Origin of the sequence: Paenibacillus glufosinatiresistens (assembly GCF_031470375.1) — a bacterium.
GTDB classification, from domain to species: domain Bacteria; phylum Bacillota; class Bacilli; order Paenibacillales; family Paenibacillaceae; genus Paenibacillus_AQ; species Paenibacillus_AQ glufosinatiresistens.
Genome location: NZ_JAVFHT010000008.1, coordinates 1 through 57,671, shown reverse-complemented (window position 1 = coordinate 57,671; position 57,671 = coordinate 1). Strand labels below are relative to the sequence as shown.

General features: G+C 47.7%; 50 protein-coding genes and 3 pseudogenes (1 of these 53 running past the window's edge). 28 read left to right on the top strand and 25 right to left on the bottom strand.

Features of this window, described 5'->3' with window-relative positions; all coding sequences use genetic code 11:
* Positions 1 to 324, bottom strand: the 5' portion of a protein-coding gene (gene ltrA, locus RBI05_RS10890; RefSeq protein WP_310551132.1) for a group II intron reverse transcriptase/maturase. Its footprint begins 975 nt before the window's first position; only the first 324 of its 1,299 coding nucleotides appear in the window; it begins with the start codon at positions 322 to 324; its stop codon lies off the left edge, out of view.
* Between the two features lie 724 nt (positions 325 to 1,048).
* Here ltrA and RBI05_RS10885 point away from each other — a divergent pair.
* The 3 genes and pseudogenes from RBI05_RS10885 to RBI05_RS10875 all read left to right on the top strand — a co-directional run bounded on the left by RBI05_RS10885 (position 1,049) and on the right by RBI05_RS10875 (position 5,152).
* Positions 1,049 to 2,983 (top strand): annotated as a pseudogene (locus tag RBI05_RS10885) (DUF5693 family protein).
* Positions 2,980 to 4,173, top strand: a complete 1,194-nt coding sequence (locus tag RBI05_RS10880; protein WP_310551131.1) for a murein hydrolase activator EnvC family protein — start codon at positions 2,980 to 2,982, stop codon at positions 4,171 to 4,173. The pseudogene RBI05_RS10885 and the gene RBI05_RS10880 overlap by 4 nt, the downstream one beginning before the upstream one ends.
* A 46-nt stretch (positions 4,174 to 4,219) precedes the next feature.
* Positions 4,220 to 5,152 carry a ketopantoate reductase family protein gene (locus RBI05_RS10875; RefSeq protein WP_310551130.1) on the top strand — a complete coding sequence of 311 codons (933 nt, stop codon included), beginning with the start codon at positions 4,220 to 4,222 and terminating at the stop codon, positions 5,150 to 5,152.
* Positions 5,153 to 5,284: 132 nt separating this feature from the next.
* Here RBI05_RS10875 and RBI05_RS10870 read toward each other — a convergent pair whose 3' ends face one another.
* On the bottom strand, positions 5,285 to 5,650 hold the full coding sequence (locus RBI05_RS10870; RefSeq protein ID WP_310551129.1) for an ArsR/SmtB family transcription factor: 366 nt from the start codon (positions 5,648 to 5,650) through the stop codon (positions 5,285 to 5,287).
* Positions 5,651 to 5,897: 247 nt separating this feature from the next.
* Here RBI05_RS10870 and RBI05_RS10865 point away from each other — a divergent pair, with 247 nt between their 5' ends.
* The 5 genes and pseudogenes from RBI05_RS10865 to RBI05_RS10845 all read left to right on the top strand — a co-directional run.
* Positions 5,898 to 8,147, top strand: coding sequence for a heavy metal translocating P-type ATPase (locus RBI05_RS10865; protein WP_310551128.1), 2,250 nt, complete (start codon positions 5,898 to 5,900; stop codon positions 8,145 to 8,147).
* 1,249 nt (positions 8,148 to 9,396) lie between these two features.
* The gene (locus RBI05_RS10860; RefSeq protein WP_310551127.1) at positions 9,397 to 10,410 is read left to right on the top strand and encodes a transposase; all 1,014 of its coding nucleotides are present in this window, start codon (positions 9,397 to 9,399) and stop codon (positions 10,408 to 10,410) included.
* Between the two features lie 2 nt (positions 10,411 to 10,412).
* Positions 10,413 to 10,988: a hypothetical protein gene (locus RBI05_RS10855; RefSeq protein ID WP_310551126.1), complete on the top strand. Its 576-nt coding sequence runs from the start codon at positions 10,413 to 10,415 to the stop codon at positions 10,986 to 10,988.
* Between the two features lie 1,161 nt (positions 10,989 to 12,149).
* A complete protein-coding gene (locus RBI05_RS10850; protein ID WP_310551125.1) occupies positions 12,150 to 14,117 on the top strand; it encodes a heavy metal translocating P-type ATPase in 1,968 nt (655 codons plus the stop codon).
* A gap of 78 nt (positions 14,118 to 14,195) precedes the next feature.
* Positions 14,196 to 14,291 (top strand): annotated as a pseudogene (locus RBI05_RS10845) (thioredoxin-disulfide reductase); the annotation flags it as partial.
* Positions 14,292 to 14,809: 518 nt separating this feature from the next.
* Here RBI05_RS10845 and RBI05_RS10840 read toward each other — a convergent pair.
* Together RBI05_RS10840 and RBI05_RS10835 are read right to left on the bottom strand one after the other, a co-directional pair.
* On the bottom strand, positions 14,810 to 15,337 hold the full coding sequence (locus RBI05_RS10840; protein ID WP_310551124.1) for a hypothetical protein: 528 nt from the start codon (positions 15,335 to 15,337) through the stop codon (positions 14,810 to 14,812).
* Positions 15,338 to 15,372: 35 nt separating this feature from the next.
* Positions 15,373 to 15,879: a ketopantoate reductase family protein gene (locus RBI05_RS10835; protein ID WP_310551123.1), complete on the bottom strand. Its 507-nt coding sequence runs from the start codon at positions 15,877 to 15,879 to the stop codon at positions 15,373 to 15,375.
* A gap of 149 nt (positions 15,880 to 16,028) precedes the next feature.
* Here RBI05_RS10835 and RBI05_RS10830 point away from each other — a divergent pair, with 149 nt between their 5' ends.
* Positions 16,029 to 16,664, top strand: a complete 636-nt coding sequence (locus tag RBI05_RS10830) for a methyltransferase family protein (protein WP_310551122.1) — start codon at positions 16,029 to 16,031, stop codon at positions 16,662 to 16,664.
* A 458-nt stretch (positions 16,665 to 17,122) separates the two neighbouring features.
* Here RBI05_RS10830 and RBI05_RS10825 read toward each other — a convergent pair.
* Positions 17,123 to 17,314 (bottom strand): annotated as a pseudogene (locus tag RBI05_RS10825) (MarR family winged helix-turn-helix transcriptional regulator); the annotation flags it as partial.
* 618 nt (positions 17,315 to 17,932) lie between these two features.
* On the opposite strand from RBI05_RS10825, the gene RBI05_RS10820 reads away from it, so the two are divergent.
* From RBI05_RS10820 to RBI05_RS10770, 11 genes are all read left to right on the top strand, one after another.
* Positions 17,933 to 18,358 (top strand): arsenate reductase ArsC, encoded by a 426-nt coding sequence (locus RBI05_RS10820; RefSeq protein WP_310551121.1) that lies wholly within the window; start codon positions 17,933 to 17,935, stop codon positions 18,356 to 18,358.
* Positions 18,359 to 18,446: 88 nt separating this feature from the next.
* Positions 18,447 to 18,914, top strand: coding sequence for an arsenate reductase (thioredoxin) (arsC, locus tag RBI05_RS10815; RefSeq protein WP_310551120.1), 468 nt, complete (start codon positions 18,447 to 18,449; stop codon positions 18,912 to 18,914).
* A 110-nt stretch (positions 18,915 to 19,024) separates the two neighbouring features.
* Positions 19,025 to 19,348 carry an ArsR/SmtB family transcription factor gene (locus RBI05_RS10810; protein ID WP_310551119.1) on the top strand — a complete coding sequence of 108 codons (324 nt, stop codon included), beginning with the start codon at positions 19,025 to 19,027 and terminating at the stop codon, positions 19,346 to 19,348.
* Between the two features lie 88 nt (positions 19,349 to 19,436).
* Positions 19,437 to 19,781 (top strand): ArsR/SmtB family transcription factor, encoded by a 345-nt coding sequence (locus RBI05_RS10805; protein ID WP_310551118.1) that lies wholly within the window; start codon positions 19,437 to 19,439, stop codon positions 19,779 to 19,781.
* 15 nt (positions 19,782 to 19,796) lie between these two features.
* On the top strand, positions 19,797 to 21,092 hold the full coding sequence (locus RBI05_RS10800; RefSeq protein ID WP_310551117.1) for an arsenic transporter: 1,296 nt from the start codon (positions 19,797 to 19,799) through the stop codon (positions 21,090 to 21,092).
* A gap of 21 nt (positions 21,093 to 21,113) precedes the next feature.
* The gene (gene arsC / locus RBI05_RS10795; RefSeq protein ID WP_310551116.1) at positions 21,114 to 21,533 is read left to right on the top strand and encodes an arsenate reductase (thioredoxin); all 420 of its coding nucleotides are present in this window, start codon (positions 21,114 to 21,116) and stop codon (positions 21,531 to 21,533) included.
* 61 nt (positions 21,534 to 21,594) lie between these two features.
* Positions 21,595 to 21,957, top strand: coding sequence for an arsenite efflux transporter metallochaperone ArsD (arsD, locus tag RBI05_RS10790; RefSeq protein ID WP_310551115.1), 363 nt, complete (start codon positions 21,595 to 21,597; stop codon positions 21,955 to 21,957).
* A 17-nt stretch (positions 21,958 to 21,974) separates the two neighbouring features.
* Entirely contained in the window at positions 21,975 to 23,750 is a 1,776-nt protein-coding gene (gene arsA, locus RBI05_RS10785; RefSeq protein ID WP_310551114.1) for an arsenical pump-driving ATPase, read from the top strand.
* Between the two features lie 14 nt (positions 23,751 to 23,764).
* Positions 23,765 to 24,046 (top strand): HesB/IscA family protein, encoded by a 282-nt coding sequence (locus tag RBI05_RS10780; RefSeq protein WP_310551113.1) that lies wholly within the window; start codon positions 23,765 to 23,767, stop codon positions 24,044 to 24,046.
* Positions 24,047 to 24,066: 20 nt separating this feature from the next.
* A complete protein-coding gene (locus RBI05_RS10775; protein ID WP_310551112.1) occupies positions 24,067 to 24,504 on the top strand; it encodes a protein-tyrosine phosphatase family protein in 438 nt (145 codons plus the stop codon).
* A 181-nt stretch (positions 24,505 to 24,685) separates the two neighbouring features.
* Entirely contained in the window at positions 24,686 to 26,530 is a 1,845-nt protein-coding gene (locus RBI05_RS10770) for an ATP-dependent nuclease (RefSeq protein WP_310551111.1), read from the top strand.
* A gap of 95 nt (positions 26,531 to 26,625) precedes the next feature.
* Here RBI05_RS10770 and RBI05_RS10765 read toward each other — a convergent pair whose 3' ends face one another.
* From RBI05_RS10765 to RBI05_RS10755, 3 genes are all read right to left on the bottom strand, one after another.
* Positions 26,626 to 28,293, bottom strand: a complete 1,668-nt coding sequence (locus RBI05_RS10765) for an FAD-dependent oxidoreductase (RefSeq protein WP_310551110.1) — start codon at positions 28,291 to 28,293, stop codon at positions 26,626 to 26,628.
* 210 nt (positions 28,294 to 28,503) lie between these two features.
* Positions 28,504 to 29,337, bottom strand: a complete 834-nt coding sequence (ku, locus tag RBI05_RS10760; RefSeq protein ID WP_310551109.1) for a non-homologous end joining protein Ku — start codon at positions 29,335 to 29,337, stop codon at positions 28,504 to 28,506.
* Between the two features lie 106 nt (positions 29,338 to 29,443).
* Positions 29,444 to 29,785: a helix-turn-helix domain-containing protein gene (locus RBI05_RS10755; protein ID WP_310551108.1), complete on the bottom strand. Its 342-nt coding sequence runs from the start codon at positions 29,783 to 29,785 to the stop codon at positions 29,444 to 29,446.
* Between the two features lie 114 nt (positions 29,786 to 29,899).
* On the opposite strand from RBI05_RS10755, the gene RBI05_RS10750 reads away from it, so the two are divergent.
* The gene (locus RBI05_RS10750) at positions 29,900 to 30,247 is read left to right on the top strand and encodes a hypothetical protein (protein ID WP_310551107.1); all 348 of its coding nucleotides are present in this window, start codon (positions 29,900 to 29,902) and stop codon (positions 30,245 to 30,247) included.
* A gap of 4 nt (positions 30,248 to 30,251) precedes the next feature.
* On the opposite strand, the gene RBI05_RS10745 is transcribed toward RBI05_RS10750, so the two are convergent.
* The gene (locus RBI05_RS10745) at positions 30,252 to 30,464 is read right to left on the bottom strand and encodes a helix-turn-helix domain-containing protein (RefSeq protein WP_310551106.1); all 213 of its coding nucleotides are present in this window, start codon (positions 30,462 to 30,464) and stop codon (positions 30,252 to 30,254) included.
* 184 nt (positions 30,465 to 30,648) lie between these two features.
* Between RBI05_RS10745 and RBI05_RS10740 the strand changes: the two genes are divergently transcribed.
* From RBI05_RS10740 to RBI05_RS10720, 5 genes are read left to right on the top strand one after another with little or no spacing between them, the layout of a single operon-like run.
* Positions 30,649 to 31,341: a Tn7 transposase TnsA N-terminal domain-containing protein gene (locus RBI05_RS10740; RefSeq protein ID WP_310551105.1), complete on the top strand. Its 693-nt coding sequence runs from the start codon at positions 30,649 to 30,651 to the stop codon at positions 31,339 to 31,341.
* Positions 31,334 to 33,304 (top strand): hypothetical protein, encoded by a 1,971-nt coding sequence (locus RBI05_RS10735; RefSeq protein ID WP_310551104.1) that lies wholly within the window; start codon positions 31,334 to 31,336, stop codon positions 33,302 to 33,304. The genes RBI05_RS10740 and RBI05_RS10735 overlap by 8 nt, the downstream gene beginning before the upstream one ends.
* A 20-nt stretch (positions 33,305 to 33,324) precedes the next feature.
* Positions 33,325 to 34,299: an ATP-binding protein gene (locus tag RBI05_RS10730; RefSeq protein ID WP_310551103.1), complete on the top strand. Its 975-nt coding sequence runs from the start codon at positions 33,325 to 33,327 to the stop codon at positions 34,297 to 34,299.
* A gap of 19 nt (positions 34,300 to 34,318) precedes the next feature.
* A complete protein-coding gene (locus tag RBI05_RS10725; RefSeq protein WP_310551102.1) occupies positions 34,319 to 35,809 on the top strand; it encodes a TniQ family protein in 1,491 nt (496 codons plus the stop codon).
* A gap of 26 nt (positions 35,810 to 35,835) precedes the next feature.
* Complete coding sequence (locus RBI05_RS10720; RefSeq protein ID WP_310551101.1) at positions 35,836 to 36,984, top strand: tyrosine-type recombinase/integrase; 1,149 nt, start codon at positions 35,836 to 35,838, stop codon at positions 36,982 to 36,984.
* A gap of 241 nt (positions 36,985 to 37,225) precedes the next feature.
* Here RBI05_RS10720 and RBI05_RS10715 read toward each other — a convergent pair whose 3' ends face one another.
* From RBI05_RS10715 to selD, 11 genes are all read right to left on the bottom strand, one after another.
* Positions 37,226 to 37,609: a DUF302 domain-containing protein gene (locus RBI05_RS10715; protein ID WP_310551100.1), complete on the bottom strand. Its 384-nt coding sequence runs from the start codon at positions 37,607 to 37,609 to the stop codon at positions 37,226 to 37,228.
* Positions 37,610 to 37,617: 8 nt separating this feature from the next.
* Positions 37,618 to 37,977, bottom strand: coding sequence for a rhodanese-like domain-containing protein (locus RBI05_RS19305; RefSeq protein WP_408638325.1), 360 nt, complete (start codon positions 37,975 to 37,977; stop codon positions 37,618 to 37,620).
* A gap of 42 nt (positions 37,978 to 38,019) precedes the next feature.
* Entirely contained in the window at positions 38,020 to 38,337 is a 318-nt protein-coding gene (locus RBI05_RS10710; protein ID WP_310551099.1) for a rhodanese-like domain-containing protein, read from the bottom strand.
* Between the two features lie 28 nt (positions 38,338 to 38,365).
* On the bottom strand, positions 38,366 to 38,635 hold the full coding sequence (locus RBI05_RS10705) for a metal-sensitive transcriptional regulator (protein WP_150458543.1): 270 nt from the start codon (positions 38,633 to 38,635) through the stop codon (positions 38,366 to 38,368).
* A gap of 188 nt (positions 38,636 to 38,823) precedes the next feature.
* On the bottom strand, positions 38,824 to 40,308 hold the full coding sequence (locus RBI05_RS10700) for an oligosaccharide flippase family protein (RefSeq protein WP_310551098.1): 1,485 nt from the start codon (positions 40,306 to 40,308) through the stop codon (positions 38,824 to 38,826).
* Positions 40,309 to 40,381: 73 nt separating this feature from the next.
* Entirely contained in the window at positions 40,382 to 41,515 is a 1,134-nt protein-coding gene (locus RBI05_RS10695) for an amidase domain-containing protein (protein ID WP_310551097.1), read from the bottom strand.
* 135 nt (positions 41,516 to 41,650) lie between these two features.
* Entirely contained in the window at positions 41,651 to 43,102 is a 1,452-nt protein-coding gene (locus RBI05_RS10690) for an LTA synthase family protein (RefSeq protein WP_310551096.1), read from the bottom strand.
* 109 nt (positions 43,103 to 43,211) lie between these two features.
* On the bottom strand, positions 43,212 to 44,066 hold the full coding sequence (locus RBI05_RS10685; protein WP_150458539.1) for a manganese catalase family protein: 855 nt from the start codon (positions 44,064 to 44,066) through the stop codon (positions 43,212 to 43,214).
* 7 nt (positions 44,067 to 44,073) lie between these two features.
* Positions 44,074 to 44,955, bottom strand: a complete 882-nt coding sequence (locus RBI05_RS10680) for an endonuclease/exonuclease/phosphatase family protein (protein WP_310551095.1) — start codon at positions 44,953 to 44,955, stop codon at positions 44,074 to 44,076.
* Between the two features lie 15 nt (positions 44,956 to 44,970).
* Positions 44,971 to 46,023 (bottom strand): tRNA 2-selenouridine(34) synthase MnmH, encoded by a 1,053-nt coding sequence (gene mnmH / locus RBI05_RS10675; RefSeq protein WP_310551094.1) that lies wholly within the window; start codon positions 46,021 to 46,023, stop codon positions 44,971 to 44,973.
* Positions 46,024 to 46,060: 37 nt separating this feature from the next.
* Complete coding sequence (gene selD, locus RBI05_RS10670; protein ID WP_150458536.1) at positions 46,061 to 47,110, bottom strand: selenide, water dikinase SelD; 1,050 nt, start codon at positions 47,108 to 47,110, stop codon at positions 46,061 to 46,063.
* Positions 47,111 to 47,261: 151 nt separating this feature from the next.
* Between selD and RBI05_RS10665 the strand changes: the two genes are divergently transcribed.
* Positions 47,262 to 48,332 carry a permease gene (locus RBI05_RS10665; protein ID WP_310551093.1) on the top strand — a complete coding sequence of 357 codons (1,071 nt, stop codon included), beginning with the start codon at positions 47,262 to 47,264 and terminating at the stop codon, positions 48,330 to 48,332.
* Between the two features lie 146 nt (positions 48,333 to 48,478).
* On the opposite strand, the gene RBI05_RS10660 is transcribed toward RBI05_RS10665, so the two are convergent.
* From RBI05_RS10660 to RBI05_RS10640, 5 genes are all read right to left on the bottom strand, one after another.
* Entirely contained in the window at positions 48,479 to 50,701 is a 2,223-nt protein-coding gene (locus RBI05_RS10660) for a DEAD/DEAH box helicase (RefSeq protein ID WP_310551092.1), read from the bottom strand.
* Positions 50,698 to 52,035: an ATP-binding protein gene (locus tag RBI05_RS10655; protein WP_310551091.1), complete on the bottom strand. Its 1,338-nt coding sequence runs from the start codon at positions 52,033 to 52,035 to the stop codon at positions 50,698 to 50,700. The genes RBI05_RS10660 and RBI05_RS10655 overlap by 4 nt, the downstream gene beginning before the upstream one ends.
* Positions 52,036 to 52,044: 9 nt before the next feature.
* Positions 52,045 to 53,856, bottom strand: coding sequence for a TerB N-terminal domain-containing protein (locus RBI05_RS10650; RefSeq protein WP_310551090.1), 1,812 nt, complete (start codon positions 53,854 to 53,856; stop codon positions 52,045 to 52,047).
* Between the two features lie 183 nt (positions 53,857 to 54,039).
* Positions 54,040 to 55,242, bottom strand: a complete 1,203-nt coding sequence (locus tag RBI05_RS10645) for an MFS transporter (RefSeq protein ID WP_310551089.1) — start codon at positions 55,240 to 55,242, stop codon at positions 54,040 to 54,042.
* A 43-nt stretch (positions 55,243 to 55,285) separates the two neighbouring features.
* Positions 55,286 to 56,083, bottom strand: a complete 798-nt coding sequence (locus tag RBI05_RS10640; RefSeq protein ID WP_310551088.1) for a DUF1836 domain-containing protein — start codon at positions 56,081 to 56,083, stop codon at positions 55,286 to 55,288.
* Positions 56,084 to 56,248: 165 nt separating this feature from the next.
* Between RBI05_RS10640 and RBI05_RS10635 the strand changes: the two genes are divergently transcribed.
* Positions 56,249 to 57,562 carry a hemolysin family protein gene (locus tag RBI05_RS10635; protein WP_150458529.1) on the top strand — a complete coding sequence of 438 codons (1,314 nt, stop codon included), beginning with the start codon at positions 56,249 to 56,251 and terminating at the stop codon, positions 57,560 to 57,562.
* Positions 57,563 to 57,671 lie beyond the last annotated feature (109 nt).

The window sequence follows — 57,671 nt, the reverse complement described above, 5'->3', positions numbered from 1 at the left end:
TCCTAGCTGCACGATTTTGTCCTCGTAGGAAGGGATTCCGAGCGGCCTTTTGCTCTTTGCATCCTTCGGTATATATGTCCTTCTTACGGGCTGTGGTCGGTAGCTTTTCTTCTTTAGCCGTTCTACCAAGTCCTTGATGTTTACTTCCAGATTTTCCTCATATGCTGCTTTTGTAACTTGATCAATGCCTGTTGCTTTGTTGCCATCCAGTTTCTGGTGGCATTGCATCAGCATTTCCTCATTCAAGAGGTGATACAGCGACGTGAATTTCTCCTTTGGATTTTCTTTTGCAACCTCTGCTATTCTTGCTAGTTTTGTTTGCACTTTTGACCTACCCCTGTGTGTAGAAAATGTGTCCTTAACAAGATCGATGATATGTCACTGCCTTCCCTCTGCCGACATTACTCGGTTTCATCGGTAGTATGCAGTGATCCGACTCCCTGTTCATCATTTGACATTCTTCCTTTTGATCGGTTGTTTGTCATACTCCCTTTCAGGAGAACGAACAGGGTCTCCCAAGTTGCTGTGAAGTCATTGTCTCGCATGCCTGGCTCTACGACCCCGGGAGAGCTCATCCCTACTTGCCTTTAACGCAGGAATGGGTGTAGTCTTCCGTACTTTCGACAACGTCGACCTCTCCAGTTTACTCTTTTCGAGGCTCAATCACTTTCAGGCCTACGGTCTGGCTGTCTACGCTTTACGTCAGAGATTACTCTCAGCCGTCCAAGACTCGCTATTGGTGGCTTGGCTTTAGCCTTTCCAAGCAGGATTTCCACCTGCTAAACTTCACAACCTATGCTTGGTCGCACCGAAAGTTGAGTAAATTTAATGAATATTGCTTAACGAACTCGACATTTGACAGTTATACTTCACATTTAATAAACTACTAGTTGTAGTATATTATTAGGACTACCGTCAGCACCGCGAAATTATAGAGGAGTGGCAAATCGATTTGAATATAAAATGGAATGGCTACATTAAACGATTATTGTGGATTGCAGTGTTTTTGGGCGTGATTGCGGCTATACCATTGGGATATTCCAGATGGATGATGGAAAAGACCTCCAAGCAAATTGAATTTATTTTTGATTTCCGTGATTTGTTGCAAATAGCCTCATACGAGCCTAATCCAGAAACATTTGTACAGCTCCAATTGGAATCGATGAAAGAAACAGGTATCACCACAATGTCTGTATACGAATCAACATTAAATGATTTGATGCTGGCGGGAAGGCTCAATATTTAAAGTGAATCACAAGCTGCTTTACTGCAGCAGAACATCCCATTTTCGAATAGGAACTTTACATATGTACTGTTTACTGGTGAAAATGAGGAAAACACACTGAGGCCGATAATTAAGAACAGATTTAATAAAGATAATATTAATGTAAGCAACTGGACCTTCGGTGGACGTACTGGATTAATATTAGAAACGCCTATTGAAAATGCTTTGATTAAAACTATGGAACCAGATCCATTGGCTTTACAACTAATTCATGATGAAGGATTCAGGATTATACCACGAATATCAGACCGGGACCGTCCTTTTGATCAAGAGGCTACGGAGAGAATGTTAGCTGATTTTCAAAAGCTTGGGGTAAAGCGAATTCTGTTCGATGGAAGTACTGTAAAAGGGTTTGGTGATCAGCCAGAAAAGGGAACACTAAACTCATTTGGGGATTTGTTGAATAAATACAACATTGGATTGGCTGCTATTGAAAATCCGCAATTGGGATTTGAAATACTTGCTAATATAGTGGATTATAACGTAGTGCGCTTATACTCGCTTTCCGAAAATGATTCCGCAACCGTAAAACCGGATGTGATTGCAGACAGAGTTCTGCTTGCTGCAAAAGACCGGAATATTAGAATGTTTTATTTAAACGGTTCGGTAGTTCGTAACCCGGATAACTCTGGAATTACAAATTCACTGGATAATGTATATAAAGCGATTGCGTCTCAGGGTGGTGCCAAGGATAAGTTATCATCTGTGGGTTTTTCAATAGGTGAAGCAAAGCAGTTTGAAAGATCAAGCCCTCCGGGAAATGAATTACTGGAAGCAGTTATATCTTTGGGCGCGATAGCAATCATTGCATTCCTTATAGATGCCTTTTTTCCTGCTTTGCTTTTGCCGGCTTTTTTCCTCCTGCTTATTGGAAGTATTGCGCTTTATTTTTATTCTTCTGCACTCGTTGAGCAAGGACTTGCACTTGGCGCAGGAATCAGCACTTCAACCTTGGCAATGATATGGTCAATGAAGCGTGTGGATAAATACACAAGAAAGTACGAGAAGCTTCCGCAAGGCTTTAGCATAAAAAGACGTTTTGAAATATCTGTTTTTTTGTTTTTTGCGACAACTTTGATTACTTTACTTTCGACTCCCTTTGTAATTGGATTGTTGAGTGAAATTACGTATAATCTGCGTCTTCAGCAGTTTAGAGGAGTAAGTGTGCTCCATTTTGTTCCAATTGCACTCGTTTCGCTTTATACAGTTGCATTTATGAGACGATCGCCGATAATGAATTTACGAAAGATACTGCGATCGCAAATTACGCTTGTGTGGGTTCTGGCAGCATTAGCGATTGGAGCAATTGGCTATTATTATTTGTCCCGCACGGGCAATAGTGGAACGGTTTCTTCACTCGAAATGCTGTTGCGCGGTATGATGGAACAGTTTTTCGGCGTTCGCCCAAGAACCAAGGAGTTTTTAATTGCTCATCCATTATTACTTCTTGGATTCTTTCTGAGTATAAAGTTTCGGGCTGCGCGAGTATTGATCATTATAGGTACGATAGGACAACTTTCAATTATTGATACATTTGCCCATCTACATACGCCTCTCTATATTTCCGGCGTTCGCGTTTTAATAGGGCTGGGTCTAGGGCTAATTGTTGGATTATTTCTCATAGGTATATGGCAATTGGTGGAGAAGCGAATTGTTGAAGGCTACAATAAATGGGTTGGAACGGAGAAATGGAAATGAAGAAATGGATATCTACAATTACCGTGGTCGCTTTAATAGCTCTCATTATTCTACCTGCTCATAGCTATGCAAAAACGTTAAATCAAATCGACAAAGAGTTGGCTCAACTTCAAAAGCAAGCCGAACGTGCTGAAGATAAGCAAGAAGAATCAGAGAAACAAAAACAGGAAGCTCAGCATTATGTAAATAAAAATGAAGAATATTTGCAGCAGGTGTTGGTCGATATGGAGACTGTGGGATTGGAACTGAGTCGCATATCTGCGGATATCGATAAAACGGAAGAGAATTTACGTGACAGTTCGAAAGAATTAGATGAAACCAAGGCGCGAATTGAGGAGCGGCAAGATTGGCTGGAATCGCGGATTCGTCTCATGTACATACAGGGGGGAGTTTCTTATTTGGATGTACTGTTATCGTCAACTAGCCTAGGGAATTTTCTGGAGCGAGTCGATGCGTTACAGGCGATTGCAAATCAAGATCGCATGATGTTGGCTGAAGAGAAGAAGGACAAAGAGTTGATTGAGCAGCAGCAGCAACAACTGGAAGCAGACTATGCTAAAGTAAAGGGACTGTATGCCAATGCTGAATCACGTAAGAATATTTTGGAACAGAAAGAAGAAGAAAAGCAGCAGCTGATTGTAAAATATAATGCTAATCTAGAGGAGTCAGAGGTTATCTCCGAAGAGCAGGAAGCAGTGCTAGTAGGAATTGCAACGAAACGAGCGGCATTAGAGAAAGAAAAAAATAAGCTGAAAGCAAATATGGTTTATACGTTTTCTGTTGATTCTAAAGGGAATAGTGGATCCATGGCGCTCCCGGTTTCCGGTGCTCGTATATCTTCAAACTTTGGCACCAGGGTACATCCGATTACAGGTGTATTGAAGAAGCACAATGGTGTTGACATGGCAGCTCCCGAAGGAACAGATATTAAAGCGGCGGAAGACGGTGTAGTTATCGTTGCGGAATGGTGGGGAGGATATGGAAACACAGTCATTATTGACCATGGGGATAACCTCTGGACCCTGTACCCTCATATCCGTAACAACGGAATAAAAGTAAAAAAAGGACAAATGGTTAAGCGTGGAGAGAAAATCGCTGAGGTCGGCAGCACAGGTAACTCAACAGGACCACACTTGCATTTTGAAGTTCGTATTGACGGTAAGCCGGTAAACCCGATGCCTTATTTGTAATTTTGAATTTAAAGTGTGGTTAAGATTATGTCGAGGTGAATAGAAAATGAAATTTCTGATATATGGAGCAGGGGTAATTGGCAGTATTTTTGCTGGTAAACTGGCAAGCGTGGGGTATAATGTCACTGTTCTTGCTCGAAATCAAAGATATGAAGATATGACTGCAAATGGTATTATCCTGCAGAATGCTTACTCTGATCGTAAAGAAGTATCAAAGGTCAGGGTTATTGATCATCTTGAACCGAGTGATGTCTACGATTATATCCTAGTCATTATGCAAAAGACGCAGGTCAATTCTGTTTTACCTTATCTAGCAAAAAACCAAAGTGAAAATATTGTTTTTGTCGTCAATAACCCACTTGGATATGATGAATGGTTAAAATGCATTGGGCAGAAAAGATTGATGATCGGATTTCCAGCAGCTGGAGGAGAACTCAAAAATGGGGTTGTGAATTATTTTATTGGAAGAGGCATTGCCCGTGCTTTTCAAACTACAACCTTTGGAGAGTTAGACGGCAAAACAACATCTAGATTAACTGCTCTTGTCAAAGCCTTAAATAGAAGTCATATCCCCACTTTAACAAGTTCTAATATGGATGCTTGGCAAAAAACTCATGTTGCATTAGTTACCAGTATTGCAAATGCCCTATATATACATAAATCAAACAATTATGCGCTATCCAAATCCACTAAGGATATTCAGCTTATGATTCAAGGAATTAAAGAAGGTTTTCAAGTCATTGAGGCTTTAGGGTATAAAGTAACCCCTCGTAAGCTACACTATTTTAAATTGCCTGTGGGGTTTTTATCATTTATCTTTAAAATAATCATGAGTACTAAAATTGCAGAAGTTACGATGTCAAAACATACAATTGTTGCTCATAATGAAATGGAACTGTTACAGAAAGAATTTGATGAATTAATAAAAAAATCAAATAGGACAACACCCTATATTGATAAACTGAGAAAGTATATTTAATAGCTAAGCAAACATTATTCACCGTTTGAATTAAGCTTCTTGTTCCCTCAAACCTAGGGGGAGTAGGGAACAAGAAACGTTTCATTAAAAAGATTGCTAGAGCTATCGTGTGTGCCGGCCTTATTTGTGTAATTATTCATGTCTTAAATGTTGCAGAGTCTGTTGGAAAATCTGTTCAACATGTGTGTCATGCAGCGAATAAAAGACGGTCTTACCTTCTTTTCGACGTTTTACAATTCGCATGTTTCTTAAAAGTCTTAGCTGATGGGAGACAGCAGATTGTCCCATATCTATTATTACGCTCAAATCATTCACACATAACTCCCTTTGAAGTAAAGCATCTACAATTTTAATTCTTGTGGGGTCACTGAAAGCTTTAAACCAATCAGCCATCTGAGATACTGTAGTTATATTCATCATTTCTGATTTTACAGAATTAAGATCTTTCTCAAAAGCCAAAGTAGTAACTTTGTCTACCTCATTTGCTGGTCTTTCCATGGTTCACCTTCCTATACCCAAAAACATAGTTTTTAAAATTATAACATGCTTATTAATGAACCTAATATTTTTAAAAAAGCAAGCCGATCCGTTGAGAGCCCTCCAATCTTTTAGTGTTCTGTATTTTAAACTTTAGTATTAGCAACATGCTGAATGATCGTTGACTTGAATTAATAAATAAGCATATAATAAGATTATCACATGAACATATGTTCATACATTACTTTTGTGAAAGGGGATAATTTATTTGGGACAATTAGGTCAATCCAAAGATACGGTAAAACGTGAGTTATTATTAGAAGGATTAGATTGTGCAAACTGTGCATTGAAAATCGAAAATGGCGTAAAAAAAATCCAAGGGGTCTCAGACTGTTCTGTCAATTTCGTAAATAAGACGTTGAGTTTTGAGGCAGATAAAGATCAGAATGAGGAAATTGTATCTGCGGCAACTAAATTAGTTAATAAACTCGAGCCGCATATTGAAGTGAGTATTAAGATGAAAGGCGGCTCTGGGCAAATGCGTGCCAAAGAACAAGCAGGACATAAGCATGCTAGCGATGGGCACGCAGGTCATTCGCATGGCAGTGGCGGACATGAAGGTCATTCGCATGATAGTGACGGGCATGAAGGCCATTCGCATGATGTTGGTAAGGAAAAAATCAGAATAATGTTAATTCGTTTGGCAGTGGGTGCAGTAGTTGCTGGAGTCGGAATGTTAGGTTCATTTTCAGGTTGGTTAGAACTAACTATATTTTTGGTAGCCTATCTCCTCATCGGCGGCGATATTGTGCTTCAAGCTGTTAAGAACATTCTTCGTGGCCAAGTATTTGATGAATACTTCTTAATGTCCGTAGCTACCATTGGCGCATTTGCTATTCAACAATACCCTGAAGGTGTAGCCGTAATGCTCTTTTATCAAGTAGGAGAGCTATTTCAGAGTATTGCCATTAATCGATCCCGTAAATCAATCAGTGCGCTATTGGATATCAGACCCGATTATGCGAACCTAAAAACCGGAAATGATACCAAACGGGTTTCGCCGGAAGAGGTTAACATAGGAGATCATATTGTTGTTAAACCCGGTGAAAAGGTACCATTGGATGGAGTAGTCATTGAAGGAAGCTCAGCGGTAGATACATCAGCACTAACCGGTGAGTCTATGCCTCGGGAAGTGGAAGTAAAGAGTGAGGTTCTGGGCGGTTTCATTAACAAAAACGGAGTTATAACAGTGGAAGTGACTAAGCTGTTTGGGGAATCGACGGTATCCAAAATATTGGAACTTGTCGAAAATGCAAGCAGTAAGAAAGCGCCGACTGAAAAATTTATCTCTAAATTTGCGCGTTACTATACACCGGTTGTTGTTATCGTCGCGTTACTTCTGGCGGTTGTGCCTCCCCTGGTTTTAAGTGGAGCGACCTTTTCTGATTGGATCTACCGGGCGCTTGTCTTCTTGGTCATATCTTGTCCTTGTGCGCTTGTGGTTTCCATTCCACTGGGCTTTTTTGGAGGAATTGGAGCAGCATCCAAGACAGGAATACTGGTCAAGGGCAGCAATTACTTGGAAGCCTTAAACAATGTTAAGTATGTTGTATTTGACAAGACAGGAACACTCACTAAGGGAGCATTTAAAGTTACTAGTATTAACCCTGCCGCAGAATTATCCGAAGATGAACTTCTTGAATATGCTGCTTTCGCAGAACTGCATTCTACTCATCCTATCGCTGAATCCATAAAGGTGGCCTATAGTAAGGAGATCAAGGAAGATCAAATGGACGGATATAATGAAATCTCCGGACATGGGATACAAGTAAATGTTCAAGGGAAAGAGGTCTTAGCAGGTAACATCAAGCTGATGAACAAGTACGGCATTGAAGCGCCCAATGAGTCAGGAACGGTTATTCATGTTGCAATTGAAAAAAAATATGCTGGCTTTATTATCATTTCAGATGAAATAAAGGATGATTCCGCAAAGGCCGTACGTTCATTGAAAGAATTGGGCATTAAGAAAATCGTTATGCTGACAGGGGATGCAAAGGCGGTTGGCGATTCAGTTGGTAAGCAGCTAGGTATAGATGAAGTGCATGCAGAGCTACTTCCACAGCATAAAGTGGAAGAGATTGAGAAGTTGATGCAGAGTAAATCGCCTAAAGAAAAAATAATTTTTGTTGGTGACGGTATTAATGATACTCCAGTGTTAGCTCGGGCAGATGTGGGTATAGCCATGGGTGGATTAGGGTCGGATGCCGCTATAGAAGCAGCTGACATTGTCATTATGACAGATGAACCCTCGAAAATCTCGACAGCTATACGAATTGCTAAGAGAACCAGACGGATTGTTTGGCAGAATATCATCTTTGCTCTGAGTGTAAAGGCTGTATTCTTAATTTTAGGCGCGTTTGGTATCGCCACTATGTGGGAAGCAGTATTTTCAGATGTCGGCGTGACCATGATTGCGGTATTGAATGCCATGCGAGTATTAAACGTGAGTAAGTCTTAGTCAATTTGCAAGGTCAAAGTAAGGACATAGGTAAACAAGGGCAACCTAGAGAGTGTGGATATTGTTCGCAGGGGTAGTAAATGTAGAAGTACACGAGTTAAATAGCTGGATAGAAACATGGAGTGTTCTAAACGCCGACAACGGTTCTTGGAACACTCTTTTCTTTATGCTCAAACTAACTACAAACAGACTGAAAAAGCAACCAAGGATGACAAATATCACATATTTATGACGCATTATTCAGTACATTAAAGCAAAAGGTTTATTATGAGAATCATTATCATTTCGTATGATGAAAGTATTGATTGTACAGTTCAACAGTAGGGGAGGCTTCGGTTGCAAGGTAGATTTTGGCGAACTGGTTTGGCAGTCATTATGCTAATGATGTGATCATTCCAGGTCAAGTTCATGCCGCGGATGACAATTGCCGCAAAGTAGTAGATCAAATATAAGACGCTTTTCAGGAAGCACCGGAGACATACGATAAGGTGACGTCACAGAGACTAAGAATCAGGTCAATAATGCGTATTAGGGACCCTATGAAAGTAAACAGATTGGGAAGGGGCTGAAATATAATATTTCATCGAAGTGAAATGCCATTCTCGAGGTATCCTCTAAGATCGGACGGGCGACTGTAGACAGGACAATGGAACTTTTAGCCGAGATCGATATTGATTTAGAAATAAACTTTGACGATGCCGTGACCCGCTCCTAGTATCGTGGTGATGAGTATAATCACATGCATCATCATCTATTTATGTGCAATATGCGGAAATGTAGAGGAGATAAAGGAAGACTGGTATTGGAAAAACGACTGTAGCAAGACTATGGCTACATAGTGACAGATCATCGTTAATCTGTGAAGGGATTCATCTGACCCGCTTACAATCTGAGTATATATCCACAACGCATAGTTCTTGTAATGTAACTATTCAGGTACTTCCAAAAACATCTATTAATCGCTATAAATCCAGTGGTAAGATTCAAGTAGAATTTTCCAGTAGGGATGAAATGGGCTGAAACGAGAAGAGATATTGGCTGTTTATGAAGCTGGGGGCCGTCCCAAAAGTAGATATTTTACTGACGAGTCAGATTCTCGATCTTCTCAAAAGCTTCAAACATTAAAAAAAGCAGCGATTCTCCCGTTATTGGAGAATCGCTGCTTTTTTTTCTAGGTCTGCCCGTTTCACTAACCTTGTTGAAAGATTCACCGATAGGGTAATAAAAGGTAAGGAAGGAAGAGGTGCTCATGCCTTCAACCAAAAACCGGATTACCCCGGAAAAGAGGATTTATTTCCATAGTGAACTACGGCAATGCCCGCACTGCGGAACGAAACTGAAGCGGCATCATACGGCTTGGCATAAATATGTGAATATGCTTAGCGGAATCTTTGACGTCTGGAATATGGCCTACGCCTGTCCGAACCCGGAGTGCCCGTATCCCGGATCCTATTTTCGATCTGCCGAAGCCGACGCGATTGTGATGAAACACACCTCCTACGGTTTTGACGACCTTGCCCTCGTCGGCGAACTTCGGTTCAAACATCACTACACGCTGTCCGAACTGCACGAGGAATTGAACCGACGGGGAATCGTGACCTCCGAGCGGAATTGTGAACGACTGTACGAACGGTATGTAACGCTGCTTCGTGCGTCGGTCACCGACCACCTTCGAGAAACCTTAGCTGGAGTGGTGCAAGAGCACGGCGGGCTGCTTCTTTCTATGGACGGTGTCCAACCCGAAAAAGGAAACGAAACCCTATACGTAGTACGCGAAGGATTTAGCGGCAGCATCCTCGCTGCACAAAACCTAAAAAGCGGCAGCGCAGAGGAATTGAAACGTTTGCTAGAGCCTGTGGAGCAACTCGGCTTTCCGATTATGGGTCTGCTGAGTGATGGTCAGCATTCGATTCGTCTGGCTATGTCCGGCCTGTGGCCGGAAGTGCCTTACCAATATTGCCAGTACCATTATCTCAAAGATATTGCCAAACCCGTCATGGATCTGGACCGCAAGCTGAAGACGGGGATTAAGAAAAACTTGCGCGGGATTCGCCAATTGGAAAAGCAGATTCAGACGGAGGTTTCTGAAGAAGCTGCCATTGCCAGAGACTATCTGGCTGCGGTGCGCGCCGTCTTGCTCGAAGATGGGAACCCACCCCTAGATCTCCCGGGTGTTCGGGTGTACGAAGAAGCCTTGGCGATTCGGAACTCGCTTCAGCGAAGCGCTAAAAAAGGGGGTTCACTTACAGCCAAAAACTCCTGAAGTTGTTTGAAAAACTGGACGGCTTCCGCTTGCCATACGAAAAAGTGAAGCGCTGGCTAAAGCCTCTTCAAGATGCTGCACATATTTTGAGTGCGCCAGAGCCGCAAACCGCAGACTGCGTTCGTGTGCAAATGCAGTGGTTACGCACCGAATTAAAGCAGAGCTACACTCGAAAAGAAGACACCGAAATGGTCGAGAATTTTGAGCGATATACCACCGGGTTCTGGGACGGCTTGTTTGCGTGTTACGATACGTCATACGTACCAAGGACCAATAATGACCATGAACGATTCTTCCGCCGGACCAAAACACGTCACCGCCGAATGACCGGACTACGCAGTTGGAATCGCTACATCTGGCGCAGTGGAGAATTTGTCATTTGGGTAGATGACGCTTTAAAGCAAGAGAACCTGTTGAAACGGCTGAGCCGTGTAGACTATGAAAGCTACCTCCATGAACGTAAGGGTTGGGAATCTCGACTTCTCGAAGGTACAAAGCGTCTTCGCTTCCGCAGAGACCCTAACCTATATTTAAATCGTCTCGAAAACCGTGTCTGTTTGTTAATCGGGCAGGCCTAGTTTTTTTTTCAGTGTGTATCGTTGGACCAACTCTAAGATCATCCATAATTTTTGTTTTACCATATAGTGGTACAGCCGACATACATGTATCGGCTGTACCACCGGATAAGCACCAATGATCATAGAATGTCGGTTATTATAACGAAAGGCAAAAAGCGGATCAAGGATTTTGAATAAATTTTGTTCGAATGCTGCAGATTGAATAAGTACAGCCGACTGTCGGATCATAGACAATCGGCTGTTTTCTCATAATATCCATCTGGAAGCAAAATGACCATCACAGTTGATGGTCGTTGTCCATATCATTCCACTATTCTTGTTTTGCCGCTAGTAATGCTCTTTGGTAGGTAAATCGAATCACGTGTTCCGATTCATCGGTATAACCCCTTAACATAATATCCCTTGCAACGGGGGCGTAAGTGGATAAATACACTTTTTCCACTTGGGCTTGCCCCACAGTCCAAGGCGGCCTGGAATTACTGGAGAAGTATAGGTTGGCTGAGCTAGGAACTCAAAATACCCCTCAGCACTGAAAAACCTAAAACGGCTACTCTGTCCAGTTTAGGACGGTGCAGCCGTTTTGTTCTTGTAGAAAAGGTGTACATCGTCCGAAGGGCGAATTTATTCAGAAACACTGGCAGAAATACCGTTGTGGGAGCGCTGATGGTCTGTTTATTCTTTATGACCAAAGGGTAGTTCTTCGCAAACCTGCTTCTCTGATGCTTGAGATTTGCCCAGGATGCACACTTGGATACATAACCGCTATTCATCCGTACTCTCCATGGCTTTTGGTACGCACCCTCCCCCTCAGTTATCACCTGTTAGGCATCAAATGATTAGTGTTTGGCGTTAGTGGGATAGGACAAGCCAGAGAAAATTTACAGTTTGTCTTAAGCTTGTAACCGTGAAATCAGCCGTGTCGTTAGCTTTACTTTCCCGGAGAACATGTTATATTAATAGTATAAGTTGCACTGAGGAAATAATTTTGTGCAATGGCAACAACGATTATCATTCTCATTTACCATGCTATCCCGGCTGAGACGGGATAGCATGTGTCATTTTAAGGGCCTTAATAATGGCTCTCATTCTCAGCAGCACATATAACCTCACTGGGAAGGGTGCCAAATATCCCCCACAAACTAATCAGGAGAGTGATTTACAATGCAAGCAAAATCAGAACAAATGCCTAAACAAATGGCGCACCAGGGCAGCGCGCAGCAGCCGCGGGCTCCGAAGCCACGCCGTTTCGATCCGATGGCCATGCTTGGCAATCCTGAAATGCAGGCCGTTCTCGGCAGCGGATTACTTATGCTTATTGCCTGGGTTGTCAGCGGCTGGTCGGAAGTGTTCTCCATCATCCTATATGTCATTTCCTACGCGCTAGGCGGCTGGATCACGGCGAAAGAGGGCGTGGAGACGCTGGTCAAAGAGCATGACCTTGACGTGAACCTACTGATGATTGCCGCCGCACTGGGTGCAGCATCGATCGGCTATTGGAATGAAGGAGCAATGTTGATCTTTATTTTTGCACTGAGTGGAGCGCTGGAAAGCTATACAATGGAACGCAGCAAAAAGGATATTTCATCGCTGATGGCCCTTAAACCGGCCACCGCTGTCCGCATTGAAAAGGGCATTATGAGCGAGGTTGCGATTGACCTTTTGGCAGTGGGAGACCTGCTGCTTGTGCGTCCCGGCGAGCTGATCCCTGCAGATGGCACAATCTACCAGGGGGAATCAGCTGTCAATCAAGCATCCATCACGGGTGAATCTTTGCCTGTCGAGAAAACGGTCGGCAGTGAAGTGTTTGCCGGAACAATTAATGGTGAAGGCCCGCTTTATATAGAGGTAACCAAGTCTGCGGGGAACACGCTTTTTGCCAAGATCATCAAAATGGTCGAAGAGGCGGAAACTGAAGTGCCGGAGTCGCAGCGGTTCATTAAGCGGCTGGAGTCGATTTATGCCCGGGTAGTGGTAGCCGCTACGGTAGCACTGATTGCTCTGCCTCCGTTCTTGCTGGACTGGAGCTGGAGTGCCACATTCTATAAAGCCATGGTATTTCTTGTCGTGGCATCCCCGTGCGCACTGGTCTCTTCCATTATGCCGGCGATGCTGTCGGCAATATCCAAAAGCGCGCGCAAAGGCATCCTGTTCAAGGGCGGCGTCCATTTGGAGAATATGGCGAAGACCTCAGTGGTTGCTTTTGACAAGACAGGAACGTTGACTGAGGGTATTCCGCAAGTGACTGATTTCATCGCCGGAGAAGGGTATGACCGGAATGAGCTGCTGGCGGTTAGTGCTTCGATTGAGAAATTGTCCCGCCATCCGCTGGCGGAAGCAATTGTCCGCCTGGCTGAGGATGAACACCTTGAGCTGCCAGTTATTCAGGAGAGCAAGTCCGTGACCGGCTGGGGGATTGAAGGGCTGATTGACGGACAGCTATGGAGAATTGGCAAATCCAATCTGCTGGATGAACAGAATAACACCGTAGCTGAGGGCGGGGATGAGCAGTGGATTTCGCTGCGTCAACAATTTGAGGGAGAGGGGAAAACTGTATCGCTTATTCTTGCTGGTGAACGTATTGTCGGAATGATTGCACTGCAGGATACGGTGCGTCCGCAGGCGGAAGCAGCGGTGCGCAAGCTGCAGGAGCTGGGCATCAAGGTGGCGATGCTGACCGGCGACCGCGCGGCAACGGCGGAAGTGATTGCCGGGAGAACCGGCGTTGACCTTGTATTTGCAGGTCTTTTGCCCGAGGATAAAGTGACGCATATCAAAGCGCTGCGCGAGCAGTACGGGAATGTGATTATGGTGGGGGATGGCGTGAATGATGCGCCGGCGCTGGCCACGGCAACAGTCGGTATGGGCATGGGTATGAAGGGCAGCGGTGCAGCACTGGAGATTGCCGACGTTGTGCTGATGAATGACAATATTGAAGAGATCGCTTCAACTATTGCATTGGCCCGGCGTTCGCAGCGTATCGTGAAGCAGAATATGGTTTTTGCCGTAACGGTAATAGCGACTATGATTCTCAGCAACTTTATGCAAGGGATTGCTCTTCCTTTTGGTGTCATTGGCCATGAGGGCAGTACGATACTCGTTATCCTCAATGGACTGAGACTTTTACGCTAAAAAAAGCTAAAGCAGCTCATTTCTCAGTCCTTTCGAAAATTTGATTTCTTGAAATTGAATTGTTCACAAAATGAGTGCGATTTCCCTGGCTTTCCCGAAGGTATTATGGGTCCTGACCTGATGGAAAATATGCGCAAGCAGGCTGAACTTTTTGGCGCCAAGTTTGTTACAGGGAGGCTTCCTATCCACCCTAAAAAACATTCCCTTCCAGTGTCCGAAAGTATTCAGTCCGTGTTTAAAGGGAATGTTGCACTTCCCATTTAATTTTTTCCCTAAGGGGTGCGCTGCACCCCTTATTTTCGTTGACTTTAAGATGGGCACCTGAATAGTTACGTGAAAACAATAAAACAGGTAGACGAATTAATAGAAATAGCACGTGATCGGTTCAATTTACACTGACGACCTCCCTGAGAGCATACGAACCCAGATCCTGAAGCTTGATCGTAGAATGTCTTTTCGAAGGATGACATACTTACACACGCGACGATCTTCTGGGTCAATAACGCCATCGAAACCTCGATGCGCGTCTATGCGAACGCTGACCGTTACCCGTGGACGTCTGATTATGATCGCTGGCCGGTCGTAGAAGCGCCCACCGGGAACTTTTTTTGAGCTGGTTAATTATCGTAATAATCTCATACTTCATACTGTGACCTCTCGGTAAATTACTGAAAGCCAGTTTTCATGTCCCCTTACACAATAGGAGAATCATCTTTTAAAAGATTTTTTCGTAACTTATCAATAGAAGGGGTAGCCACATTACTCTTTTTGATTAGCATATCAAATTCTTCCTGAAGGCAGATCATCTCGGGTTTTGCTGCGGCTGTATGCTTTGCCATGGCTGTTTCAGCAAACTTTGTGCCCATGATAATTTTAATAATTGGGGCAATCATAAAAACGGAAATTTTTAAATAGTGAAGTTTTGAAGGTGTGATTTTAATGCCTAATTTAGTTAACACAGCAAAGCCTTCTTTTATCCCCAGAACCATCAATTTAATATCTGCATATGATTTTGCCAAAGCAAAATTATTACTATTATGTTTATAAAGGGCGTTACCGATACTTGTAACCATTGCCACATGCGTTTTCTGCCACATATCCATGTTACTAGTTACAACTGAAGAAATACCGGCACTGTTAAAAATATCTACTATTTTTTGTAGCCTTTTGGTTTTTTGGCCACTGTATTCTGAAAAAGTAGTGGTCTGAAAAGCACGCATGAATCCCTTGCCGATAAAGTAATGTACCCGGCCGTCTACACGCCGGACGGAAATCCTAGCATCAGGCGGTCACTACCCACTGCATGAACCCATTCGTCATAACCAGATGCCGTATTGACTACAAAGACAATATTTTTTGATATATTTTGAGAAAGTATCGGCAATACACTGCCTATCTGTGTTTTTTGCATTACTACGATTATGTAATCGAAAATATTGTCTGGCAACATATGTTCAATCAAATTTACCTTTGCAATTCCTTCTCGGTTGTTGCCTGGATTCACGAGAATCACCCCGTTTTTTTTCAGGTCAACAAGTCTTGTCCCCCTTGCAAGGACAGTGATATCATATCCTGACAACGCAAGTCTCCCAGCAAAAATACTCCCGATTGTGCCTGCACCATAAATAAGAATTTTCAAGTGATCTCTACTCATCGAATAAATAGAAATAGAAATAGTATGTAGTCCGTTCACGTCCATTCTAAACTTTTTTAAGGTAAAAATAAATTCACGGAAAGGAGATATTTCCCAAATGAGCAGCATGGCTTACCGATTTCTTTTTTCAGATTTATATTTTTTTATGGATTGAGCTGAAATCCGTTGGTAAGTTTTTCTTGGTTTTTTCCAACACATAATGTATTATATAATATATGAATGGTTGATCATGTGTTCACTTTATAGGAGGGATCAATATGCAGATAACTGATATTATTTCTATGGTATTACTAATTATTTTTGGCACAGGATACATTCTCAAACTGGTATTGTTGAAGCAAAGAGAGAAAATTAATGCTAATGTATTGGCAAAAGGAAATAAGGATTTTTCAATTTATAGTGCTGAAATGTTTGTTAGAGTATCCAGTTCATTGTGGCTGCTGGCCTGGGTATCAGAGATTATATTTCATCATCAAATATCCTCTGTTATTGGTTTCTTGTTTATTAATATCTATACAGCATATATAGGCATAATGATAACAGCTGTAGGAGTAGGGATATTTATTTGGGCAACCATTGTTATGAAAAGCTCTTGGAGAGTAGGTATAGATAAAACCACAAAGACAACGCTTGTAACTGATGGTATCTACAATTTCAGCAGAAATCCTGCTTTTGTAGGTTTTAACTTGATGTTTATTGGTCTATTCGCTACCTATGCTAACCTCTTTACCTTAATTGTATTGGTTATCAATCTACTTGCCTTTCACTTATTAATATTGCAAGAGGAAAAGCATCTGTTTTCTATGTTTGGTGATGAGTATGAGAGATATACAAGAAAGGTTCCAAGATACTTTTTGATATTTTACTGGACAGTGAAAAGTTCTAATCACTAAGAAGCCAGGGAATCAGCATGGTAATCAGCGAATTCCTACTTGGCTTGAATTATTTTGGTTATGGATAAATGCGGGTTACGAGCAAACAAGCGAAAAATAGATTTGCGTAAATAAGCCATAGCCGTCGCTTCGGAAACAATGGCCTTGGAAGGGGTTCTCAGGTATCGGAAAAACAGGCCGGGAACAAGGAACGAATAACGCACGGCGACCAGTTGCAACAGGCCCATGGCGATGCAGCTGCACATGACGTAGCCTTCAATGGCCTTGACCGTCAACCGGATGTTTTCCTTGTCCTTCTCATCGGTTACGTGCTCCAGTCGATGGGGTTCTCCCTTCTTCAAATAACGCTTCAGCTTCGGCATGGATTTGCTCCAGAATTGGTAGCTGAATCCACCGATCACCTGTTTCATTTCGCGGAAGGTGCATTCGATCTTGAAGCGGTACCCATACAAGCGGATGCTAAAGGTAGTAATATCGGTCCCAAGTGCGTCAGCGACCTGTTGCATGGAGGGATTGTGGCTTCGATCAATTTCATACAGGAGATGGCTTTAGGTCGCAGAGAGATCACATCCACCTATGCTGCAGCAATCCTTATTGAGCAAACCTAAACGCCGGGTCATGATTTGGAATAATTCTCGTGGAGTTTCCATTATTTTCACCTAAAAATACATTCATTCCAAGCGATTTTTTAGCGATCTATTAAGCTTTGGACTAATAACCACGGCTATATCGTTAACACCGGAGCTTATCCTACTTCTGGTCTAACATTGCCGATTTGTGATTTACTTTTAGTAGATTCGATACTTGAAGCGTAGGCAGTCCTCCAATCATAGTGATCATTAAGGTTGATCTTAAGTAGAAATGCAGGCAGTACGTCTAAACTGCATGTATCTTTACAGACAAAACCTTTTAAAATTATGGATATGGAAGTCTACATCGATCAGTTCGATATTGAAAGAATAATACGGTGTTATCCCTAGAAAAAACTGAACTCTATAAACTCATCAAACTTCTGCAGCATGAATCCAGATATGTTTCTCTAGATTATCTGGAGAATATTTGTATTTTGATTTGCAGATTTCAAGCCTCACCATTTGGGAGCATCTTTTTAAGCTGCACAAGAAGCTAACAGCTTTCAAGGAGTAATGGAGATCAAACACTTAAGAAAATGAGGCCATCGCAATTTTACAAAGCGATAACATAAAGTGTGATTTGTATATAATGATCTAATTATATGATGATATATAAATAGAAAGGGGCCTGAGAAGATGGAAAAACCTATTCGTCTGTATTTCCTCTGTATCCAGAATCGTTGCCGCAGTCAGATTGCCGAGGCTTTTGCCAGACATTACGGTGGTGACCATGTGATCGCTGAAAGTGCTGGACTTGAATCCGGAGAGATTCATCCTTATACCATTGAAGTTATGAAAGAAGTAGGGATTGATATTTCAGGCAAAAGCTCTAAAACGATTGATATGAAAACATTTATGCAATCGAAAGTCATTATTAAGTTATGTGAACAAGTAAACGAAAGGTGTCCGATTGTTCCCTTTGCCATAAGGAATGTACAATGGGATATTACTGATCCATTAACCCATGAGGGCCATCTGGAAGACGTGAGGGCTGCACGTGACGAAATCCAACTAAAGGTGATTGGATTATTGAAGGAAATGAAAGTACCTGTTAACGAATAAAAACAACATCTTGTGGGATATTGGGTTTAGTATCACCGTTATTGGTATTGCTTATTGGTCATATTCTTTGTTTACAGGAGGAATAACAATGAATGAGCCTTTAGTGATTTTATTTCTTTGTACAGGTAATTCTTGCCGAAGCCAGATGGCTGAAGGATTTGCCCGATATTACAACACGCTTTATAAAGGTGATTGCGAATTTTACAGTGCAGGACTCGAAGCGCATGGGTTAAATCCACGAGCTGTACAGGTAATGGAGGAAGCTGGAGTAAGCATTTCACACCATACTTCGGATTTCGTTTCTCTTTCTCTGATCGCTCGGTCCGACATCATCATTACCTTATGTGGCCATGCAGATGAGCATTGCCCGGTATTGCCTCCAAGAGTGAAAAAGGTACATTGGGGATTTGAAGATCCAGCAAAAACCACGGGGTCCGAAGATGAAATACTGAGTAAATTTCGTGAGGTTCGAGATTTAATTAATATCAAGATGAAATGGTTTATTGAAGGATTGTCAAAGTCCGATCGTTTTGAATTTAAAGGCGTTCTTCAATAAGTTTATGTATTTATAGAAGTAGCCTTTCTTGATTTTAAACGAAATGAACTTTAATATATGATTATATATTTATGTATCATTTTGTTCGTATTCTTGAGAGGATTGTGTATATGTTCAATATGGAAATGGCTGAAAAACTGAAATTACTGGGTGACAAAACTAGACTCACTATAATGGGACTGTTAAAAGATAAAGAGTGGTGTGTCTGTGATTTAGTGGAGATTTTGAATATGTCTCAACCCAATGTGAGCCAACATTTAAGAAAATTAAAGGCACAAGGACTGGTCAAGGAAACAAGACGTGCGCAGTGGGTTTATTACTCCTTGGATATAGACACTGAACCCTATATTCAAACCATTCTGAATGCATTGCCGGATACCCAAACGTTATTATCCTTATTAAAGGGAGATTATACAGAATGTGCTTGCGATTGAGGATTAAATAGGAGAGAGCAAAGGCATATTCTCACTTGTTTATATAAGCGTATAGTTATATAATGATGGAGTGAAAGGGGGAGTGAAGATGATTTTTAATTTGGATGAGTTGGATGAAGTATCGCAGACATTAAAGCTACTGGGAGATAAAACCAGGCTGACAATGATGAAGCTTCTGGAAAAGCAAGAATGCTGTGTATGCGAACTCGTTGAGATTTTTAAGACAAGTCAACCATCAGTAAGCCAGCATTTGCGGAAATTGAAAGATGCAGGCCTAGTCAAAGAGAACCGGAAAGGGCAGTGGATTTTTTACTCGGTCAATCCAAACAGCCTTCAGCATGAATTGATTCAAAATCTGATTGCCTTCGTTCCTTCACAAGATCATGAACTGGATGAGCTCGATAAGAAAGGCTTAAGAATCTCATGTAATTAAATGGAGGTTAGAGGATTGGTTTCGGTACTTTTAGCAAGTATTATTTTTGTCGTAACCTTAATATTTGTAATTTGGCAGCCTAAAAATCTGTCTATTGGATGGTCGGCCTGCGGTGGAGCGATTCTTGCTTTGCTTGTAGGTGTAGTCAGTTTTAACGATGTTCTTGACGTTACCTTGATTGTATGGAATGCCACACTGGCATTTGTTGCGATCATTCTGATTTCCTTAATCCTCGATAAAATTGGTTTCTTCGAATGGGCTGCCTTACATATGGCCAGAGCTGCCAGTGGGAATGGGACCCGGATGTTTATCTATGTCACTATTCTTGGAGCAGTGGTGGCAGCTTTTTTTGCCAACGATGGTGCTGCGCTCATTCTGACTCCGATTGTGCTAGCTATGGTCCGAGCACTGAATTTTGATGAAAAAAAGGTCTTCCCATTCATCATTGCCAGCGGGTTCATTGCAGATACCACTTCATTGCCGCTAGTTGTCAGTAATCTCGTCAATATTGTATCTGCAGACTTTTTCGGGGTTACGTTCATGGAATACGCAGGGCATATGATTATGCCTACCTTATTTTCTTTGGGAGCAAGTATCCTGGTTCTGTACCTATTTTTCCGTAAGAGCATCCCAAGAAAGTTTGATAGCTCTCAGCTCAAAAATCCACATGAAGCCATCAAAGACAAAAAGATGTTCAACCTATCTTGGTGGGTACTTGCAGTTCTGTTAGTTGGGTACTTCGTCAGTGAATTCCTCAACATTCCAGTTTCTGTGGTTGCCGGGATTATCGCAATCTTTTTCTTGGTTATGGCTAGAAAAAGTCCCTCTGTGCAGACCATGGAAGTTGTGAAGGGAGCACCTTGGGCGGTTGTATTCTTCTCTATCGGGATGTATGTCGTTGTGTACGGACTGCGCAATGCCGGTCTGACGGACGTGCTTGCCGATGTGATCCAAGCTGTTGCCAATCAAGGGCTATTTGCTGCGACGATAGGAATGGGCTTTATAGCCGCCATTATTTCATCGGTGATGAATAATATGCCAACCGTTATGATTGATGCCTTGGCCATTGATGCTACGCATACCTCGGGACTGATTAAGGAAGCCTTAATTTATGCGAATGTCATCGGTTCTGATTTGGGACCGAAGATCACACCGATTGGTTCACTGGCTACCTTGCTGTGGCTGCATGTGCTTTCAACTAAAGGTGTGAAGATATCTTGGGGAACGTATTTCAAAACAGGTATTATTTTGACGATTCCTACACTGTTCATCACGCTAATAGGCTTATATATACGTTTGTCCCTATTTTAAAGTCAAAGGAGATTAAGACTCATGGATAAGAAAACCATTTACTTTTTGTGTACAGGAAACTCCTGCCGGAGCCAGATGGCTGAGGGTTGGGCGAAGAAATACCTAAGTGACGAGTGGAATGTATACAGCGCTGGTATTGAGGCCCACGGTCTAAATCCAAAAGCCGTTCAAGCGATGAATGAAGTAGGCATTGATATTTCGGGTCAAACTTCGGATATTATAGATCCTCAGCTGTTGAATAATGCAGACCTCGTCATTACATTATGTGGAGACGCTGCAGATAAATGTCCAATAACTCCACCACAAGTAAAACGTGAACACTGGGGTTTTGATGATCCGGCCAAAGCACAAGGAACAGATGAAGAAAAATGGGCCGTATTCCAGCGGGTTCGTGATCAAGTGGGCGACCGTATCAAACAATTTGCTGAAACTGGCGAATAATTAAGCTTAACAGCCGGGATCTCTTCCCGGCTGTATTTCTCAGTAAAGGAGAACTCAGTTCATGAAAACCATTGAAATTTACGATCCGGCGATGTGCTGCTCTACAGGAGTATGCGGACCTGTCGTTGATCCTGAATTAATCCGTATGTCCGCTGTGGTTCATAATCTGAAGAAGCAAGAAGTGAATGTATCCCGATTTAATTTGTCCAGTGAGCCGGATGCCTTTGTTTCGAATGCTGAAGTCAGACAATTGTTGACTGATGAAGGTCCGGAAGTGTTGCCTATTATTTTTGTGGATGGAAAAGTGGCTAAGAAACAGAGCTACCCTACCAATGAAGAGTTAGAGCTGTGGACAGGAATCGCCGCATCTGAACTGATTGCCAAGCCTCGAATTCGCCTTGAAATAAAGACGAAGTCACTATAAAGGAAAGAAGGCGTAACATGTCCACTCTGTTTGATCCACTTACAATGTTGCGTACACCCTACCTGTTCTTTACAGGCAAAGGCGGAGTAGGTAAAACCTCAACAGCCTGTGCAGCGGCAGTAGTACTGGCCGACTCAGGGAAACGTGTTCTGCTTGTAAGCACCGATCCAGCCTCCAATCTCCAGGATGTTTTTGGCATTGAGCTTTCCAACCATCCGACTCTCATTGAAAGTGTTCCTAATCTATTTGCAGCCAACTTAGATCCAGAGACCGCCGCCGAAGAGTATAAGGTGAAAGTGGTAGCACCTTACCGAGGAGTCTTGCCGGATTCGGTGGTCGCTTCCATGGAAGAACAGTTATCAGGGGCGTGTACGGTAGAGATTGCAGCATTTGATGAATTTACGACACTCCTGACCAATGACCAATTGAAGTCTCAGTTCGATCATATTCTGTTTGACACCGCACCAACAGGACACACCCTGCGCCTCTTACAGCTTCCTTCGGCTTGGAGTGGGTTCCTGGATGAAAGTACGCATGGAGCTTCGTGTCTGGGCCCCTTGGCGGGGCTTGAGGCCAAAAAATCACTATACCATCAGGCGGTTCAATCCTTGTCAGATGGTACTCAAACGACTCTGATTCTGGTCTCACGTCCGGAGCAATCGCCGTTAATGGAAGCCGCACGCGCATCTTCTGAACTGAAAGGTACTGGGATTGAAAATCAACTGCTCGTGATTAATGGGATTCTTACTTCCTATTTCAACGAAGATGCGGTAGCCAAGGGTTTTGTTGATCGGCAACAGAAGGCGTTAACGCAAATGCCTGTCGAACTTCAGGCTTTGGAAAGCTACCATATCCCCTTAGCTCCATTTAATGTGACGGGATTAGAAAACTTGCGTGCATTTTTCGTTCCCGTTCAAGCGAATGCTGATCATTTACTCCCAGTAGAAATGGACGCTGCAATCCCATCACTTGAATCTTTAATTTCGGATGTAGAGACCGATGGGATTCGAGTGATCTTTACCATGGGTAAAGGTGGCGTGGGCAAAACTACCGTAGCATCCGCTATTGCTGTTGGGCTGGCCGAACGAGGACACCGGGTCCATCTCAGTACAACAGATCCGGCAGCTCATCTGGAGTATGTTTTTGGTGACAATTGTGATCAAATTACCGTTAGCCGAGTTGACCCGAAGGTGGAGCTTGAAAAATATCAGCAAGAAGTAATCAACCAAAATGCGGGTTCCCTCGATGAGGAGGGTCTTGCCTTTTTGGAAGAGGATTTAAGATCACCATGTACCGAGGAAATTGCTGTTTTTCGTGCTTTTGCCGATTTGGTAGAGCGTTCGGAAGAAGAGATTGTCGTTATTGATACAGCGCCGACTGGACATACCTTGCTATTGCTGGATGCAACTCAGGAATATCATAAAGAAATCGTCCGTTCCTCCGGCACCGTTCCAGATTCCGTACAGCATTTATTGCCTAGACTACGTGATCCGAAAGAGACGAGCGTCGTCATTGTCACGTTAGCGGAGGCTACTCCAGTTTATGAAGCCTCACGTCTCGAAAAGGATCTGAAGCGTGCAGGGATTCCTACAAAATGGTGGGCGATCAATCAGAGCTTTGCTGCTGCAGGAACAACTGATCCTGTGCTTAGCGGGCGAGCTCATGCCGAACTAGAATGGATTCAAAAGGTACTTCACAAGGCTGAGGGGCATGCCATAATTATTCCTTGGGAGCCAGATGAAGTGACGGGATATGAGCAACTCAAAGGGCTTTCGGCAAGTATTTTGAAATAGAAAGAGTGAGATCAATGATCATTACGGATGAAGCTAAAACATTTATTGAGAACATGATGAAGGAAGCGGGAGTCTCCACTTTGCGGTTTGGTCATAGTGATGCAGGCTGCTGCGGACCCAGTTACGAATTGTCGCTTGAGAAGCCGCAACCAGACGATACCGTGACTCAGATTAATGGCGTTGAGGTTGCGGTTGATGCCCGGGTGGCTGATCAGATCAGCGGACTTACACTGGATTTTGTGCAAGACGAACAAGGTGCTGGACTAACTATAAGTGGCGGAAGTAACTGCTGCTAGAGACATAGGAGAGAACTATAATGGTAAATTATCATGAACTGATTCCAGGCAAAGTATACATCGGCGGGGAGAATGCACTATTTGAAGCCCTTCAGGAGCAGGAGATTTCCGATGTGTTTGACTTAAGAGATACCGGTACTGAGGCAGAAGGCTTTCCTGCTAAGGTAACCCGTCATCATTTCCCGATTGTGGAAGATGAGAGCGGCCAGGAAGGTTCAGTTCAAGCAGCCATTCAGGCGGTTACAGCAGCAGTAAATAGCGGGAAGACAGTGTATTTCCATTGCGCTGGCGGCCGTAATCGTACAGGCACCGTAGCCACAGGGCTTTTGATGGAACTGGGCTTGGCTTCTACGGTGGATGAGGCCGAAGCGTTGGCCAAAGAGAAGCGTCCGGATATCAATATCAAGCAGGAAATGCGCGATATGCTGAAGGAGTTTTATCCTTTAACTAGGATTTAATATGCATCGTGTTAATGAAGGGATTGTTTCCTTAGAGGGAAATAGTCCCTTTTTTGCATGTCGCCATTCGTAGCTGTAATGGTCATTGAAGAGAATGGAAGACCGATCTAAAAAAAGATTGAAATCCAAAATTAGGTAGTTTACTGTTGAGGTGAAGAACGAATGTATGGGAGGAATAGAAATGAGCGAGCAGCAGCCTACGATAGAACCGTTGAATCAAGGGCGTCCACGACTGAAGCAATTGATCATTCAGAATTTTCGCGGAATAGGCAATCATCCAGTCACAATTGAACTGGACAAGATTGTCGTTTTAGTAGGGCCAAACAATGTTGGTAAAAGCTCCATTCTTCGGGCCTATGAGGTAGCAATGTCCGAGGGCTCCAATGAGGCTAATTTGCTGCAGGATGACTTTCCAGGTGGTGTGGTACACCACGAGTCTCTCCCCATGATCGAGCTTCATACGGTTGTTCAGGATCATGCTCCTGGAGCGAGATGGATACATACGGATTCACTTACTCAAGAAAAGGTGGTCAAGGAGAGATGGACGTGGGCTGCTCCAGGTGCACCCAAGCGTCAAGGCTTCGATGTAGAAAAAAACATTTGGGCAGAAGATGCGGTTCCATGGGGTGCACCCAATGTCGCCAACTATAATCGACCAAAGCCACATCGAGTCGATGCTTTTTCAGATCCTAAAGTGCAAGCGGATGTTATCGTCAAACTGCTGAGCAATGTCATTAAAGAGAGAGTAAAGGATGTTCAAGAAGAGGCGGGGGAATCTCAATACAAACATTTGCTTCGTACGATCGCAACATTAAGACAGCAAGTAATCAGTGAATCCATCGGGCATATCGAAAAAATTGAACTACAGGTTTCGGAGCTACTCAGTGAAGTATTCCCCGGATACGTAGTTAAATTTGATCCTCGGGCAGAAGAGGAAGCGGAGAGTGACCTTAATCTATTTCAAAAAGTAAATAACGCACAGCTAAAGATGGGACATGGTGAAAATGGTCATTTAACCACACTGGATCGTCAAGGAAGCGGTGCAAGACGTACCTTATTGTGGAGTGCCTTACGAATGATTGCAGAGACAAATGTGAATAAAGGGGCTAAGAAAGGGGCGAAAAAAGAAGCAATAGAAGGTGAGGAGAATCGACCTCATGTCCTTCTTTTGGACGAGCCGGAGCTATGCCTTCATCCAAACGCCGTAAGAGAGGCTTGCCGGGTATTATACGATTTACCGAATACGGGAAATTGGCAAGTGATTGTCACGACACACTCTCCTGCTTTTATTGATGTCTCTCGCGATAACACAACCATTATAAGAGTAGAACAGATTAATGGACACATTTCCGGGACAACGGTATTTCGTCCGGAAAGAGTCAAATTAGATGATGAAGACCGCTCCCTATTAAAGCTAATGAACATTTTTGATCCTTATGTTGCCGAATTTTTCTTTGGTGGACGCTGCATTATCGTTGAAGGCGACACGGAGTATACGGCGTTTAAGCACATCATGGCAACAAAGCCGGGAATATATAAGGATGTACATATTATTAGAGCGAGAGGAAAAGCGACCATTATTTCATTAGTCAAAATTCTAAATCATTTCGGTTCTCGTTACTCTGTCCTGCATGATAGTGATACGCCGACAACCCTTAGAAAGGGAAAAACGATAAAAAATCCGGCATGGGCACATAATGAAAAAATATATGCAGCGATACAGGATCGACCGCATACTTCAAATGTTCGACTACTAGCCTCACTGGGGAATTTTGAGAAAGCGTATTTTGGGGAGGAAGTAAGTAGTGAGAAACCCTACAACGCAATTATTCATTTGCAACACGATGAGCAACGATTCGAAAAGGTGGAACAACTGCTGGATGCTCTTCTGGATCATAGTAAAGTTCCGCCTGAAGGTGCGCTTGAATGGACAAGCATTGCTCAGTTAGAGGAGATGGTTGCTGTGCAGGCCAGTAAGGAATTAGTAGCTGCAGGTACTGAAGATACGATAGACGAGGTGCTTTGAGCGTGTAGAAGGTATAAAATAACTCCCGATTTATAGGACTGTGCGACAAAAGTACAGTCCTATAAACTTGGAATTGGAGCTTGATAATCCGTTCTTTACGTATTAGATGAATTCAGGTAACGCCGATATACTTGATAATTCTTGTTGCCTCCAGACAGGTTATAAACCTTCTCAAAGCCCAAGCTAATCAGAATATTCTGGGCTGCATTCCCGGTTGTTCCTTTGTTGCAATAGGTGACAGTACGTTTCTTTGGATCCAAGGTAGAAGCCTTCTCACGCAGGTCTTTAAGCGAAATATGCTGTGCTCCTTGGACATGACTGGCTTCATATTGCTTTCTCGAACGCGTGTCGATAATTTGATAATCGTCTTCTTTACCCACCAGCTCTGCCGGAGAAAGGAGAGGACGATTGCGGCGGATCGCGTTATGAAGGGCCATCCCTGTGTACATAACAGGGTCTTTCGTGGTTGAGAAAGGAGGCGCATAGGCCAGATCTAGATGAAAGAGGTCCTCAACTTTTGCTTTGAAATGTAAAGCGGTAGCCAGAACATCCAAGCGTTTATCCACGCCTTCACTACCGATGGCTTGAGCTCCTAATAGAATGCCGCTCTTTCGGTCAGCTACGGCTTTAATAAGCAATTCTTTTCCGTTTAAATATTCAGCTCTGGCTGGTTTGAGGTTGTAAAGGACTTCAACGTCAAAACCTTCTTTTCGTGCAGCCTGTTCGGTTAGACCGGTAGTGCCGACAGCCAATTCGAACACACGGAAAATGCCGGTTCCCAATACGCCATGGAATTCCAGATCTCCTCCTGTGATCACGTCGCCGGCGATCCGGCCCATTTTGTTAGCCGTAGAGCCTAACGGATGGTAGAAGGGCTTTCCGGTAATGGACAAGTAACTTTCTGCAACATCGCCAACAGCATAAATGTTCTCATGGCTGGTTCGCATATGTTTATCCACCTGAATGGCACCGGTTGGTCCTAGCTGTAAACCGGCTTGTTGAGCGAGAGTTACGTTAGGACGAACTCCCGTTGCCAAGATGACGATATCCGCATCAAAGCGATGTCCATTTTTCGTTTCAACGGCATGGACTAGATGTCTGTCATCTTGGTGAATAGCTGTGACTTCTTCGTTCGTATAGACCTCGACCCCGTTTAACTGTAAATGTTCCTGGACACGGAAAGATATTTCTGGATCGAAGGACGACATGATATGGCTTCCACGCTGTACAATGATCGATTTAATACCCCTATGGGTGAATTGCTCTGCAATCTCCATCCCGATATAGCCTCCACCGATAATAACCGCTTGCTTCGGATCGGCTTCTTGAATGAACGCATCGATATGCCGGGTGTCTTCCATGGTCCGTACCGGGAAGATATTCTTCATTTGCGAATCGACATAGCCGGGGATCGTAACATTGGCCCCTGTAGCCAGCACAAGCTTATCGAAGGTTTCTTCAACCTCGGCACCATTGCTTAAATCGGTCACACAGATGGTCTGGTTCACCGGATCGATTGCAGTGACCTCGTGGTTGATGTTCATCTTGACGTTGTAGCGAGCTTCAAACCACTTTTTATCTCGAGGAATCAACTCTGACAGATCATCGACTTCATTCCCTAAATAATAAGGTATCCCGCAGATGGAGTAAGAAATATCCGGACCTTTTTCATATACAATAATTTCGGCCGATTCATCATTCCGCCGGGCTTTGGCAGCTACAGAGGTTCCTGCAGCTACAGAGCCTACAATTATAATCTTCAAATTAAGTCCTCCTTGTATTCTTTCATATAGTTATATTAGCATTAGCTTATATAAAAATAAACTAGAGTTTTGCTCGTACATTCAGTAGGGGACTATACAGAAAAATTCGGCAGAGGGTAATCGTTTGGAGTAGTCCAGGGAGGACATGAAAATAGCTAAGAACTACCTCACTTGGATCCTTAGCTACTTCATCCTTTTGCTTGCAAGTGACTATCCCAGTTTTTCATTAGGGGTCTCGCGTTTACGTTCCTTCGGGGCTACCACCTTATTTTTTCCTTTATTCATTCTGACACTCTCCTGAAGCGCCTCTAAAAGATCAACAACAACATCTGATTCTTGCGTGGGCTTTAATACAATGTTCTGGCCGGCAATTTTAGATTGAATAGCCGCTAGCAATCGTTCTTGCTCTGGATTGGTATATGAAGTTAAATCCGATGTTCCTGTCAGCCCTTTGACGATTTGTAAGGCTAACTTCAGCTGATTGGGATCTACAGAAATGGTGCTAGTGAGGTTGGGGACGTTCTCTACGGGCCGAATTTCATTCGCGTAGTGCATGGTAGCCAGTTGAATGCAAGTTCCATTTATCGGCTTCAGAATACATAATTTCGTGTTCGCACGAAACGTAAACTTGGCGATTGCGAGTCTCTTCGATGTCTCAAGAGCCTTGAGCAGTAAATAGTAGGCATTACTCCCAAGTTGATCGGGTCCGAGAAAATATACCTTCTGCGTGAACATTAAATCGACTTGTTCTTCCTTCATGAAATCGATAATCCGTATCTGCTTGCTAACGTCTTCTTGAATCTGATCGAGCTCTTCTTTTTCAAAGGTTACATATTGATTCGTATCCAGTGGATAGCCTTTTATGAGTTCTTCAGACTCGACGGATCGTTGACAAGTTGAGCAATATCGCTGGTTTTTAATTGCACCATGGCAGCTTTTATGGAGTAGGTTGAGAGAGATTTCTTTCTCCTCTGTGGCGGCGTAAAGTTTCACCGGGATGTGAACTAATCCAAAACCGATAGCGCCTTTCCATATGGTATGCATGGGAACACCTCCTAAAGTTTATATTAAAAAGTCATTCCCATATCAAACATAAATAAACCGCACCTCCAATCAAAGGAGTGCGGTTTATTTATGACATATGATCGGTTTATTTTTCAAAAAACTCATCTAGCATGACTTGGACCTTTCGAAGATCTCTTTTTTTTAAGGAAACTAAGGTTTGGAAGATTTGATTCAACAATTCGTCCTTTTCATTTAAAGCGGACTGTTGATATTTCGTATACATAAACAAATCCATAATCTGAACATCAAGAGCATCGGCGATCTTCAGTAGATTCACTAACGTAATGTTTTTCTCTGCTCGCTCAACGCCACCAATATAAGAAAAATGAAAGCCAGCTTTCTCAGCAAGTTGCTCTTGAGACAATCCTTTTTGCTTTCTAAGATCGCGGATTCTTTGACCTATTTTTTTTAGTGCTGAAATTTCCATTATCACACCTCTAATTGTAAGTGTAAACAATGGAGCAAAGGTGATACACGCATGTATACATATCACTTTAGTTATTTGATATGTATACGTATCATTTTGAAGTAAATGGTAATAGTGATTATTGAGGTGATTGAATTGGCAAATACTGAGTATCCATACTCTTTAGGACTTGCTACTGTTACGCCATTTGGTTTGAAATTTAAGGAACAATTTTACTCGAACACAAACATGATAAAACATGGATGGTTTGAACTAGCAGAGCAAGATGAGGGATGGCAAATTCCAATATTTTACGATCCTAAGGATGTATCTAGAATCATGTTAATTGATATTGATTCTATAAGGAATGCTTTCCCAATAGAAGTTGTGAGCCGAAAGATAGACCCAGAGATGAAGGAACTCTATTTTTCAGCTATTGAGTCTTTGAAGAAACGAATACGACAAAACAAAAACAAATTATAAAAACCTATGGTATTAGATCATGAACAGAAACATCTAGTGATTCTGCGATCTGATATAGATAATGGATTCGAATAAGATGGCGCCCGGCTTCTATATTGGTTATAGAAGGCCTTGAGATATGAACTAGTGCAGCTAGATCTTCTTGAGTCATGCATCGTTCTTCTCTTTTTCTTTTAATACGTTCACCTATGATTTTATAATAAATAAACTCGTTCATGAAATTACTCCTCTCTTAATCTATTAAGAATAGTATTACCAATAAGAGAGAAAATTAGTATTTTTGAAGCAAAGAATAAAATATTGTTTAAAATCTGAACATTCGGAAATAAAGAATGCCAAGAAGCAAAGAGACTCTAATAGTTGATTGTTTTTTTTATAAAATTGAGTGGATGTGATTCTGTATGGATAATACCTTGATTCCATATACCCCCATCGTCATGCCGAGAAGCAAGAAATATGGTAACAATTACTGGTGTATGATGGGGCCCAAAGTTGGCTGCCGGGATGTCATCTTATATAGCGACTTAGAATACGATCACTGGGTTACCATTGAAACAGATCCTAAGGTAAAAACATATTGTGAACAACCACTGGAGATTATTTATGTTTTGAATGGCAAACAGCATCGGACCATTTTTGATATGTATATCCTTCATGAAGTTGGGTCTGAGCTTTTTGTGGAAATTAAATATGAGAAAGAACTTCATCCGAGTAATCGGAACTATGACCGTGTCATGAGGCAAATTGAAGCTCAGAAAGAATGGTGCAGGCTTAATGGAAAACTTCATGAAGTTAGGACAGAGAAAGCCATTCGCACAGGTAGGTATTCCATTGAAAACAGAATCAAAATATTAGCTAGTGTTATTAATCACAAATCCCCGATGTTTATTGAAGAAGTATCCAAATCTATCAACTCCACAAAAAGAACGATGAAAGAGATTTGCCATGAATTATCGGTTACATGCAGTTCATATGAGGTTTTTATTTCTTGTCATTGGCTTTACTACAAAGGGAAAATCACTGTCGATATTGATTCAAAGATTTGGAACTATGAGATGGAGGTTTGGAAGCTTGAGCAGATGTCGATTGTTTGAGAAAGACAGTTACTTGCAGGAACAAGTCAACCCTGATCTTTGGCCAGACGTAGATTATTCCAGATTATCTGAAATAGAGAAGCAGAGGTACATACATCGAAAAAATGCAATCGTTATGTATTTTAAACGAATCGATATGGAAGAGATCCGACAATCTACTAATATAAGCCCTCAGAATCTAAGAAGGTTAGTAAAACGATGCATAGACCTAGATGAGAATGGGGTCGTATGGGGATTTCGCGCATTAATTCCGTACAAAAAGGTTAAGGCATACCGGCTTGATGTTCTGAAGGATGATAGAAATGAATCGAGAAAAACAGGGGAATTCAATCTGCTGTTAGAGACTCATCCTGATCTCGAAGATTTAATATCAGACTTATATTTAGGAACTCATCGTCGAACGCTTGAACCTGCTATGAAACCTTTGAATATTCACAAAAAATTTATTGATCAATGCCGGAATAAGGGAATTCCTTTAACGCAATATCCTTTTAATACTAAAAACATGGGTAGAAAAGCTTTACAACGTTACCTAAATCGCCTTGGATATCTTCACTTTGGCAAGGAAAATAGACGCTATGGACAAGAAGCTCAAACTCGAGCCAAACATACAGGGGAAGGTGAACAAAATCATCCCTCGACTTTACACCCTTTCCAGAGAGTACAATTTGATGCTCATCGCATAGATGGCTTTTTCATTGTTGAATTAATAACTCCAGAAGGTGATTTAGTATCAGTAACTCTGGATCGATTTTGGATACTTACATTAATTGATGTTGCCACTCGTAATGTTTTGGGGTATTCGATAAGTTTAAGCAAAGAGTACAGTGCGAGTGATGTTATGGTTTGTTTTCGCAATTCGGTTATACCTCATGAAAAAATAAAAATCACAATCGATGGAATGAAATACTCAGAAGTTGGTGGATTCCCGTCCGAAGTTTACCCACAGTATACTTCCTGGGCTGTGTGGGATGTGATTTGTTTTGATAACGCTAAGTCTCATCTTGCAAATTTGGTGAAGGACCGTTTAAAGAATCTGATTGGGTGCGCTACTAATCTTGGACCGGTTGCACTCCCAATGAGAAGAGGAATTATTGAGCGTTTTTTCAAAACTCTTGAGGAGACAGGCTTTCACCGGCTGCCGAACACAACTGGAAGCAATCCTGATGATCCAAGAAGAAAGAACCCTGAGAAGAACGCAATTAGATATCACATGACCTTCGAACATTTGAAGCAACTCATTGATGTTATGATTTCTGATTACAATGGAACGCCGCATGGAGGGATTTATCACCAATCCCCATTAGAACTACTTGGTAAGCGTTTGAACAATGGTTTACTCCCAAGACAATTAGAAGAAGAGAAACGTTCAGAGGTGCTTTTTATGCAAACTACTATTACCCGGACCGTGCGCGGATCTCACTCATCTGGTAAAAAGCCATATATCCAGTATGAAGGTGTTGAATATCGAAGTGATAAACTGGCCCATTCAGCACATTTGATAAACAAGGAGCTTCATCTCCATGTTAATGTCGATGACCTACGTACTGTTAAAGCTTATCTGGAAGATGGTAGTGAGTTTGACTATCTTACTGCTGCAGGAAAGTGGTCATTAACACCACATTCTTTACAGACGCGAAAGGCTATAAACTCATTGGTTCAGCGAAAACTCATTCATTATACAACATGGGATGATCCAGTATTCATTTACACGGATTATTTGATGAAAAATGCAACGCAAGGAAAGAGAGGAGCCGCTAATAAAATGACACAGGTAAGAGAGGCTTCTAATAAAAATAGGAAACGCGTAAATGAACCTGCTGAACAAACTAATGCATTGGAACAAGCAGAAAAATACAACCAAGCTCTCGAGGATGCAAGAAATCTTTCTAAAAAGAAACAATTATCTGATGAGATTGAAGTGTACGAACAGTTGCAAAAAATGTACAAAACGAGTCTTTAGAATAGAAAGGAGCAAAAATTATGGATAGACCAAATGTCCCCATAGGAACTCACCCAATAGAGCAGGGGCATTATCTGATGCCAACAAAAGAAGTCCTAAGATTAATGGTGAATATAACCAAAATTGTTGATAGTAGATTGCCAGGGATGATTGTTTATGGAAGACCAAGATTAGGAAAGACATATGCTTTACGATTTGCTATTGAGAATTTACCCACAAGTATGGGGGTACCCTTACCCATTTTGATGGCCAACAGCAATTCTTACAAGGTTCCGAATGAAGAAAGATTTTTTTATGACCTCTTATCAGACTTTAAATTTCCATTTCCAGCAGTTAGAAAGCCTGCTGAAATGAGACGCCAAATTGTAAATCTGATGCTTGAAAAAGCGGAGAAGTCCAAAATGCGAAGAATAATTCTCATTATGGATGAGGCACATCGCTTAACTGAGTTTCATTATAATTGGTTAATGGATATTTATAACCAACTAGACAGAGAGAATGTGAGTATGTCCGTTATTTCTGTAGGACAAGAAGAACTACTTTCTCGGCGCACGTTTTTTTTAGAACAAAAAAAATCCCAAATCATCGGTCGGTTTATGACACATGAACATCATTTTTACGGCATTCGCTCTGTGGAAGAAATGATGTTAGTTTTAAAGTGCTACGATTCAGCAGAAATTTCATGTTACCCTCAGAATAGTGATTGGAGTTTTACAAAATACTTTTTTTCCGATGCTTATAATAATGGGGAGCGTTTAGAACAGGAAGGCAAGAATTTGTTTAATCTCTTTGAGAAAATACGTAAAGAGCATGGAGTTCGTACTGTATTTGAGATCCCTATGGAATACTTTGCTTTTACGGTTGAAAATGCATTAAAGAAAAACGGTTCTCATGGTGATAGTCAATATTGGCTAACCGAGCCATTGTGGAGAGAGGCAATTGAATCTTCAGGGTATATTGAATCTGAAATATATATGGCCCTTGCCCAAGGATAAGGTGAGAGAGGGGAATACAATGGGTGCAATATGGAGAAAAGAATGGATCAGGCCATATGAATCGGCATGGTCCGTTTTTGAAAAGTTTAGTTATGCAAATATAATCAATAAATCCCTTATTCTAAGAACCTTTGGGACTGAGGATGTACTCTCTATTAAGAATAATCATCTAGGTAATCATGTAAGAGATCTACTTACTTTAAATGGCTTGGATGAACTAAAGGTTACTAAACAATTTCAAGTGAATGTACACTCGCTAACAAGAGGAGTGATCCAAAACCTGTTACATCCTTTGGGAAATACAGCACGTAAAGAAGAATGGTTTTCATTACATATACGCTGGTGTCCTAAATGTATATTAAATGGATATCACAGTCTAATGCATCAATTCACTCTGTTTGAGATTTGTCCGTTTCATAATGAACCCTTAAAAGATGAGTGTCCTGCCTGTAGACAAAAAACTCCATATATCCTTAGTGATACATATATGAGCTCCGCATTTACGTGTAAATGTGGATATCAGTATGCAGATCTATCAACTAGATGGCTTAAATGGGAAGTTGATACTTCTAAATTTTTTAATACAGATATAGCGAAATGGATTGGTCCCGAACATCTAAAGACTTCGAACGAGCGTTTTATATATGTTCCAGAAAATTTAAATTTCAACATGCTTAATCAAGTCACAGAAAAAGGAATAAGCAATCCGTTTATCGAATCGTCATTTTTTACATATAAGATTGATCCATCCGGAGATGCCCTTAAAGATAAAGTCTTGGAAAATCTATATGAAGAAATATTTATGGATAATCGACAAATATTTAAAGCGATAGACAAGCACATAAAAAAAACATATCATCTCCATTTAGATTGTATCAAACGACTTCAATTGCTTTTAAAGGAAGAACAAGATGACTTTCCACCAATATGCCCAATTGCCTATGCTTATGTTTTTTGGAAACAGAGTTCACTAAGTTTGCCGAATTTCTACGGTCCTTTGCAAGGAGTGCCAAATAGAGGAAAGGAAAAGAGACAATTTAATGTCGTTTGCTTGCTTTATAAAGAAAGATTAAGCCATCTTTTTAGAGCAGCCAATAAAACGTTAAGTTATTTCGGAAGCGTGGATGGAGATGCACTGAGATGGATTATTAACAAAACTACAGCTTATCAACTTTATCAAATGTTTAAAAATTGGCTGGATTTTGCTTTGTTAAATTCCAAAGAACTGTCTAAACCAAAGGGGAATGAGTACGAAAAGATCATACATTCAAATATGTTTTTTTTATTCGTTCTTAAGAGAGAAGATGAACGAATCCTATTACGATTTATTTGTACTCGTATTAACAAGAATAGGAAAATAAATATAAGTACTATCGATTGCAGAAGATGGAAAAATAAAGGGAAGTCGATGCGGTCTTTTTCACCTCTGGCTGTTTCAATGATGATTGACCAAAAACACAAAGAGCTGCAGGTATATGTGGATCAATTTGTGACGAAACTAAATTTATAAGGAAGCAACAAGATGAGGTGAGTTAAATGAAGAGAAACAAAATATTAGCGTCTATTAACAGGTACGGCCACAACAAGGAGAACACTAATCTGGAAATGTATCAGTCTGAAATATTAAAAGATAAATGGGATGTCAGGAGGTTAGGGATTCCTTATAATACGACTAGGGCAGATTATTATCTTAGTTTTGAGAAAATCCCTGACATATACAAACCACTCATCAAAAAATATATACAGCATCGGTTGTTTGTACAGGATTCAATAAAATTCTCAACTGCTAGAAGTGAAGTTAATACACTTGTACCTTTTCTGAAATTCATTGTGCTTAAATGGCCAGAATGGACTGAGTTAACGAACCTCAATCGCTACGATCTGGATGAGTACCTGAAAAGTTTAAAAAACACTCCGATACGGGGGAATAAATCAACTAATTATAGGGGAAAGGAAGCGACTGATTATTATATCTGGAGAATGATAGGTGGTTTAGAAAATTTCTTGTATTTTATACAACGCTATGAATGGACTGAAGCACCTGAATTACCAATTAGGAAACTTATATATCAAGAAGATAGACCTAAGTTAAACCCAAAGAAAGACGAAGATTACAAACCGGTCTCTGATACTGTGTGGGAACAAATATTAAGAAATCTGGATAAACTCAACCATCAATATGCAACAATATTGCTATTGTTGGAAGCCACAGGTAAGAGATTAATCGATATATTAAATCTGAAGAAAGGTTCGATTATTCATATAACTGGTGACTACTGGATAAGATTTGAGAAAACAAACTCCCGATATGAATTTCCAATGGTGCCCATCTCAAAAGAACTATCTGATTTGATAAATACTTATATAAATAAAGTCGAAGAGCTTTTTCCTGGAGAGAAAAATCCTGACAACTTAATTTTCATAAGATATGAAGGAAAGAAAGGTGTCGGTCGGCAAATATTACAATTGTCTTTTTTAAGGAATCTAAATAGATTTGCTGAAAAAGCAAATATTAAAGACGATTCCGGGGAAATTTTTCATTTCACAGCCAATGGGTTTAAACATCGTTATGGTTTGAAGTTGATGAAAGCTGGCTTGAATATGGGTCAAATCCATCAACTGATTGCTAATGTCACATCAGAGATGCCAATGGTTTATGCACGAATGATTCAAAAAAATGGATAAACAAAAGAAACCTGGAGTTGATCTTGTTGAAGATCAACTTTTTTTGTTATCCTAAGAATAGGGAATAGATACATGTTCTTGTCCTTTAACGATATATGTTCTTGTCCTCCGACATCAGACAATTATTCAGCAGAGGATCGGTTGCCGATTCTCGCAGATATACATATGTACAAAATACGTGTTTTGTGAAAAAGTAGCATGTAAAAGAAAAAGACCTCAATTTCATGAGGTCTGAATCTTCTTACCGGCTCTGATCTATACATGCAGCAAGCCGGCTCTCGATATCTGAAGCAATGGCCATCAACGGATCATTTTGAACAAGCCCGATCAGTGCCGAAGGTTTAGGCATTCCGATCTTGGTCGTTCCGTTCTCTTCATAGACGGCAATCTTGCAAGGAAGAAAATAGCCGACCAGCGTATCTTCCGACAACACCTTCTTGGCTTCAACCGGATTGCACACTTCAAGGATATGGTAAGCAATATCCAGGTCGATGCCTTTTTCATGAAGCTTGTCTTTCATATCCAGCTGCCACAGAACGCCAAATTGATCTTCTTTCAGACGCTCCGTCAGATCCTTAATCGCCTGTTCAGGGCTCTTTGCCGTTTCAACTGTGTAATGGAACATGAAATGTCTCAACTTCCATGGTTAATGGTGTTTGAATACCTGCAGGCAGGAAGAAAACAACCCTTGACGGCATACAGCTTCGTGAATCCCCTTCTTGCCAGAATCCGCGCCGCCTTTTTTCTTTGTAACCAGCTGTACGAGAAAATAATCACTTCATCTTCCGGCGACAAGTCTTTCTTCCATACTACGGGCAGCCGTCCGACCGAAATATTAAGGGATCCGGCTATATGCCCCTCCCAATATTCGTTCGCGTCCCTGACGTCCAGGATGCGGGCTCGAGACCCGCGCCCGGCCCCGGAAGACCATTCCGCGCGATTCAAATAAGTAAGCGCCGGGACGGGCAGAAGCTGAATGAGTATCCACCCCATCCCTATTACACCGGCTATATAGACAAGGGTCATCTGAATTCATCAACCCCGGACAAGTTTACTTGTCCAATCATTGAGTCCGCCCGTCATGTTGACCACTTTATAGCCTTTCTCATGCAGCAGCTCGCAGGCCAGACCGCTGCGATTTCCGCTGCGGCACATAATAATGACCTCTTGATTCGGGTCCAACTCGTGATGCCGTTCCACCAGTTGGCTCAGCGGAATATGCTTGGCTCCTTCTACATGCCCCTCCACCCATTCGGCCGGTTCGCGGACGTCCAGCACATGGAGCGCCTTCCCTTCGTTCAATTGTCTGGCGACGTCTTGGGGTGAGATTTCTTTCGGAATTTGAAATGCCATTTCGATTCTCTCCTTCTGTTTCCTCTATTTATCTGCTTTTAACCAGCAGTTCAACGGCTTCTTTGACCATCTTGCCTGGATCGGGGTTGCCGCTCTCTTGGTCCTCCAGGATACACCGTTGCAGATTATCCGCCACAATTTGAGCCAGCGCTCTGTCGGAAGCATTGCGGACCGCAGACAGCTGCGACACAACTTCCTTGCAGGACTTGCCCTCTTCCATTAAGCGCAGCACGCCGCGAATTTGACCTTCGATTCTGCGAAGCCGGGTCTTGATGTCATCCGGATAGTTATATTCCATGCAGATATACCTCCTCTTCAGCTTCAGTTACCAATACCCCTATGGGTATATTATAGCTGATAGCGCCCCTTGTCAACATGGCTTGGACTAACCGGGACAACCCATGTTTTCCTTCCGTTCTGCATATAACTCAAAAACCCGCGCCGGGCGCGGGTTCTCATACATACCTCGAATGAACGTCGATGTTCCTACATGAATTTTCGTACACCGCGATAATACATATAGATCCCCGAGGCGGTGAAGTAGACCGCAATGACCTGCACGAAGCGCCACAGGCTCAATAGGCTCCCGGATTGCGGATGAAAGAAGTGAATGATTCCCAACAGTACCAGAAGTCCAAAAGCCAAATCCATAAGCAAGGGCTTCGCCATGCCCGCCACGGTAATCTGCTTGTTGCGGAGAACGCTCAAATTCCAAAGGGTCGCCACGCCTTCAAGCACCAAAATGGCTATAGCCGCCCCCTTGTATCCAAAGCCGGGAATCCCCACCAAAGTGAATTGGCATACGATTGAACAGGCGATCCCCGTAAGAAGGCCAAGGAAAGGATTCTTCCGAATATCCTCCGCCCATAGAATGCTCGTGGAAACTTCGCGAAAGCCCACAATCAAGGGAATCCAAGCGAGAAGCCGAATCACCTGACTTGCACTGTCGGTATGAAAGATATAGAAGGACAGTTCTTCCGCATACACAAATAAGAATAAACCAGTGACGCCTCCCCAGATCCAGCTTGTACTGAAGGCCGTCCTGCATAACGCCATGAAGGTGACGTTCTTCCCCCGCTGCGACTCGGCCACCATATGGCTCGTTAAGATATGACTAAGCGCTCCGGTGAACAGGGTGGGGGCATACACCACGAGGACCGCCATGCCGTACACAACTCCGTAAATAGCGGTGGATTCAGCAGCGCTGTTGCCCGCCGCTATAAGACGGTTCGGAACAATAAGCGCATCCAGAAATTCAGACAGCGGTACAAACAACCGGGTAGCGGAGATCACCAGCGAAGTTTTTGCGAACCAGGAAAGGGTAATGAAGGCGTCGCCGGTTCTGTTGGAGGGCATCTTGTTCTTATTAACCGAGATAAAGAGCGTCAGCAGACTAAAGGAGATAAATGCGCCCGCGAAGGTGCCGTATAACCCGTATCCCATAGCCTGCGCGACGCCGAGAGACAAGAATTGGCCAATCAGAAGGAGCATGCAGAGAAACCGAACGGATTGCTCCACGATCTCGGAGAGCGCTATGATCCCGAACTGCTTCATTCCTTGCAAATATCCGCGTACCAATCCCAGCAGCGGAACTGCAAATAAAGACAAGGCAAGACTGTGAATGGCGTACTCCAGCTCCGCGTTGCCCAGGAGGACGGCGATGTCCCTCCGGCACCAGAATACGGCCAGGCTAAGCAGGCCGCAGCACAGAATCAGACATTGGGATACCCGGATGAGTACCCACCATCCCTGTTTAGGCCCCTTCGCCGTTGCCATAGCAAGCGTCGTGGGAAATCCGCTCGTAAGCATGAGGAGAAATCCGTAAAAGGAATACGCAATCTGATACAGGCCGATTCCTTCTGCACCGATGATCCGCGTAAGGATTACACGGCCGACGAGTCCAATCAGCTTCACTGCGAGCATGGCGCCGGCTCTGATCGCCCATTGCTTAAGCAGCCGGGGTATCCTCATCTTCTCCTCCTGCCTCACCTAAAGATGGTTATCTCTATGTGTATGACAGGGAACCCCTCATATGCTGACAAGCTTAATCCCGGATATGAAACAGCTGATATCGGGTCTCGCTGTCCCAGCCTAAATCAAACGGGACCCGGTAACGGTCGGCCGTATGCGAATTAACCAGCGGATAACCATAGTCATCAAATCCGACCACGACAGAGAAATGGTCCGTATCGTTATTATGCAGGATATACCCGACCAGATCTCCCGGCTCCAGCGACGAAATGGCGCTGTCCGGGTATTTGTCGGACGGTCTGGTAATCTGCTCATACATTCCCTTGGCAATAAGCTTCCCGTAACCGGAACCGATCAGGAACCGGCTGAAAGAATCGGTCTGGACCCAGGTCTGGGTACCGCCTGAACGGTCAAAATAGCGCCAATTCCCTCTCGCCGGCAACCCTCCGCCTTCCGGATCTCCTATGATTTGGGAAGCAAAGTTGGTACAGTCCCCGCCTTTACTGGTGTAATCCAAGTATTTCGGATTGTATCGGTGACGGTTTCCCGCTCCCCATGCGGCTCCGGCATACTTGTTGGCATACTCGACCGCGCGCTTGCGGTTATACTTCCGGCTCTTCGGGGGCTCGGAGGATTTTGGCTTAACGGAAGGGGCTAACCCGTCTGGGCCATCGGATATCTTCTTGGGATTCTCGTCCAGAGGGTCCAGATACCATTCCCTGGAGACCTTCCATCGTCCGTCCTTCTTTTTTAAAGTAATAAAATGCCTGGTTCCCACACCGAAAAATTGTTCCGGCAAAAACCGGTTCTCATACATATATCCAATCCGGTGGGATTGGACCAGGGAGACGACCGCCCGGTCCCCGGTAATCCGCTGGCGGATAATCCGGATCGCGCATTGGGAATGGGTCAGCTGAATCGCTCTTTTGTCAGACCATTTATTGAGGTATTGAATTCGGTTGTGCTCATGCTCCAGAGCGATCCGGCTGATCTTCTCATCCAGGTAATAGTCTTCGAGTTTCTGAATATCCCGGCTGACAAACGCCTCGGCTCTGGCCTTGTACAAGTCCTCCAGCGCCGATTGGATTTCATGCTCCGCATCGGTTAGACCGTCAGCCGCCGCGCTTGCCGACAGAGACAGAAGGGTTATAGCTACGATTACAGCAATAAGTTTGGAACGGTATTGGGTGCAGATGCTTCGTCTCATAGGCCTCCACCTTATCCGGGCATATCCCTTTTCTGAAATTTTTCCCCGGATCATAATATCTCCACTCTCTGCCGGTGGATGTACAGGAAATTATAGCAAATAATGGGGAAATGGCGGCCACGCTCATAATGACCCTCAGCCGCCGGTATCCCGCTTTGGGGAATCCGGTATCCGGGGCAGAAGGTTCACGTAGCGGTCCGACAGCTTCTCCCATTCCATGATCCATTCGCACTGGCGCCTCCATTCCGAACGAAGCGCGACCGGCTTGCGGGTATCCAGCGAGATGGCGGTTCCGTCCCGGAATCCGTGCGGGCCTGCGGCGAAGAGGACTTCATTATTGACGAACGAGCCTGTCCGAAGGTAGTACCGGATGCCGATCAGATTGCGTCGAACATTGAGCAGATCATGGCCGAATACCAGGAACGGCTCTGTTTCCAGCCGGATTCCGAGCAGATTCGCAAGGGTCGGCAAAATATCAATCTGGCCGCCGGCCTGCCGGATCTCCTCACCCTCCCGCTGGCCCGGCCAATGGATCAGAAGCGGGACGTTGTAGGTATCCAGCGCTGCCAAGTACCGGGAGTCCAGCACTTTGCGGATCGTCTCCGGGTTATATTTCTTCCGGTTGAGGCCAAAATGGTCCCCGTAGACCACCACCAGGCTCTTCTCCCACAGCCCCGATGATCTCAGCCCTTCAATAAACTTCCCGAGCGCATCATCGGTATAGTGAACCGAAGCGGCGTATCGGCCAAGGAGCGTTTTGGCCTGCTTGCTCTCCATGTGGAGCCGGACACTCTCCTCTGGGATGGAGAAAGGCGAGTGGCTCGATACCGTAACGAACTGGGCGAAGATCTTCTGTCCGGCGCGGTCGGCCTGCTTCAGCTTCTTCAGTCCCGCGCGGAACAGTTCTTCGTCTGAAGCGCCGAACCGGCTGAATCGCTCGGGACGGTAAAAGGGCTTGTCAAAATAAGCATCGAAGCCCAGCGCCGGATACATGCGCGATCGGTTCCAGAAGCTGGCCTTATTGACATGAAAGGTCCAGGTCCGATACCCTTGGGCTCCCAGCAGCCGGGCCAGACTCGGGATGCTGCGGTCGGCATATTGCTCGAACATGGGCTCGTTCCCGACCGGATACAGGGAAGTGTTGGCAACAAATTCGGCATCCGAGGTATTTCCCCGTCCAATCTGCTGGAAGACGTTGGGGAAATACAGACTTTCACCGGCAAGCCGGTTCAGGTTCGGTGTGACTTCCTGCCCCTCGACCTTCACCCGCATCAGGAAGTTCTGAAAGGATTCAAGCTGAATGAGAATCACATGGCTTCCGGCCCCCCGGCCCCACAATCTCGGCTTCTTGGAACCGCCTACCCTGCGGCCGGGTTCGTCTGGAACGAACATGGCTTGCCCCAATCTGCGGTAAGCCTCTGTCAGATCCGAGGGAAGAATGAGCGGCTGAAGACGGCCGCCCGATAAAGAACGCACCGTCCCTGCTGCCAGAGGACGGACGGCATCGGAAGCGGACACACTCACAAGGGCAGCGGCCAGCAGGAGCATTAGAATAAGCCGGAATCCCCGGCTCCAGCGAATCTTCATGACAGGTCTCCTTCATCAGCGGATTCCAAAATAAAGGAACACCCTCCAGGGCGCAGACGCCCAGGAAGGTGTTCCTTCAGGAAGAATCCGTTCCCGCTCAGAGCGGGGATCAGGCGTTGAGATCGTTCAGACCCGGACTGTGCTCGTTCGGGAGCTCCGGCATGACCGGTACCGGGAATCCGGCCGGCGGGTCCACGACTTCAAGCGTTCCTCCGTTGCGGCTCGGCGTCTGGCCGCTGAAGATCTCCGCAATCTGCGTAGCGTCCAGGCGGAAATTGAACTGAGCGTTGTGGTAGCCAAGTTCTACATATTTCCGGCATTCCGGGTACTTGTTGATGTCGTAGTTCGGGACGGGGAACAGCTTGCCCCACTGCACGCCCAGGGTCTCCAGCGCTTTGGCGAATGCGTTCTGGTGCGCATTGTCGCGGACAATAAGGAAGGCCAGCGTCTCTCGGAAGGTCTTGTTGGTACTCATTTCGTAGATTCGGGATTTCTGGAGAACACCCGTCGATTCCAGCACCAGATTGTCCAGCAGATCGCTGATCAGATTGCCGTGGGAATAGACGTAGTTGCCGTTCCAAGGATTGCCTGCGGCATCGACAGGCAGCGAACTCTGGGCCCCCATAATAAAATGATGCGGATTCGCATGCTTGATCGCCTCGTTCAGCGGCGCGCCGTCGACGCCGGAATTCCCGGGCATCGGATCGCCCGAGCCGGTCAAAAGCTGGTTGATCGTATGCTGCACCAGCTCCACATGGCTGATCTCTTCCAGAAAGACGCCGCGGATCAAATCCTGGTACGGCTTGGCCGTTCCCCGGAAGTTGCTGCTCTGGAAGAAGAACTGCATCATCGTGCGCATCTCGCCGAACCGTCCGCCCAGCGTCTCCTGAAGAACCTTCGCCGCAGCCGGATCGGGTTTATCGGGAACAATGACATTAATCAAATCTTCTCGGTAGAAATACAAGTGATTCTCACCTCCGGTTAATGCTATCAGTATGGCATTGAGCCGGAGAATTTAATCCGCTTGCAGATTGGTAAATGTCGGCCATAACCCCAAAATGATCCGACACCACGCCGCCCCGGACGCCGTTCAGCGCAACTAAGCACGAGCGAACCGCCGCGGTCCGGCTGCTCCAGATCAGATCAATGCGCAGCGGGGAGCGGTTGCCTTCCCAGCCCTTGATCGCTTTGACCACGGTCGCTCCGTCGTCCTTCTCCTCCGCTGCTTCGTACAGATCGGTCCATCCCCGGGAGCGGACATAATCATAGCCTTCTCCCCGCACCTCGGCCGCATTGTTGAAATCGCCCATCACGTAGACGGCGGCGGGAGCCAGCGCATCCAGACACGCCTGGGCGTTGTCCCACTGCCGGCTGAAGAGCTCCTTCCCGTCCTCCCACCAGCCGAAGTGGCCGCTGACAAACCAGCTCTCCTCAGCGTTGGCCAAGGTGCGGATGCCGGCGATTTTGCGGGTACGATAATTCTCGTAGTCCCTCATTTCCGACACATACTCGCTGAAGGCTTCCCCAATCGGAGTTCGGCTGAGCAGCGCGATGCCTTCATCATAACGGACAAAGCCGGTATGCACCGGAACCCAGGTCCACCAGTACGGCAGGCCGATCTCCCGGAGCAGCACGAGCGCAAAGTTATCGCGGGCAATCCGGATATCCGGCTCGGCGGGTACAAAACGCTCCAGTTCGAGATCCGTGGCCGCCATTTCTCCCTTGCTCTGATTGACTTCCTGAAGGGCAATGACGTCAAAATGTTCTTCCCGAATGAAACAGGCAAGCTCGCGAATCTTCGCTTCCTGATTGTCTTCCATCCAGGAATGGGTGTTCAAGGTGAGCAGCTTCACAGTCCTTCCTGCTTTCTATAGAGTATCCGGGAGGCGGTAGCGGTCCTGCAGGAGCCGGACGACCTCCCGCTCCGCTTCATCTACACCGGACACCCGGAGCACCCGGGTGTTCGTATCTTCCTCCGAAGCGGCGGTGTGATCGTAGAGCGGATCATAATAATATTCCAGAAGAAGCGGAACGGCATCCGCGTAGCGGCCCGCAAGCAGATGGCGCTCGATTTCGGCGGCGACCGGAATATGAATCCGCGACTTGATGATCCCGAAGGCATCTACGATGGCCGGTCCGTGTTCTTGCGGACGATAGTCCGCCATAATCTGCCGGACCCGCTCTTCAAGCGGCAGTTCAATCCGGATTCGGGTTCCCTTCTCCTTCTGTTCACCCATGAACGAAGGCATCACCACACGCCCGATCCGCATGCTCTCCGCTTCGAACAATACGAAAGGAGCATCCCGGTATTCCAGCAGCTTCGTAAGCAGCAGACTGTCGAATGTCTTCTGGTTGTGGGGACGAAGTCCCACCTGGCCGAAGATGGACCCCCGGTGTCCGGCCATTCCCTCCAGGTCAAGCGCAGGCAGGCCTCGGGCGGCCAGGCGGCGCAGCAGCTCTGTTTTGCCCGTACCGGTGTACCCCTCAATGACCCAGGGATCGGGGGTGAAATCGAAGGATTCGAGCGAATCCACGACCCATTTGCGGTAAGCCTTGTAGCCGCCCTCCAGCCGGTACACATGAATATCCATCAGAGACAGGAGAGTCGCCGTTGTCCGGCTCCGCATCCCGCCCCTCCAGCAGAACACCGCCTTCGCTCCAGGGATTTCTTCGAACTTACGGATAAAGGCAGGCAGCTTGGCGGAGACAATCTCCAGCCCCCGCTGCTTGGCCGCTTGGACGCTTGCCTGTTTGTACAGCGTGCCGACCTCGGCTCTCTCCTCGTTGTCGAACAGAGGGATGTTCACACTGCCCGGGTAGGTGGAGTTCTCATATTCTCCCGGCGAGCGGACATCGATGACGGTCAATTCCTTGCGGTCCGCCAATTCCTGAAGCTTCGTTAGCGATATATCTTGAAACAACGTCCTCTCTCCTTCGTTCTCCTTGGTGTACGGAACTTCAGATGATCCGGATCATACCCGGATGGTCTCCGGTCACTTCCCCGATGTGCGCCGCTTCAAGGCCAAGCTGTAACAGATCGCCCAGCAGGGCTTCCGCTTCCGCTTCCGGCACCGCGATCAGCAGACCGCCCGAGGTTACCGCATCGCACAGAATATAGCGGTCGAGCAGCTCCATCTCCTCCGGGAAAATCACCGATCCCTCCACATGGGCCAGATTGTTCCGCGTCCCGCCGGGAACGGCTCCGGCCTCCGCCAGTTCGCGGACGCGCGGAAGAATTCTTACGGCTTCGCTGCGGATGATGATACCGGCTTCGCTGCCTTTGGCCATCTCGGAGGCATGTCCCAGCAGCCCGAAGCCCGTGACGTCGGTGCAGGCGTGCACGTCGTAGGAACCCATGGCTTCCGCTGCGGTCTTGTTCAGCAGAGACATTACGGCGGTCACCCGCCGGATTTCCTCTTCCGACAGCAGCCCCCTCTTCAAGGAGGTCGTCAGAATGCCGACGCCGATCGGCTTGGTCAGAATAAGCTGATCTCCGGGACGGGCGCCCGCATTGGTGCGCACCCGGTCCGGGTGGACCGTTCCCGTGACGGCGAGGCCGAACTTCGGCTCCTTGTCGTCAATGGAATGCCCGCCGACCAGCGTGGCGCCGGCTTCGGCGACCTTGTCGGCGGCGCCGCGCAGAATGTCGGCCAGGATGCTTTTATCGAGCGTGGAGATGGGAAAGGCCACAATGTTAAGCACGGTCAGCGGCTTGCCGCCCATCGCATAGATGTCGCTGAGCGCGTTGGCTGCGGCAATCTGTCCGAACGCATAGGGGTCATCCACAATCGGAGTGAAGAAATCAACGGTCTGGACCAGCGCAAGCTCGTCCGACAGACGGTATACGCCGGCATCGTCGCTCGTATCAAGTCCGACCAGAAGGTCGGGATTGGGCACAGCCGGCGGAAGGCTGCGGATCACCTGCATGAGATCGGCGGGGCCGATCTTGCAGCCGCAGCCCCCTTTGGAAGACAGAGAGGTCAGTTTAACGGATTCGGAAGCGGACATGAGACTTCAACTCCTTATTGAGAATACATATGGTTGTCCATTCTATCATACGCCCTTTGCGTCCACGGGACAAAATCAGTGTGTCTCGGGCAAAAACATGCTATAATAGATAGCATTTTCAAATTAAACACCGTGGAGGTTCAGTCAGCTTATGTCACCTTCTTCCCATACGGCAGAGCCCGGCGCTGGCCGCGCCCGCACCATCCTTCTTGCCGCCGTGTTTCTTATCGTCGCCATTGCCGGTCTGTCCTATGTCAAATGGTGGCCTTACTACGGCAAGGCGCTGAAGGCCGCGGCGGAGCATACGCTGGGCTCCTCCATTCTGACCGGCGAGACCGGCAAGACGCCCGAGCCCTCGCTGCAGGCTGCTCTTGATTATGCGTCCGCCTACTTCAAGGCCGTCTGGAAGGCTGCCGTCCTCGGCATTCTTCTGGGCTCGCTCGTTCAGGTGCTGGTTCCGACCCGCTGGCTGCTCCGCACGCTCGGCCAAGCCGGGTTCAAGAGCACAGCTGTCGGAGCGCTCGCAGCCGTGCCCGGCATGATGTGCTCCTGCTGCGCCGCTCCGATTGCCGTGGGCCTGCGCAAGAAGAACGTATCGGTCGGCGCTGCCCTGGCCTTCTGGATCGGCAACCCGCTGCTGAATCCGGCAGCGCTGATCTTCATGGCCTTTGTCCTGAACTGGAAGTTCACCGTCATGCGGATCGTGTTCGGCCTGGCGCTTACCCTTGGAGTCAGTTATTTCGCCAACCGGTTCGCCGGAGATCAGACCGTTCCCGAACCGGCCGCCGATTCAGCATTTGCCGCGGACGAAGACAACCGCCCGCTGCTGCTGCGCTGGCTTGCCAGCATGGGCCGGATGCTGGTTGCCATCGTTCCGGCTTACCTTGTCGCGGTGCTGCTGCTCGGCGCCGTTCGGGCCTGGCTGTTCCCTTCGCTTGATGCCGGTGCGCTCTCTGGCGTCCTGATGGTTGTGCTGTTCGCCGTCGCCGGTACTTTGTTCGTTATCCCGACGGCCGCCGAGATTCCCATTATCGGCACGTTCCTCTCGCTGGGCTTCGGCACCGGCGTGGCCGGTGCGCTCTTGGTCACGCTGCCTGCAATCAGCCTGCCTTCGCTCTTGATGGTGTACCGCTCGTTCCCGCGCCGGGTGGTCTGGCTGCTGGTAGGTGCGGTCGTGGCTGCCGGCGTGCTGGCCGGCGCCGCAGGCGCCGTCTTTCTGTAGTCGGTTCAAGCGAGGGAACCGCCCCCGCACGAAACACCGCCTCCGCGCCGCGGAGGCGGTGTTTCGTGAAGTTGGAGAAGTACGGGCCGATACAACAGGCCAAACCGCTGCAACAAGCCAAGCCGCTCAACAGACGCGCTTGACGGTCAGCGGGCGGAGGGCCCGCCTTCCTTCTCCCAGGCTTGTACGGATTTCTTCAGTCCCTGGACATCCAGTCCGTCCGACGCGAACGCCTTGCGCAGCAGGTCGGGCGGAATGAATTCATCGTATTTGCCGATAAAAGGAGCCTCGCCGGGCGCAAGCAGCAGGTGCGGGTCGTCCAGACCGGCGCATTCATCCCGAATGGCCGCCTCCAGCCAGTCGGCATCGGCTTTCCCGGCGACGACCAGATAGTACGGCTCCATCGGTACCACGGACCGGAGGCCCAGCGGCCGGGTCAGCTTATGCTTCAGCAACCTCTCCAGCGTGCGGAACGGCCGGCTTCCGGTCCAGGGAAGAATGAACACCGAGTCTCCCCCCGCCGGAAGCACGGACCGGAGCAGCAGGCCGCTCTCTCTGGCCAGTCTGCGCGCCCGTTCCAGCCGGGCAGCCGCGCTCGGTGCGAGGTACGGATACAGCGTCTCGGCGCCGAGAATGTCGCGGATCTTCGCCATCACCCGGGTATGGACGTCGCCGCCTGCGCCGAGCCAGAGCGTATCCACCTTGCCCCGCGAAGATTTCACATAGACGGCCTTATGGCGCTTGTCCACCTCTTCCACCTTCCAGAGCTTCCCGGCCAGCGAGAAGCAGTAACCCGGCGGCGGAACGGTGGTGATGGACCCGATCTTTTCGGTTCCGTTATAGACCACATGTTCTTCGTCGTCCTTGAAGACGGCCAGGAACCGGTAGTTGTTCACAATCTTCTCTCCGGCAAGGCCAAGAATCAGACCGCCCTCGTCCATCTGCTCGATATGGCCCATCCCAAGCTGATACTCCACAAAAGCCTCATAGTCCTCTTCCGATATTTCCCGGAACGAGGGCAGGGCCAGCACCGCCTGCTTCAGTTCCTCCGGCCCGGCTTCGCCCATGCTCTTGAGAATGCTCATCGTCTGGTGGTACAGAAGACCCGCCGGGAACCGGCGCGTCTCCAGCGGTTCCACCCAGCGTTCGCGGACATACAGCTCCACGACGGCGATGGCCCGAAGCAGCGTCCAGGGCATCCGGGCGGGAAGCTGGGCTTCCTCGTCCTCTTCCTCCGGCGTGACGAACAGCATCTCCGAAGCGGAGCCGGCTCTTCGGCCCGAACGGCCGAGCCGCTGAACGAAGCTCGCGCAGCTGTACGGCGCTCCGAGCTGGAGAACCCGCTCCAGTTCGCCGAGGTCGATGCCGAGCTCCAGCGTCAGCGTCGCCGCCGCCACGGCCGGACCGGGGCCCTGGCGCAGCGCGGCTTCCGCTTCTTCGCGCAGCATCGAGGAGATGCTGCCGTGATGGACATGGAACACATCCGGCTCCTGCCGGCGGGCGGCGATCCGGCGCATCTCCAGGATCGCATTCTCCGCATCGGAACGGGAGTTGGTGAAGATGAGCGCTTTTTGGAGATGAGAATGGTCGTAGATGAAGTCATAATAGGCTTTGCGGGCCAGCTCCAGCTGCTCCGCCTGCTTCTCGTCGCGCGCATCCGGGAAGGAGAAATGCTCAATGCTGAGCCGCAGCCTGCGCCCGCCCTGGGGAGCGGACACCTGTACCCGGCGGTTCGTCCCCGCCGCAAGCCAGGCCGTCACGGAGTCGTAGTCGCTGAGCGTCGCGGACAGACCGATCCGGCGCGGATTGCAGCCGGCCATCCAGGCGATGCGGGCGAGCTGGCTGAGCACCTGAATGCCCCGGTCCGCCCCCATGAACGCGTGCACCTCGTCGATAACCACGAAGCGCAGATCTCCGAACAGCGCGGGAATGGCATTCGGCCGGTTCATCAGCAGACCTTCCAGCGACTCGGGGGTAATCTGAAGGACCCCGGACGGGTTCTGCATGAGCTTCGTCTTCTCGGCCTGCGGCACATCCCCGTGCCAATGCCAGACCGGAATGCCGCCTTCCAGCAGCAGATCGTTCAGCCGGGTGAACTGGTCGTTAATGAGCGCTTTCAGCGGCGCGATATAGAGAATGCCCACCGAGGAGGAGGGCTGCTCATCCAGCTCGGTCAGGGCCGGGAAGAAGGCGGCCTCCGTCTTGCCGGAAGCCGTACCCGAGGCAATCAGCAGATGGTCCGGCGAGTCCAGAATGACCCGGCAGGCGTCCACCTGCGCTTCCCGGAGCGTCTCCCAGCGGTTCTTATAGATGAATTCTTTGACAAAAGGGGCCAGCCGGTAGAACGGATTGCTGCCGGAGCCGCTCACAGCTCGAACTCCGCCAGAAAGCCGTCCAGCTCATCCGCCGGCTCCTCCGAAGAGGCGGCAGTGGCGGCAGCGCTCCGGCCCGCCGTCTCCCCTACTAGCTGCTCGAAGGAGCGCTCGGGGTGCTCGTGCAGCGTATGGAGCAGGTCCAGAAAGTCGCGAATCACTTCACGCGGGGTCAGAAGCTCGTCCGCGCCCAGCCGCCCGACCGCCGCTTCCATGAAGTGGACCAGCTGGGCTTCGGTCAGACCCGGCGAATAGCCGAAATGCTGGGCGTGAATGTCCGTCAGCCGGCGCAGCAGCACCAGAATCTCCTCGTGGGAGAGCATGTGAAGCGCCAGAATCGGCCCGGCATAATTGCCGGCGCCAGCGCTGTAACGGCCCCCCACCAGCCGGGAACGAAGCGCTTCGTAGCTGAACAGCCCTCTGCGGCTGTCTTCAACGAACTGCGGCGTGCCGCCCACGAAGATGCCCAGATGTTCGGCCTTGCCCTGCATCGTGTCGTTGAACATGGTCAGCAGCTTCTCGTAATTGCTCTGGCGCGAGACCGTGTTCGTGATTTTGTACAGATTGACGCCTTCGTCGATGAACAGCAGCAGACCTCCGTATCCGATCCCGGCGCAGAACTCCGCCCAGAGCTTCATATAGTCATACCAGTTGTCGTCGTCGATAATGACGCCCACCCCGAGCGCGCGGCGGGCGTCCGTCTTGGTCGCGAATTCGCCGCGCAGCCAGCGCATCGCATCGCCCTTCAGCCCGTCGTCTGCGGATTTATGCCCGTTCCAGTAAGCGGCCAGCACCTTGGCGAAGTCGAATCCGTGCACCAGCCCCCTAAGATGCGAGGCCGTCTCATAGATTTCCCGTTCTACCGCCGGGGCAAAATCCGGATGGTCCGGACTCATTGCCTGCTCCGCCATCGTCCGCTGCTGAATGCCCGAGATCCATTTCTGCAAAATGGATTCCAGCGCTCCGCCGTCCGGCCGCGTCCGGATGGAGAGATGGCCCATCAGCTCACGGTAGGTCGCGAGCCCCTGGCCCTTCGTGCCGACCAGCCGCCGCTCCGGCGACAAGTCGGCATCGGCCACGGCAAAGCCGCGGTCCATCGCATAATTGCGGATGGTCTGGAGGAGGAAGCTTTTGCCGCTTCCGTATCGCCCTGTGATGAGCCGGAAGGCTGCTCCCCCCTCCTTGATATTGTCGAGATCTCTCAGCATGGCTTCGATCTCCGGCCGCCGTCCGACGGCGATATGCTCAAGTCCGATGCGCGGCACCACGCCCGCCGTCAGAGAGTGGACAAGCGCGGTCAGGACCCGCTTCGGAATTTTGACCTGATTCATGGGTTAACGTCACCTCTTCACATACGTCTGCAGCTCTGCAAATTCTTCATTCCACTGATCTCCGTCGATCAGCAGATCGCCCAAATGCTCCATCGCGGCATCGTTGATTTCGTCGACGGCAAGCTCGGGCAGCCTTCCCGCGGCAGCCGCCGCCTGTGCGAGTTCTTCCCTCCCGTTCTCGCCGGCGAGCGCCTGTAGAACGGGATGAAGCGAAGACGGCAGAGCGTCGAGGAAATCCCGCCACTCGGCAGGGGCCTCGGGCGGCAGGGAAAGACCGGGACCGTCTCCGGCGTCCGGCTCTTCCAGTGCTTCGTCTCCAGCTTGCGGCTCTTCCGGTACTTCGCCTTCGGCGTCCGGCTCTTCTGGCGCTTCCCCTTCGGCCCCGGGGGGCCTTCCGCTCTCCGACTGAATCGGGGCCGGTGCGTCGGCTTCTTCCTCGGGCGCTTCGATCGTCAGCAGCTCCCGGACCGTATCGGAGTCATTCTGCAGCCGCTCCAGCCGGCCGCGGTCAATGACGACCGCCGGTCCCTCCTGTTCCCGGAGAGAACGGGAATGCTCGCGGTCCAGATACTTCTCAACCAGCTCCTTGATCGCCGGGTCGATGGAAATGCCTTTCAGCCGGCTTTTGTAGCCCATCAGCGCGCGCAGTTTGTTCTCGGTCAGCCGGAAGATCCGGGTGACCAGACTGCGGAGCTCAGGGGTCTTGCTGACCCGGACGACGGGAACGACGACCGAATAGCCGTAGAGGGAGATGTCGTAGACGGCGCTGCGGAACAAATAGCGTTCCCGCATAACGGCCGGTTCAGGCGGGAACATCTCGATCAGCCGCTGGCCGTGCGTCCTGAGAATATAGGCGTCAACCAGGGCCACGGTCTTCGGGACCCAGCGCCGGAGCGCCTCCTCCCCGTCCCCTTCAAAAAACTTCGATTTCGACAGGTCATAATCCGACATCATTTGAAGCGCGGCAAGCGTCAGCTCGTCCGGCGCGGCGGTCAGGCAGCGCTCCAGTTCCAGCTCTCCCAGATCTCCGGCCAGCCCGCGAGAGCGCTCCACCACCGTGCCCAAGGGCAGCTTCAGCCCGTGCACCAGACTGAAATCGGCGATCCAGCCGCCCAGATACTGATCCAGGCGCTTGTATGCATGCCGGTAGGCTTCCCAGATCGCATTCAGCTGCCTGGCGCCGTCTTCGGGGGTCTCCCAGCCGACTCCGTTAATAAGCTCGTACACATGCAGAAAAATGTACGAAAGATCGGTCTTCGGATAACGCCCTTCCCGCACCTCGTTCCGCCAGTAGAAATACCATTTCGTCTGGTGGCGGTCCATATGGCCGTAGGTCGGCCAATAGCTCTTGAAGGGGACAAATTCGGCCTCCGGCTCGCGGTACGCCGCCAGTTCTCCGGCCCGCTCCGCGAACAGGCTCTCCGTCGTCGGCGGCCGGTTCCCGGGTCCGGCGGTCTGGCGGAGCGGCTGGGCCGGTCTTTCGGCCGGAGATGGCGGACGGCCGGGTATCCTGGCCTGCGGGGTTCCCGCAGGCGGCAGCGTACGGGCCGGAACCGGGGCCTCGCCTCTCAGGCGGCCCGGTCCATTCGCCGGCGCAGACGAACGACCCGGTCCGGGGGAGGCCTCCTCCCAGAGGGAGATCTGCCGCGGCGGCTCCGGTTCTGTCCTTCCTCCGTCCGGGCCGGGCTTCCCTTGCTTCCGGCTCCGGCCGTCTGCGATGTCTTCCCGGGCCGCAGCGGAATCCCGCGGCGGAACCGGCATCTCCCGCTGCTCGTTCTCGAAGATCAGCTCCGAGAAGCGGGGCTCATGGTCATGTCTCATCACGATACGCTCCCCTGCGGCTGCCAGAAGCCTGCCGCCATTATCTAAGTAAGCTCCATTATACCATGAATGCCGCCGGAGTCTCCGCCCGGCGGGAACATTTATTCGCTTCGGCGCGCCAAAAAGGCAGGGATTAACGTCCCTGCCTGAAAAGAAGACTCACCCGGGCGGACATCCGCCTGCCTATCCGACCTCGATTCCTTTGGTCTCTTTGCCCAGGAACAGCACCGCCGCCGCGCCAATCAGCACCATAACGAAGAACATGCCGAAGATGACGGACAGCCCGACGCCGCGTTCAACCAGAAATCCGACCAGGAGCGGCGCAATGATGCCGCCGATCCGGCCGAAGGAAGCGGCGAGTCCCGTTCCGGTCGAGCGGACCGAAGTCGGATACAGCTCTGGCGTGTAAGCGTACATGCCGCCCCATGCTCCGAGATTGAAGAACGACAGGCAGATTCCGGCGGCGATCAGCAGAGTTGTGCTGTCGGCTGTTCCGAACCAGGCTGCGCTGGCGGCCGTTCCCGCCAGATACAGGACCAGGACGAAGCGTCGGCCGAATTTCTCGATGAAATAGGCGGCCGTGAAGTAGCCGGGAAGCTGAGCCAGCGTCATGACCAGCACATACTCGAAGCTTTTGACCAGACTGTATCCCTTGATGACCATCACCGTCGGCAGCCACAGGAACATTCCGTAGTAAGAGAACACCACGGTGAACCACAGCACCCACAGCATAATCGTGGATTTCCGGTGCTCCCCCGACCAGACCGCCGCGATCCGGCTCCGCAGCGGTGCCGGCTTCACCCTTCCGAACCTCGGCGAATCTTCAATCGCCCGTCGCAGATAGAGCGCGTAGAGCGCGGGGACCGCCCCGATGGCAAAAGCAACTCTCCATCCGTAATCCGGGATAATGAAGTAAGCGATCAGCGCGGCGGCAATCCAGCCGATTGCCCAGAAGCTCTCCAGAAGCACAACCGCCCGCCCGCGCTCCTCTGCGGGCACACTCTCGGAGACGAGCGTAGAGGCAACGGGAAGCTCCCCGCCCAGACCGAAGCCGGCAATGAATCTCAGAACGCACAGCATGGCGAAGCCGGTGGCCAGAGCGGACAGCCCGCTGGCCGCAGAGAAGATCAGAAGCGTCCAGAGCAGAATGCTCTTGCGTCCGTAGCGGTCGGCCAGTACGCCTGCCGCGGCTGCCCCGAAGGCCATGCCGAGCGAATTCAGGCTGGTCAGCCATCCGACCTGGCCCGCCGACAGGTCCCAATCCTTGGCCAGAGCGGCCGCCACGAACGAGATAATGCCCACATCCATGGCATCGAACAGCCAGCTGAAGCCGGCGCTGCCAAGAAGCTTGCGGGTCCTTCGCTCCTTCCATAATGTGTTCGCCATATCCAGCCAACCTCCTAGTTAGATTACCTTCGAGTACCCGTGTTCAGGCGTCCAGAAACAAAACGGCGTTGGCGTACTGCCGGGCAAGCGCCTGGCAGGCGCAGGCCTGCACCGCAACAAGGGCAATATGCAGGGTCTGGCGCAGCGTCTCCCGCTCGCCGAGACCGAGCCTTGCGATCCGGCTGCGCCACTTGCCGGAGACCGGCAGGCCGCCGGCTCTGTCAGCCTCTCCGGCTTGTCCGCCGGCCGTTCCTTCGAAGCCTTCGATCCACGCCGAGATTGCGCGGGCGACTCTCTCCCGCTCCTGAAGCCCTTCGCTGCGGCTGTATTCGAACAACTCGGCGTAGGCGCCGTATACCTGAAAGGGTTCCATAATATCGTCGGCATCGGTGTCCGGATGGCGGAACAGCTTGCCGAACAGCCGCCGGATGCTCTCGAAGTCGAGTGCGGCCTTCAGGTCGTCGACCATAAAGAGCAGCGCCGCCTGGTTCAAGGAATATTTCTTTCCTTGCCGGGGAGAACCCAAGTATTCCCTGAAGTCCCGCTTCACCCAGTTCTGCATAGCGGTAATAGAAATCGTGGAATACTCAACCAGGGCACCGAGTTCGGCGATTTCATGCAGCGAGAGGCCGCGAAAACGGCTTGCCTTGATGATCTTGCCCAGAATCGGCGGAATATGCGTGGACAGCAGCGCTTCCCGTGCCGTTCCTTCGGCAATCGCGACGGGGTGCGCTCCGCCCCAGGCTTGCTGCAGAACAGCAAGCGGGCAGATCGTGCTCTGCTCCGTCAACGAGGCCATCAGCAGGGACATCTGCCGGCGGGTTAGGATAAAAGATTCCATGCTCCTTGTACCTCCTTGTCCTTCAGTGTGATCGGTCTTTCCTCTTTCTGATACATGCCTTCGATCAAAATTTGATCTTTTCAATAAAAGTTCGTAGAATAAGTTCATATGAACTCCAAATGCCATTATAACTCATTTGGACACGAAAGGGATGGTAGAATTCGTATGGGCATAGGACTTAGTTTGACACTGGTCGTGATTTTGATTGTTTTAACCGCTTTTTTTGTCGCCACAGAATTTGCGATGGTGCGCCTCCGGGGAAGCCGGATCAGCCAGCTCGTGCTGGAAGGACGCAAGAATGCAGTCGCTGTGCAGAAAGTTGCAGCCAATCTGGACGGTTATCTCTCGGCCTGCCAGCTGGGCATTACGATTACCGCCCTGGGCATCGGCGCGCTGGCTGAGCCGGCCTTCGAGGAAATGCTGCTGCCGGTGTTCGATTGGCTGAATATCGGAACCGACGCCAGCCACATCATTGCCTTCATTCTGGCCTTCTTCATTGCGACCTTCCTGCATGTAGTTGTGGGCGAACTGGCACCGAAGACGGCGGCCATCAACAAAGCGGAAGAAATCAGTCTCCTCACCGCAGTGCCGATTATCTGGTTCTATAAAATTCTCTACCCGCTGATCTGGCTGCTGAACGGCTCCGCCAATCTGCTGGTTCGCCTGTTCGGCATGAAGCCGGCCAGCGAGCATGAAGAAGCGCATTCCGAAGAAGAAATCCGGCTGATTCTGTCCGAGAGCTATGAGAGCGGCAAGATCAATAAAGCCGAATACGGCTATGTGAACCGGATCTTTGCTTTTGACGAAATGCTCGCCCGTGAAATTATGGTTCCGCGGACCGACATGATTTGTCTCTACACGAACCGGTCCCTCCAGGAGAACCTGGAGATTATCCGCAAGGAACAGTATACCCGCTTCCCGGTTGCCGAAGGCAGCAAGGATGAAATTATAGGCATGGTGAATACCAAACAGCTCTATCTGGAGTACGACAACAATCCCGATTTTGATTTTGCCTCTCTGATCCATCCCGTTCTGACGGTGTCGGAGGTTACGCCGGTGAAGACCCTGCTGACCCGGATGCAGAAGGAGCGGGTGCATATCGCCCTGCTGCTTGATGAATACGGCGGCACTTCGGGCCTCATAACCATCGAGGACATTCTGGAGGAAATCGTCGGCGAAATCCGCGACGAATTCGATGAAGACGAGACCAAGATGGCCGAGAAGATCGGAGAACACCGCTACCTTGTGGACGGCAAGCTCGCCCTCTCTGAATTGAAGAGCCTGACCGGCGTCGATCTGGAAGACGAGGAAGTGACAACGATCGGCGGCTGGGTCTACAGCCACATCCCCGAACCGGCCGTCGGCAAGCAGACGGTTCACGGCAACGCGGTCTTTACGATCCGAGAAGCGAACCGCCACCGTATCCGCAGAGTGGAGCTGGAAGTGCTGGCGGACTCGCGTCCGGAAGAAGCCGAATAACCGTCCGGCGCCTAAATACCCGAATACTTGTTAAGAGGGTGTCCCAAAAGTCATTAAAATGACGGAGCATCCTCTTCATTTTCTAAACAAAAAGAAACCGTTCCTTGGT

What these genes read in the sequence shown, in the direction of transcription:
- RBI05_RS10880 (WP_310551131.1), top strand. Translation starts at nt 2,980, where the DNA reads ATGAAGAAATGGATATCTACAATTACCGTGGTCGCTTTAATAGCTCTC.
- RBI05_RS10875 (WP_310551130.1), top strand. Translation starts at nt 4,220, where the DNA reads ATGAAATTTCTGATATATGGAGCAGGGGTAATTGGCAGTATTTTTGCT.
- RBI05_RS10870 (WP_310551129.1), bottom strand. Translation starts at nt 5,650, where the DNA reads ATGGAAAGACCAGCAAATGAGGTAGACAAAGTTACTACTTTGGCTTTT.
- RBI05_RS10860 (WP_310551127.1), top strand. Translation starts at nt 9,397, where the DNA reads ATGCCTTCAACCAAAAACCGGATTACCCCGGAAAAGAGGATTTATTTC.
- RBI05_RS10850 (WP_310551125.1), top strand. Translation starts at nt 12,150, where the DNA reads ATGCAAGCAAAATCAGAACAAATGCCTAAACAAATGGCGCACCAGGGC.
- RBI05_RS10840 (WP_310551124.1), bottom strand. Translation starts at nt 15,337, where the DNA reads ATGCGTGCTTTTCAGACCACTACTTTTTCAGAATACAGTGGCCAAAAA.
- RBI05_RS10835 (WP_310551123.1), bottom strand. Translation starts at nt 15,879, where the DNA reads ATGCTGCTCATTTGGGAAATATCTCCTTTCCGTGAATTTATTTTTACC.
- RBI05_RS10830 (WP_310551122.1), top strand. Translation starts at nt 16,029, where the DNA reads ATGCAGATAACTGATATTATTTCTATGGTATTACTAATTATTTTTGGC.
- RBI05_RS10820 (WP_310551121.1), top strand. Translation starts at nt 17,933, where the DNA reads ATGGAAAAACCTATTCGTCTGTATTTCCTCTGTATCCAGAATCGTTGC.
- arsC (WP_310551120.1), top strand. Translation starts at nt 18,447, where the DNA reads ATGAATGAGCCTTTAGTGATTTTATTTCTTTGTACAGGTAATTCTTGC.
- RBI05_RS10810 (WP_310551119.1), top strand. Translation starts at nt 19,025, where the DNA reads ATGTTCAATATGGAAATGGCTGAAAAACTGAAATTACTGGGTGACAAA.
- RBI05_RS10805 (WP_310551118.1), top strand. Translation starts at nt 19,437, where the DNA reads ATGATTTTTAATTTGGATGAGTTGGATGAAGTATCGCAGACATTAAAG.
- arsC (WP_310551116.1), top strand. Translation starts at nt 21,114, where the DNA reads ATGGATAAGAAAACCATTTACTTTTTGTGTACAGGAAACTCCTGCCGG.
- arsD (WP_310551115.1), top strand. Translation starts at nt 21,595, where the DNA reads ATGAAAACCATTGAAATTTACGATCCGGCGATGTGCTGCTCTACAGGA.
- arsA (WP_310551114.1), top strand. Translation starts at nt 21,975, where the DNA reads ATGTCCACTCTGTTTGATCCACTTACAATGTTGCGTACACCCTACCTG.
- RBI05_RS10780 (WP_310551113.1), top strand. Translation starts at nt 23,765, where the DNA reads ATGATCATTACGGATGAAGCTAAAACATTTATTGAGAACATGATGAAG.
- RBI05_RS10775 (WP_310551112.1), top strand. Translation starts at nt 24,067, where the DNA reads ATGGTAAATTATCATGAACTGATTCCAGGCAAAGTATACATCGGCGGG.
- RBI05_RS10770 (WP_310551111.1), top strand. Translation starts at nt 24,686, where the DNA reads ATGAGCGAGCAGCAGCCTACGATAGAACCGTTGAATCAAGGGCGTCCA.
- ku (WP_310551109.1), bottom strand. Translation starts at nt 29,337, where the DNA reads ATGCATACCATATGGAAAGGCGCTATCGGTTTTGGATTAGTTCACATC.
- RBI05_RS10755 (WP_310551108.1), bottom strand. Translation starts at nt 29,785, where the DNA reads ATGGAAATTTCAGCACTAAAAAAAATAGGTCAAAGAATCCGCGATCTT.
- RBI05_RS10745 (WP_310551106.1), bottom strand. Translation starts at nt 30,464, where the DNA reads ATGAACGAGTTTATTTATTATAAAATCATAGGTGAACGTATTAAAAGA.
- RBI05_RS10740 (WP_310551105.1), top strand. Translation starts at nt 30,649, where the DNA reads ATGGATAATACCTTGATTCCATATACCCCCATCGTCATGCCGAGAAGC.
- RBI05_RS10730 (WP_310551103.1), top strand. Translation starts at nt 33,325, where the DNA reads ATGGATAGACCAAATGTCCCCATAGGAACTCACCCAATAGAGCAGGGG.
- RBI05_RS10725 (WP_310551102.1), top strand. Translation starts at nt 34,319, where the DNA reads ATGGGTGCAATATGGAGAAAAGAATGGATCAGGCCATATGAATCGGCA.
- RBI05_RS10720 (WP_310551101.1), top strand. Translation starts at nt 35,836, where the DNA reads ATGAAGAGAAACAAAATATTAGCGTCTATTAACAGGTACGGCCACAAC.
- RBI05_RS10715 (WP_310551100.1), bottom strand. Translation starts at nt 37,609, where the DNA reads ATGTTCCATTACACAGTTGAAACGGCAAAGAGCCCTGAACAGGCGATT.
- RBI05_RS19305 (WP_408638325.1), bottom strand. Translation starts at nt 37,977, where the DNA reads ATGGGGTGGATACTCATTCAGCTTCTGCCCGTCCCGGCGCTTACTTAT.
- RBI05_RS10710 (WP_310551099.1), bottom strand. Translation starts at nt 38,337, where the DNA reads ATGGCATTTCAAATTCCGAAAGAAATCTCACCCCAAGACGTCGCCAGA.
- RBI05_RS10705 (WP_150458543.1), bottom strand. Translation starts at nt 38,635, where the DNA reads ATGGAATATAACTATCCGGATGACATCAAGACCCGGCTTCGCAGAATC.
- RBI05_RS10700 (WP_310551098.1), bottom strand. Translation starts at nt 40,308, where the DNA reads ATGAGGATACCCCGGCTGCTTAAGCAATGGGCGATCAGAGCCGGCGCC.
- RBI05_RS10695 (WP_310551097.1), bottom strand. Translation starts at nt 41,515, where the DNA reads ATGAGACGAAGCATCTGCACCCAATACCGTTCCAAACTTATTGCTGTA.
- RBI05_RS10690 (WP_310551096.1), bottom strand. Translation starts at nt 43,102, where the DNA reads ATGAAGATTCGCTGGAGCCGGGGATTCCGGCTTATTCTAATGCTCCTG.
- selD (WP_150458536.1), bottom strand. Translation starts at nt 47,110, where the DNA reads ATGTCCGCTTCCGAATCCGTTAAACTGACCTCTCTGTCTTCCAAAGGG.
- RBI05_RS10665 (WP_310551093.1), top strand. Translation starts at nt 47,262, where the DNA reads ATGTCACCTTCTTCCCATACGGCAGAGCCCGGCGCTGGCCGCGCCCGC.
- RBI05_RS10655 (WP_310551091.1), bottom strand. Translation starts at nt 52,035, where the DNA reads ATGAATCAGGTCAAAATTCCGAAGCGGGTCCTGACCGCGCTTGTCCAC.
- RBI05_RS10650 (WP_310551090.1), bottom strand. Translation starts at nt 53,856, where the DNA reads ATGAGACATGACCATGAGCCCCGCTTCTCGGAGCTGATCTTCGAGAAC.
- RBI05_RS10645 (WP_310551089.1), bottom strand. Translation starts at nt 55,242, where the DNA reads ATGGCGAACACATTATGGAAGGAGCGAAGGACCCGCAAGCTTCTTGGC.
- RBI05_RS10640 (WP_310551088.1), bottom strand. Translation starts at nt 56,083, where the DNA reads ATGGAATCTTTTATCCTAACCCGCCGGCAGATGTCCCTGCTGATGGCC.
- RBI05_RS10635 (WP_150458529.1), top strand. Translation starts at nt 56,249, where the DNA reads ATGGGCATAGGACTTAGTTTGACACTGGTCGTGATTTTGATTGTTTTA.